The sequence below is a fragment of the Gemmatimonadaceae bacterium genome (assembly GCA_020851035.1).
Lineage (GTDB): Bacteria > Gemmatimonadota > Gemmatimonadetes > Gemmatimonadales > Gemmatimonadaceae > JACMLX01.
The window spans coordinates 288,357-346,027 of sequence record JADZDM010000002.1 but is presented as its reverse complement, the minus strand read 5'-3'; the positions used below and the strand labels follow the sequence as shown (position 1 = coordinate 346,027).

The following is a 57,671-nucleotide window of genomic DNA, read 5'->3' as shown; positions in this document are numbered from 1 at the left end:
CGCGATGAAGGCCCGGTTCCGCGGCGTGTCCGGCAGCGCGTCGAGCATCGCCGTGCTGATGTAGATGCCGGGCTCGATCGTGAAGCTGTCGCCGACCTTGAACGTGCGGTCGCCGCTGTAGAACTGCGCCGGGTCGTGCACCGCGAGCCCGATGCCGTGGCTGATGCCGTGGATCATCCAGAACATCGACTGGCGGCACGAGCGCGGGGCGTTGGTGCAGTCGGTGCGCCAGGGCATGTCGAGCTGGGCATCCACGCCCTCGATCAGCCCGAGCCGCGCCAGGCCTCGCGCACGCACGTCCTCCGATGAGTCCTGCGCCGCGATCGACGACATGCCGACCTTGGAGTTCCGTTCCGCGGCCAGCTGCGCATCCAGCACGAGCTGGTACATCTCGCGCTGGTCGGCCGTGAATGTGCCGCTGACGGGAATGGACCGTGTCACGTCGGCGGCGTACCCCTCGTATTCGGTGGCGGCGTCGATCACCACCAGGTCACCCGGCTTGATCTCGCCACGGTTGCGCATGTAGTGCAGCTGCGTCCCGCGGATCCCGCCGCCCACGATCGAGCCGTACGACGGGCGCGCGCCGCCACGCCGCATGAACTCGTACTCGATGGCGGCCTGCAGCTCGTATTCCCGGGTCGGCTGTTCCAGCCGCATCGCGGCACGGTGCCCCTCGGAGCTGATCTCGGCGGCCTTCCGGATCAGCGCCAGCTCGGCGTCACTCTTCTTCGCCCGGATCTGGTACACGTACGGGTGCGCATCCCGCATCGTGATCGACGGGTGCGCGGCGGCGAACCGGCGCTCCCACTGCTGGCCGCGGGTGAGCGAGTCCTGCACAGCGAAGTCCGAGGCCGCGAAGTCGGCCAGCGTGAACACCGTCTTCGCCGTCCGTGCCAGCGAGTCGATCACCTGCTCGACCACGCCGGCACTGCGCGCGCGCATGCCAAGCGTCTGCTCGACCGTCAGGGAGTCGGGGCGCTTGCCGTAGTAGAACGCCTGCCGCGCGCCGGCCGGCGTGATGAACAGCGTCGCGTGCGCCTTGCCGCCGCGCACCGCCATCACCAGCACGGCGTCGGGCTCGTTGTAGTTCGTGAGGTAGCGGAAGTCGGGGAGCTGGAAGAACGGCCCGAAGTCCGCCACCGGGGTCCGCCCGCCGAACGCCACCAGCAGCCCATCACCGAGCTTCGCGGCCAGCGAGTCCCGGCGCGCGTTGTACTCGGCCTGCGGGATCTGTGCCCCCGCTGCCGGCGTCGTGGAGAGCGCGGCAACGATGGCGGCGCCAAGGAGCGAGACGCGGCGCGCCAGGCGCCGGGCGCGGCGCTGGCAGGCAGGGTGCTGGTGGCAGGGCATGTCGGGGCGGGGAAGGCGTGAGGTGACGCGACGCGGGAGCCGCGCCAGAAAAACGTGCCCGGGCGACCTCGCCGGCGAAAGGGTGGCGCTCGATCAGCCTCCCGGCGGCCATGCCCGTTGCAGAAGCGTGGACCGGAAGCGAGCATCCCCCGTCGTCCGATTCTCCCGCCCCCTTCGAGGTCCGAATGCGAAAGTCCGCGTGTCTGGTGGCAGTGCTCGTCCTGACCGGCTGTTCGGGTGGCACCACGCGGGACGGTGGCCAGGAGGCGGCCGCGAGCGCGGCGGCACCGGCCGACGTCGCGAAGTGGGAGGAGCAGGCGGCGCGCGTCACCATCATCCGCGACGACTGGGGCATCCCGCACATCTATGGCAAGTCCGACGCCGACGCCGTCTTCGGCATGATCTACGCGCAGGCCGAGGACGACTTCAACCGCATCGAGATGAACTACCTCGACGCCATGGGCCGCCGGGCGGAGGCGGAGGGGCCATCGGCCACCTGGCGCGACCTGCGGATGAAGCTCTTCATCGACCCGGTGGAGATCCGGAGACAGTTCGCCGCCAGTCCGGCGTGGCTGCAGGTCCTCTGCACGGCCTGGGCCGACGGGCTGAACTTCTACCTGCACACCCATCCGGGCACGGCCCCGAAGGTGCTCACGCACTTCGAGCCCTGGATGGCGCTCACCTTCAGCGAGGGGAGCATTGGCGGTGACATCGAGGACGTCTCGCTGAAGCAGCTCGAGGCGTTCTACGGCGGCGGGACCGCGGTGGCGGCGACGGACGTGGCACCGCGGCCCTCCGCCGAGCGCTTCGCGCCCGCGCACGAGCCGACGGGGTCCAACGGCATCGCGATCGCGCCGAAGAACACCGCCGCGAAGCGGGCCCTCCTGCTGATCAACCCGCACACCTCGTTCTTCTTCCGCGAGGAGTCGCAGATGGTGAGCGAGGAAGGCCTGAATGCCTACGGGGCATCCACGTGGGGACAGTTCTTCATCTACCAGGGGTTCAACGACCGGACCGGCTGGATGCACACCTCCAGCGGCGCCGACGTGATCGACGAGTACGCGGAGACCGTGACGAAGCGCGACAGCGGGTATGTGTACCGGTTTGCGGGGAGCGACCGGCCGGTGGTGTCCAGGCAGGTGACCGTCGCCATCAAGGGGGGCACGCCGCGGACGTTCACGGTGTACTCCACGCACCATGGCCCGGTGGTGCGGCAGGCGGACGGCAAGTGGGTGAGCGTGGCCCTGATGCAGGAGCCGGTGAAGGCCCTGACGCAGAGCTGGACGCGCACCAAGGCGCGCAGCTATGCGGAGTTCCGCGCATCGATGGAGCTCCACACCAACTCCTCGAACAACACCGTCTACGCCGACGCCGATGGGAACATCGCGTACTTCCACGCCAACCACGTGCCGCGCCGGAGCCTGGCGTTCGACTGGCACGCGCCGGTGGATGGCAGCGACAGCGCCACGAGCTATCGCGGGGTGCACTCACTGGACGAGAGCCCGAACGTGCTGAACCCGTCCACCGGCTGGATCCAGAATACGAACAACTGGCCGTACTCGGTGTCGGGGACGGCGAGCCCGAAGCGGTCGGCGTTCCCGCGCTACATGGAGGAAGGGTTCGAGAACCCGCGCGGCATCCACGCCATGCGGGTGCTGTCCGGGAAGTCCGACTTCACCATCGCGTCGCTGCGCGACGCGGCGTACGACAGCTACCTGCCGGCGTTCGCCGACCTGGTGCCGCTGCTGGTCACGGCGTATGACGCTTTGCCGCCGGCCGACCCGCTCAAGGCGAAGCTGGCGGGCCCGGTCACGGCGCTGCGCGGCTGGGACCATCGCTGGGCGGCGGCCTCGGTGCCGACCTCGCTGGCGGTGTACTGGGGCGAGGAGCTCTGGCGCCACTCGCGCGCCGACGCCGAGAGCGAGGACATGTCGGTGTACGACTACATGACGGGGAAGACCACGCCGGCCGTCAAGCTGGCCAGCCTCGCGGCGGCCACCGACTCGCTCAGCGCGGCCTTCGGCACCTGGCAGACGCCCTGGGGCGACATCAACCGCTTCCAGCGCCTGACGGGCGACATCGTGCAGCCGTTCTCCGATGAGGGCGCGAGCATCCCGGTGCCGTTCACGTCGTCACGCTGGGGTTCACTCGCGTCGTTCGGCGCGCGGCCGTACCCCGGCACCAGGCGCTGGTACGGCACCAGCGGCAACAGCTTCGTTGCGATCGTGGAGTTCGGCGACAGCGTGCGGGCGAAGGCCGTCACCGCCGGTGGGCTGGACAGCCGACCGGAGGCGAAGCACTTCAACGACCAGGCCGCCCGCTACGCGGCGGGCGACCTCCGCGACGTCTACTTCTACCGGTCGCAACTCACCGGGCACACCGAGCGGACATACCATCCGGGCAAGTAGGGCCGCAGCGGCTTCTCCTCCAACGTCAGCAGCACCACGCACCGGCGCCGAGGAGGAAGCTCTGGCGCACGCAACGCCGTTCCGCGCCCGGGTGGGGCTGGTCGTCAGGCCCCGCGGCGCGGCGTGCGCGGCAGGATCAGGGCGAGCACACCGAGGCCGACGACGAGCAGCATCCCGGTCGCCGGCTCCGGCACCACCGAGACCAGGCCCGGGATGTCGGCGGCGTAGGCGTGCAGCACGCCGGGCAGCATGGCGTAGCTGGCGGTCAGGTCGACGGCCGAGCCATCCGTCGTGCGCACACAGCCGGTGACGAGGCCGAGCGGGCACTGGATCGACGTCGCGTACGGGTCGGCGTCGAGGAAGTTCAGCCAGACGTCGAACTGCGTGCCGGCACCGTTCTGCGTGACGCTGTAGTCGTTGTCGCTGCCGGCGAGCACGAGGTATCGGCCGTCGGCCAGCCGTGGGCCGATGGCGAGGCCCTCCCATTTCTCGGGCGACAGGTTGCCGAGAGCGGCCAGCCGGTCGGCGTCGAGGTCGATGATCTGCGCGCTCTTCGCGACCGGCACCACGCCGGCGGGGAGCACGCCGTTGGTGATCGCGATGGCCGACACGTCGGTCGCACCGGCCAGGTCGATCTGGAAGACGCTCTTGTCGGCCGGCGTGAGCGCGGCGCCGATGCCGATGCCGCGGTTGTTGCGCTCGATGATCAGGAAGCGGTCGTTGCCGAGCGCCACGAGTTCGGACACTCCGCGCCCCTGGCCGGTCCGCTCGAACTTGTACAGGTACTGACCCACGGCCTCCCCGGTGGCCATGTCATACTTCACGATGCGCGTGTAGAAGCCGCTGCCGGCGCCCTCGTCCAGCATCGCACTCTGCAGGGTGGCGTACGCGTACTTCCCGTCGGGCGTGATCGCCAGCCCCTCGAAGCCGCGGTTGTTCGCCTTGCCGGCGGTGTTCCCGGCATCACTGGCGAAGTTCGGCGCGCCGGTGACGGCGTTGCGTGGGACGAGGTTCGCCGGCACGGTGAAGCGGCGTACTTCCTCACCGGCGCGGTTGAACTCGACCACCGACGGCCCGTACTCGTCGGAGACGAGGATGTTGCCGTTCAGCGGGTTGATGACGATGCCCTCGGGGTCGAAGGCGCTGCCGAGGGTGGCGACGGGGTTCGGGGCGAGCCCGCTCAGTGCGGCGCCTCGGCTGGTGAACTTCACAGTGGCCTGCACCTGGAAGTTGCTGATGCGCCCCGTTGCGAGGTCCACATCGAGCGTGAATCGCTGGACGCGCGTCTCGTACGGCAGGGTGCCGCCGCCCGGGCCGCGATCGGAGACGCCCCACCACTCGCCGCGCATCGGGTCGTAGAACAGGCCCGAGAACATCCCCACGCGCCGGTCGAACGCCGATCCGGCGGAGTTGTCGAGCGTGGTGGCGGCGACGGCGATGCCGTTCACGAACTGCGCATTGCTGACGGTCTGCGCCGGTGCCGGCGTCGCGGTGGCGACGAGCGTGGCGGTGAGGAGTGCAGCGAGTGGCTTCATCGGGCGTGGCGGGCTGGCGGATGGGAAAAGCTGCGAGGTGGGCGTGCCCCGCATGAACGCCGCACCATATCCGCCGTCGATCACGCCGACCGTCACGAACTGCCTGCATCGCCGAGTTGTCGCATGCTCGTGACCGGGCGCCGCGCGGACCGTGACCTGGCTGTCGCCTGCGGCTGCCGGGCCCGGCCGTTGTCGCCGCCTCGCTCGATCCACTAGAATCCCCGCCAGCACATCCGCCACCGCAGCCCTGCGGTGTGACCGACCCACGCTCAGGAATGCGTCATGGCCAAGATCAAGGTGTTGAACCCGGTCGTCGAGATGGACGGCGACGAGATGACCCGCATCATCTGGCAGTTCATCAAGGACAAGCTGATCCTCCCGTACCTCGACGTGCAGCTCGAGTACTACGACCTCGGGATCGAGCACCGCGATGCCACCGGTGACCAGGTCACCATCGACTCGGCCGAGGCGGCGAAGAAGCACGGCGTGGCGGTGAAGTGTGCCACCATCACGCCTGACGAGGCCCGCGTGAAGGAGTTCGGGCTCAGGAAGATGTGGAAGAGCCCCAACGGCACCATCCGCAACATCCTCGGCGGCGTGATCTTCCGCGAGCCGATCATCATGAAGAACATCCCGCGCCTGGTGCCGGGATGGACCAAGCCGATCGTCGTCGGCCGTCACGCACACGGTGACCAGTACAAGGCCACAGACTTCAAGGCACCTGGCGCCGGCACGCTGACGATGACCTACACGCCGGCTGACGGCAGCGCGCCGATGGAGTTCGAGGTCGTGAAGTTCGGGCCCGACGGCGGCGTCGGGATGGGCATGTACAACTTCAACGACTCCATCCGCGACTTCGCGCGCGCCAGCCTGACCTACGGCCTGCAGCGCAACTACCCGGTGTACCTCAGCACCAAGAACACCATCCTCAAGGCCTACGACGGCGCCTTCAAGGACATCTTCGAGCAGGTGTTCCAGGACGAGTTCAAGACGGACTTCGACGCCAAGGGCCTGACCTACGAACACCGCCTGATCGACGACATGGTCGCCGCGGCACTGAAGTGGGAAGGCGGCTACGTCTGGGCCTGCAAGAACTACGACGGCGACGTGCAGTCGGACATCGTCGCGCAGGGCTTCGGCTCACTGGGCCTGATGACCTCCGTGCTGCTGACGCCCGACGGCAAGACGATGGAAGCCGAGGCCGCCCACGGCACCGTCACCCGCCACTACCGCGAGCACCAGAAGGGCAACAAGACCTCCACCAACCCCATCGCGTCGATCTTCGCGTGGACCCGCGGCCTCGCCCATCGCGGCAAGCTCGATGGCACGCCGGCCGTGGTGGACTTCGCCAACGCCCTCGAGGCCGTTTGCATCGAGGCCGTGGAATCGGGCGAGATGACCAAGGATCTCGCGATCCTGATCAGCAAGGACTCGCCGTACCTGTCCACCGAGGATTTCCTCGACGCCATCGACCGCCGGCTTCAGGCGAAGATGGCTTGAACGGCTGAACGGCTGAACTGCTTTGACGCAAAGGCGCAAAGGGACGCAGAGGACGCAAAGTGCTCCGCTCGCTCGATGAAGGAAGTCGCGCTAGGCGATGATCGAATACTCGAGGGAACTGCAGCAGCGAGTGCAGTTCCCTCGTGTCTTTCTGAATAGCCAGCCGCGCAACGGGGTCAGCAATCGGCGCAGAACTCTTTGCGGCCTTCGCGCCCTTGGCGCCTTTGCGTCAAGGCAGTTCAGGATGCCTCAGACGCGATAGATCGTCAGTCCGGTGTCTTCGTACGCCGTGCGCCAGACCCCGAGCGGGATCGGATGTTCGCGCGCATGCTCGACCGCCAGGATCCGCGAGAACTTCGTGGCGTGCCAGGCGGTCACGACGCGGTCGAGCATCTTCGAGTCGTACGGCGGGTCGGCGAAGGCGATGTCCCAGCGCTGCTCGGTGAGCATCTCGGCGAACTGCACCGCGTCGCGCTTGTAGATCCGGCACTTGGTGGACAGGCGCAGCAGGCCCACGTTGGCCTTCAGCGCGTGCAGGCTGCTCGGGCGCGTCTCGACGAAGTCGGCGTACTTCGCCCCGCGCGAGATCGCCTCGAGCCCGAGGGCTCCCGTGCCGGCGAAGAGGTCCAGCACGCGCGCACCCGCCAGGTCGGCCTTCAGCTGGTCCAGCAGCGTCGCGCGCACCTTCTCCGCCGTGGGACGCACGCGGAAGTCGTTCGGTGAGGTGAGGTCGCGGCCCTTGAACTTGCCGCCGACGATCCTCACGTGCGCTCCGTCAGGGATTCGGTCATACCCGAATCTAGCCGCCCCGGGTATTCTCCGGTCATCGGCGGTGCCAGCGTGGCACCGGCCGTGCCGACCCCTCACCAGCCCAGGCCATGGACGACGTCATCGTGCGCGACAGCAACGGCAACCCCCTCGCCGATGGCGACACGGTGCTCGTGATCAAGGATCTCAAGGTCAAGGGTTCCTCCGTGACCCTCAAGCGGGGCACCACCATCAAGAACATCCGCCTCAACGGCAACGACGGCGAGATCGAGGCGAACCACGAGAAGGTGCGGGGCCTCGTCCTCAAGACCGAGTTCCTGCGCAAGGCATGATCACGCCCGCGCGGTGGGGCAGTGCGCTGGTCGCCCTGCTCCTGGTCGCGTGCGGCGGCAGCGCGCCGGCCACGGTCGTGCCGGCTCCCACGCCGGTGGGCGGTTCCGGCGCCGTGGTCCCACCGGTGCGTCCGGCGGCCGCGCCGGTGCCGCTGGCCGTGATCCCGGTGCAGGTCACGTACGTGCTCAAGGCACTCGTCCCCGTCCTCGACTCGCTCTTCCCGGCGCGCGATTCGCTCGCCACCGCCGCCTGCCAGAACTACGCACGCCTGGTCTGCCATCAGTACGGCTACCAGCGCGACCCGCTGCAGCTCTCCGCCACCGGGGATCGCTTCGCCATCACCACCAACCTGCGCTACCGCGCACGGGTCGGCGTCCCGGGTGCCGGCATCGCGAGCTGCGGCTTCGCGCCCGAGGCCATGCGCCGCGCCACCCTCGCCATGAGCACCACGCTCTACTGGCGCAACAACTGGAGCATCGCCTCGAAGGAGACGCAGTTCAGCGCCACGCTGCTCGATGCCTGCCGGGTGACGGCGCTGCAGATCGACGCCACGTCCGCGCTGAAGTCGGTCGTCGACGGCCAGCTCCGCACCTTCGCCGCCCAGGTGGACTCGGCGATGCCCACCGCGGCCGACCTGCGCCCCCTCGCCGACTCGATCTGGAAGAGCTTCCTCGAGCCGTCACCGCTCGACACGCTCAACACGCTCTGGCTGGTGCTCGATCCCGAGACCATCCGGGTGGTGCCGCTGTCGGGCGTCGGACCGAGCTTCCGCACCGCCATCGTGGTCTATGCGCGCCCCCATGTGATCGCGGGTGCGAAGCCGGCGACCATCGACCGGGCACTCCCCCCGCTGATGCTCGGCACCAGCCCGTCGGGCTTCGTGATCCCGCTCACGGTGGAACTGCCGTTCGACGAGCTCGATCGCCGGGCCACCGAGCTGCTGGTCGCCGAGACCGCCGCCACCAGCGTGAAGGTGCAACAGGTGCACGTCTCGGCCACTGGCGACAGCGTCCGCATCGGCCTCGATGTCTCGGGCGCGCTCACCGGCCGCCTCACGCTGGCGTCGCGGATGCGCTGGGATGCGACGGCACGCGAACTGCGGCTCGATGAGCTGGACTGGAGCCTCGCCAGCCGCGGCGCCCTGTCGCGGGTGAAGGCCACGCTGGCCGCGCCGCTCATCGGCCGCGCCATCCGCAAGGCCACCAATGGCGGACGCGTGCAACTCGGCGCCCAGCTCGACTCCGCCCGCACCACCATGCTCCAGCTCCTCAACCGCACCGTTGCGCCGGGTGTCGTGATCGGTGGCAGCATCTCGAACTTCCAGGTCGAGAGCGTCGCCACCGGTGACCGCGCTTTCCTGGTGCGTGCCAAGCTGGAAGGGCAGGCGATGGTCTGGGTGCAGGAGTGACGTGAGATGACGCTGCCGCCACCGTGCCTCGTCGGCGTGCCGTACGACGCCAGTTCGTCGTTCCTCCGCGGACCGGCGGAGGCGCCGGCCCTGATCCGCGCGGCGCTGCACTCACCGGCGGGGAACGACTGGACCGAGGCAGGCATCAACCTGTTCGCACCCGGTGGGCTGGCCGACGCCGGTGACCTCGACCTGCCGAACGAACCGGGCGAGCACACGCGCGAACGGATCACCGAGGGCATCGCGCGCGTGCTGCGCGGTGGTGCGCGCCCGATCTCGCTCGGTGGTGACCATTCGATCACGTACCCCATCCTGCGCGCCGTGCACCGCGTCCATCCGCGGCCGGCGCTGCTGCACATCGACGCGCACTCGGACCTGTACGACCACTATGAGGGCGACCGCCACTCGCATGCGTGCCCCTTCGCGCGGGTGATGGAGGAGGGGCTCTGCAGCCGGCTGGTGCAGGTGGGACTGCGCACGCTGAGCGCACACCAGCGCGAGCAGTCGCAGCGCTTCGGGACACAGGTCATCGAGATGCGGCACTTCGCCGCTGGCGCGCGTCCCCGGATCGAGGGGCCGGTCTACGTCTCGTTCGACATGGACGCCCTCGATCCCGCCTTCGCACCCGGCGTGAGCCACTGGGAGCCGGGCGGGCTGTCGGTGCGTGACGTGATCTCGATGATCCATGCGCTGGAGGGGCCGATCATCGGCGCCGACGTGGTCGAGTTCAATCCCGCGCGCGACCGGACCGGCCTCACCGCCGCCGTGGCGGCGAAGATCGTGCGGGAGCTCGCCGGGACCATGCTCAGGCCGGCCGGCTCCACCTGAGCGGCGTGGGCGGCCCCTCCATGGGCGCTAGGCTGACGTTTGGTCCGTGTGGTAGAGTTCGGCGCGAGCGCCGTGCGCGATGTAACGGCCGGCCGCCTGACGCAAGGATGGGTTCGCTTGTGTGTTCGCTGAGATGATGCCGGGCCTTCCGGCGTTGCTTTGATGGGAGAGTCCTCACCGCCGTGTTGCGGCCATGCCCCCGCTCCGTCGCGGCGGGCTGGATCGAGTCCCAGACACCCTGAAGGGAGTGCCTGTCATGCCTGCCATGTCCTGTGTCCGGGGAGTACTCCCCGGTTCGTTGATCGTCCTGGTCGCCGGCGCGTGCCTGAGCGCACCGGCCGAGGCGCAGTTCGGGGGCCTCCGCCGCGCCGTCGAGCGCCGCGTGGAGCAGAAGGTGGACGACAAGGCGAACGTCGCGATGCTGGTGGATCCGGTGTTCGACGCCACCACCGTCGAGATCACCGGCGAGCGGCTGGACCGCTACGTGGCCGCGATGCAGCGGGCGAAGACGCAGCGCGAGGGGAACCGGCGGCGCTACGAGCAGCTGCAGGAACAGTCCCGCGCCCTGGCCGACTCGGCGCGCCTGTTCACGAACGAGCGAGAGGAGAGCGCCTATCGCTCGGCGACCTCCCGCTGGGACGAGTGTGCCCGCGACGCGCGCAAGGCGGCCGAGGACGCGAGCGAGAAGCGCATGCAGGAGCTGATGATGCGGTTCCAGTCCAATCCCGCAGCGATGCAGAACGATCCGAAGGTGAAGGAGATCGTCGCAGCGATGCAGGAGATGGGCGCGGCGCAGCAGCGCGGCGACCAGGCGGCCGCCCAGCGCGCCACCGAGCGGGCCATGAACCTGATGGGCAGCTCCGCCGATACCACCGTGCTCAACCGCGGCATCCGGACCAAGTGCGGCGCGACGCCGGCCAAGCCGGCCAGCATGGTGCGCGCCGAGGCGTACAACGCGCGATCCCAGGCCGTCCAGAAGGAGTCGGAAGGCCTGCTGGCCAGCACGTCACCGTCTGGCGCAGACGTGGGCGGCGGCATGACCAATGCCCAGTCGCGCATGATGTGGGAGCGCATCGCCTCGTGGCTGGCCGGGATGCGGCAGGACGCCGCGATCACGCGCACCTTCACACGCGCCGAGTACGACCTGCTGACGTCCCGCCGCAGCGACCTGCGCCGCGCGTTCTCCGGCAGCGAATGATCCCAGCGCTGGTGCGCGCGCCGGTGCTCGCCGCGTGCCTGTGCGGAGCAGTGACGAGCGGCGCCCAGAAGGCGCCGCTCTCCGTTGCGGGGGACGGCGGCTGGCGCGGCCTCTGGCGCCCCGATGCCGTGCCCCCCACCCGCTGGAATACCGGTGACAGTGCACTGATTGCGTCACTTCGATGGCGCGCGGGACGTGCCGGCATCACGTGGGCCGAACTGCCGCTCCGGGGTGATGGCGAGGCGTGGCGTACCCGTGCGATCGTCGTGCGCATCGACCCCGCCAGGGTCCGCTTCGCACTCGACACGGCCTTCACCTATGAGCGCGACGCCAACGGCTACCTCTCCCGCCGCGCCGCCTGGCGGACCACCGCCACCCCTGTCACGGCCCTGCTCGCCGTCAACGCCGGACAGTTCGCGGTCACCCTGCTCGGCACGCTGCCGTGGGGCTGGGTGGTGCTGGAGGGCCGCGAGTGGCGCGCCCCGGGGATCGGGCCGCTGTCCAGCGCGGTGGTGTTCGACTCAGCGGGCCGGGTCTCCCTTCGCTCTCCTGCAGAGTTCGCCGGGAGCGACCGCATGGCGGCTGTCAGGACAGCCTTCCAGAGCTTCCCGACGCTCCTCACCGGCGACGGCGAGGTGCCGTCGATGCTGCGTGACAGCACCGCGGGCGTGGACCTCACCCACCGCGACGCGCGGCTGGCGATCGGCACCCGGCGCGATGGGTCGGTGCTGGTGGTCCTCACCCGGTTCGATGCCTTCGGCCCCACGCTCGGCGCCGTGCCCTTCGGCCTCACCACGCCGGAGACGGCGGCCCTGATGGGCGCCCTCGGCTGCAGCCGCGCCGTGATGCTCGACGGGGGCATCAGCGCCCAGCTCCAGTTGCGCGCGGCCAGCGGCGCGATGCAGCGCTGGCCCGGATGGCGACGGGTGCCGATGGGCCTGCTGGTCCTGCCGCGCTGACCGGCCGTCTTACGCCGCCGACGCCAGCTCCGTCAGTGCCCGCACGAGCACGTCCAGCTCGGCGGTGGTCGTGTAGAGGTGCGGCGTGATGCGCGCGCCGCGCACGTTCTCGCGGTCGATCGCCACCGTCCAGATGCGGTAGCGCTCCAGCAGCGTCTTCGCGAGCGCGCCTGGCTCCATGCCGACGATGCCGACGTTCGCGATCGCGGCCGAGCGGAGCGGGTCGGCGGGTGTGTTGAGGACCACGTTCCGCACGCCGCGCACCTTCGACGTCCAGTACTGGTTCAGGAAGCGCATGCGGGCCTCCTTCCGGGCGGTGCCGATGCTCCCGTGGAACGTGATCGCGTGCTGGATGGCGAGGTCGGTGTGCACCGGGTGGGTGCCGGTGTGGTTCAGTTTCCGGATGTCGTCATCCGCAAATCCCATGTCGCCGAACAGCGGCCAGAGCGACGCGATGCGGTCACGCCGCACGTAGAGCAGCCCCGAGCCGAGCGGCACGCCCAGCCACTTGTGGAGGCTGGCCGCGTAGTAGTCGGCGCCGAGGTCCGGGATGCGGAAGTCCAGGTGGGCGAAGGCGTGGGCGCCGTCCACCGCGACCGGCACCCCGCGCGCCTGCGCCATCGCCACGATCTTCCGCACCGGCAGGATCTGGCCGGTGATGTTCACCAGGTGGCTGAGGAGCAGCAGGCGGGTCTTCGGCGTGATGGCGGCGGCATAGAGCTGCACCAGCTCGTCGTCGGAGGCGGGGTCGTTCGGGAGTGACACGATCCGGTTGACCATCCCGAAGCGCCGGGCCTGGAGGGCGAACTGGTCGAGCATCGCACCGTAGTCCTGCGCCGCCATGACCGCCTCGTCGCCCGGCTTCCAGTCGATGCCGGCGATGACGGTATCCAGCGACTCGGTGGTGTTGCGGGTGATGATCAGCTCCGCGGGTGTGCAGCCGGCGAGGGTGGCGAGCTGCTCGCGCGCGGCGAGCTTGTCGTCCCCCTGCACGGTGCGCAGGTAGTAGGAGCCCTGGTAGTTCACCTCCCGCACGCTGCCGATGAACGCCTCGAGCACGGGGCTCGCCTGCATCGAGTAGTAGCCGTGTTCGAGGTTGATGTAGTCGGGCTTGAGGCGGTACTGCCGGCGCAGCGCCACCCAGAAGTCCTCACTGGCGGCCAGTGCGGGGGCGGGGAGCCGTTCGAACCGGGCCCAGGCCCGCTCGCCGAGGAGGCCGGCGATGGTGGTGGCGCCGAGGGAGCGGAGGAAGTCGCGCTTGTGCATGGGCGGGGCGGTGAAGGGTCCGGCAGAAGATACGCGGGGGTGCGCGCGCCGAGCCGTGGGGCCCGCAGCGTCAGGCATCCGCCGACGGACGGGCCGGCGCGGGAACCGTCCCGGCGCCGGGCTGCGTTGCAAGCCCACACGCTGACTAGTTTGCACCGGATCGGGTCGGCAGGTGCCGGCCCGGCCGCGCCGCCCCCGGGCGGCGCGTGGCCGCTCCTGTTCCGTCAGTGCCTCACCTGCTTCCGGCGCGATGAGTCCTTACGTCACATTCCTGATGTACCTGGTGGCCATCGTCGGCTTTCTCGGCCTCGTGCTGGCGCTCAATGCGCTGCTCGGCCCCAAGCCGGCCACCACGGCCGTCAAGCAGGAGCCGTTCGAGTGCGGCGCGACCCCGGTGGACTTCATCAACGTGAAGGCCGTGCCGGTGAAGTACTACGCGGTGGCGATCATCTTCATCCTGTTCGACCTCGAGACGATGTTCCTGTTCATCTGGACCCTCGGCTCGCGGCCGCTGACCGGCACCAGCATGCTGACGCTGGCGCTGTTCGTCTTCCTGCTCGTCATCAGCCTGCTGTATGTCTATCGGGCGCGCATCCTCGAAGCGGTGACGGAATAGCGATGTACGGGAAGCCCCTGCCGATCGTGGATGCGGGTGGTGCGGCCGTGACCGCGCACACCAAGCACGCCAGCTTCGAGTACCTCACCACCCGCAAGGACGAGCTGGTGGGGTGGGCGCGGAAGTTCTCGCTCTTCCCGTACCCGTTCGTGACGGCGTGCTGCGCGATGGAGTTCATGGCCGTCAGCGCCTCGGCCTACGACACCGACCGGTTCGGGGCGGCGCTGCCACGCTTCTCGCCGCGACAGGCGGACCTGCTGATGGTGGTGGGCACCGTGACGCAGAAGCAGGCGCCGATCCTGCTCAAGGTCTACGAGCAGATGTGCGAGCCGAAGTGGGTGATGGCCTTCGGGGTCTGCGCCACCAGCGGCGGCTTCTACCAGAACTATGCGTCGCTGCCCGGCATCGACCGCATCATCCCGGTGGACGTCTACGTGCCGGGCTGCCCGCCGCGCCCGGAGATGGTCATCGATGGCATCATGCGGCTGCAGGAGACCATCGCCCGCGGCAAGCACCGCATCATCAACGACACCTTCTGACCGTGGCCTCGGACTTTCTCGACCGCCTCGCGACGTCGCTGGTGCCACTGGCTGACGCAGGTGACGCAGGTGACGCGGCGACGACGGTGCTCACCTCGGGTGGCATCGCCCACGGCGTGCTGGTGCTGCACGTGGAGCCGCACGCCATGCTGGCGCTGGCTGGCCGCCTCAAGTCCGAGTTCGCGTTCGACCTCTTCCTCGACGTGACGGCGGTGGACTGGCCCGGCGCGCCGCTGCGCTTCGAGGTGGTGCACCACTTCTATTCCACGGTGCACAAGGTGCGGGTGCGGGTGAAGCAGCGCGTGCGCGAGGCCGAGCCGGTCGTCGACTCGCTGGTCTCGCTCTACGGCTCGGCGGGCTACATGGAGCGGGAGTGCCACGACATGTACGGCATCCGCTTCCGCGGCAACGACGACCTGCGCCCGATCCTGCTCTACGAAGGCTTCCAGGGCCACCCGCTGCGCAAGGACTACCCGAAGCAGCTGGAGCAGCCGCTGGTGCCGTACCGGCCGCCGCAGCGTGCGCTGGAGCGTGAGTTGTGACGGCGGGCATCCCGACCCCGACGATCCCGAACCCCGTCCGCCCGGCCTTCACGCCCTCGGGTCGCGATGACACGGTCATCGTCAACATCGGCCCGTCGCACCCGGCCACCCACGGCACGGTGCAGATCATCGCCGAGCTGGATGGCGAGCGCGTGCTGCGCACCGACGTGCACTGCGGCTACCTGCACCGCGGGTTCGAGAAGGAGTGCGAGGACCACACCTGGCACAACCTGATCCCGTACGTGGACCGGCTGAACTACTGCTCGGCGCTGATCAACGACTTCGCGTACTGTGACGGCGTCGAGCAGCTGATGGGGATCGAGATCACGCCGCGCACGAAGTACCTGCGCACGCTGCTCTCGGAGTACTCGCGCATCTGCGACCACCTCACCTGCGTGGCCGCCAGCCTGATGGAGCTGGGCGCGATGACGGCGTTCCTGTACCTGGTGACGGTGCGCGACGCGATGTACGAGCACCTCGCCGCGCTGACCGGCGCCCGGGTCACGTACTCGTACGGCCGCATCGGCGGCCTGGCGCAGGACGTCCCCGACGGCTGGTTCACGCGCCTCGAGGCCATCCTCGTCGAGTACGAGACGTACGTGGCGCGGGTGCACGCGATGGTGGACCGGAACCGCATCTTCATCGACCGGCTGCGCAACGTGGGTGGCATCAGCACGGCCGATGCGCTGCACTGGGGCTTCACCGGCCCGATCCTGCGCTCCACCGGCGTGCCCCGCGACCTGCGCCGCGACACGCCGTACCTGGCCTACGCCGAGCTGGACTTCGACGTGCCGGTCGGCATCCTGGGCGACAACTACGACCGCTACTACGTCCGCATGTGCGAGATGGACGAGTCGGTGCACATGATCCGGCAGCTGATGGCGATGATGCCCGAGGGGCCGATCAACGTGGTCGATCACCGCTGCGTGTTCCCCGAGAAGACGCTGGTCTACTCGGAGATCGAGTCGCTGATCAACCATTTCAAGCTCGTCATGGACGGGCCGTCGGTGCCGGAAGGCGACATCTACGTGGCCCATGAGGCGCCGAACGGGGAGTTGGGCTTCTACATCGTCAGCAGCGGCGGCGGCGTGCCGCACAAGGTACACGTGCGGTCGCCCAGCTTCGTGCACATGGGCGGCGTGCACCGGATGCTCGACGGGCACCAGCTGGCCGACATCGTGACCACGTTCGGCTCGGTGAACATGATCGGCGGGGAGTGCGACCGATGAAGCACCTGATCCCGGAATTCGAGGAGTGGAAGAAGCGGTACCCCGCCGGCTTCGAGGGGTCGCTGACCATCCCGTGCCTGCGTCGCATCCAGGAGGATCGCGGCTGGATCGCCGACAGCGACGTGGACGAGCTGACGGCATACCTCGGCGTTCCGCGCACGCAGGTCGACGAAGTGCTGGCCTTCTACACGCAGTTCACGCGGAAGCCGCTGGGCAGGCATCACATCCAGGTCTGCCGCAACCTCTCGTGTTCACTGCGTGGCGCCGATGGGCTGGTCGCGTACCTGTCGCGCCGCCTCGGCATCACGCCCGGGCAGACGACGCTGGACGGTCGCTTCACGCTCTCCACGGTGGAGTGCCTCGCGTCGTGCGGCACCGCGCCGATGATGATGGTGGGCGACACCTACCACGAGAACCTCACGCCCGAATCGGTGGACGCCCTGCTCGAGACGCTGCGATCATGAGCGATCCGGTTGCCACCGCTGTCTCACCCGCACCGGCGCTGTCGGGCACGAAGTTCTTCATGAACTTCCCCGTGACAGAGACCTCGCACCTGCTGGACGCCTACACGGCGCGCGGCGGCTACCAGGCCCTGGCCAAGGCGCTGCAGATGCAGCCTGCCGACGTCACGAAGGAAGTGTCAGCTGGCGGCATCCTCGGTCACGGTGGCGCCGCATTCCCGGCGGGACGGAAGTGGGGTGTGGTGAAGCTGAACGACGGCGAGCCGCACTACGTCTGCATGAATGCCGACGAAGGGGAGCCCGGCACGTTCAAGGACCGGTGGCTGCTGGAGCATGTGCCGCACATGTGCCTGGAGGGGCTGATCATCGGCTCGTTCGCGCTGATGGGGCGCCACGCCTTCATCTACATCCGCGGCGAGTTCGACCTGCCGTACCGGCGCATGGCCGCCGCCATCGAGGAGGCGTACGCGAACAACCTGCTCGGCGAGAACATCCTCGGCAGCGGGTACTCGTGCGACGTGGTGCTGTACCGCGGCGCGGGCTCGTACGTCTGCGGCGAGGCGTCAGCGATGCTGGCGTCACTGGAAGGGAAGAAGGGCTGGCCACGCAACCGGCCGCCCCGCCTGACGGTGAAGGGCCTGTACCAGAAGCCGACGGTGGTGAACAACGTCGAGACGCTGGCGAACATCCCGGTGATCATCGGGCGTGGCGCCGCCGAGTTCAAGAAGGTGGGCACACCGAAAAGTCCGGGCACGCAGATGATCTCGATCTCCGGCCACATCGCGCGGCCCGGTGTGTACGAGGTGGAGTACGGCTACTCGTGGGAGAAGTTCATCTACGAGGATTGCGGGGGCATGCAGGACGGTGCGGCGCTCAAGTGCATCATCCCCGGCGGCGTCTCGACGAAGCTGCTGTCGGCGAAGGAGCTCGAGGGGCTGACGCTGGACCACATCTCCGCCGTCGCCGGTGGCTCGCAGCTCGGGTCGGGTGGCATGATGGCCATCGCCGAGGCCACCTGCATGGTGCGCGTGGCGCAGGTGATCCAGCGCTTCTATCATCACGAGTCGTGCGGCCAGTGCACGCCATGCCGCGAGGGCATGGGGTGGATGGAGCGCATCCTCGACCGCATCGTGGCCGGTCATGGCCGCATGGAAGACATCGAGCGCCTCTATGAGATCGGCGAGGCGAACGACGGCACCACCATCTGCAGCCTCGGCGACTCCGCCGGCTACGCGAACACCGCGATCCTCGACCACTATCGCGAGGAGTTCGAGTACTACATCACGAACGGACGCTCGATGTACGATGGTCGCCTGACGGTGTCTGACCCGTTCGCCAGCGCGCTCGCGGGCGCAGGAGCGCGCGGCTGATGGAGTTCTTCATCGATGGCGTGCCGATGCAGGCGGAGGACGGGCAGACCGTCATCCAGGCCGCACGGGCGAACGGCGTGGACATCCCGCACTTCTGCTGGCATCCGGAGCTTTCGGTGCCCGGCAACTGCCGCATCTGCATGGTGGAAGTGGAACAGGAGAAGGGCGACCCCTGGTTCGACATCGCGTGCAACATGCCGGTGACCGAGGGCATGCGCGTGCTGCTGCACTCGGAGAAGATCGTCCGGCTGCGCAAGCAGACGATGCAGTTCATCACGCTGAACCATCCGGTGGACTGCGGCATCTGCAACAAGTCGGGGGAGTGCACGCTGCAGGACTTCCACTACGCGCACAACGGCCAGGCGTCGCTGTCGCGGGACGCGAAGACCCACGCCACCAAGTTCTTCCCGCTCTCGGACCGGATCATGCTGGACAACGAGCGCTGCATCATGTGCACGCTCTGCGTCCGGTTCACGAACGAGGTGTCGCAGTCGAAGGCACTCTGCGCCGTGAACCGGGGCGACCACGCCCTCATCCGGCCGGCCGAGGACGCGAACTTCGACAACGACCAGTACTCGGACAACGTCATCGACCTCTGTCCGGTGGGCGCGCTCCTCTCGCGGCAGCTGCTCGACCACGCGCGCGTCTGGTACCTGCAGCCCACGCGGTCGGTGTGCCCGGGCTGCGAGCGCGGGTGCAGCATCGACATCTGGCACCGCAAGCCGGAGTGGGCGCTGCGGGCGCTGGATCCGCGCCTCAACACCCGCATCGACCGCGTCACGCCGCACGAGAACCCCGAGGTGAACGGCCTCTGGGTCTGCAACAAGGCGCGCGACCTCGCGGCGCTGTTCGAGCGGCCGCGTGCCACGCAGGCGACGCTCGGCGGCGCCGCGACCGACCTCGCGACGGCCACCGCCAGCGCTGCGCGCCTCATCGCCGCGGCACGCCACCCGGTGGCGCTGGTGTCGAGCTGGGGCTCGAACGAGGAGCTGGCCGCCTTCGCGACCGCGCTGGCGCCGCATGTGCAGCCGTTCGTGAAGGCCGACCACCTGCCCCTGCCGGGTGAGGTGGTCGAGGACCACCTGCTGATCAAGCCGGACAAGAACCCCAACCGGCGTGCTGCGCTGGCGCTGTTTCCGGCGCTGCCCGGCACCCTGGCCGAGGCCATCACGCCGCAGACCGACCTCGTGCTCGTGTGGGGGGAGGGCTTCGACGGCAGCGCGGTGCCGGCTGGGGCACGGGTGATCCGCCTGGACGCCTACGCCGATCCGGTGCAGGCACAGGCCGACGTCTTCATCCCCGTCAGCATCCAGACCGAGCGGAGCGGGCACTACACGAACTTCGCCGGGGTCGTGTCGCCGTTCACCGCCTGCTTCGCGCCCGCCGCGGGCATCGCGCATGCCGAGGAGCTGTTCCGGGCCATCGGGCTGGCGCTGGCACCGGCGGTGGCTGGCGCACTCACCGGGCCGGCGGCATGATGCCCGACATCGTGATGGCGCTGATCTTCATCACCTACTCGCTGGTGGTGCTGCTCAGCTTCGGTGGGCTGCTCACCTGGGTGGAGCGGAAGCAGGCGGCGGTGATGTCCGACCGCATCGGCGCCAACCGGGCGTACATCCGCATCCCGTTCACCAACATCAAGCTGGTGTGGCTCGGCCTCTTCCACGGCATGGCCGACGGCCTGAAGATGCTGCTGAAGGAGAACTTCAAGCCGACCACGCACGACGCGGTGGGATACTTCCTGGCCCCGTTCGTGGTGTTCGCGCCGGTGCTGCTGGTGTTCGCGGTGATCCCGTTCGGCGGGGCGATCGATCCCGGGCTGCTCTTCCCGTCGCTGGCGGCCTGGTTCGGCGGCCGCATCTACACCCTGCAGATCGCGCACCTCGATGCCGGCCTGCTGATCGTGTTCGCGTTCAGCGGGCTGACGATCATCGGGGCGATGCTCGCCGGCTGGTCGTCGGAGAACAAGTTCTCGCTGCTGGGCGGGCTGCGGGCCGGCTCGCAGATGATCTCGTACGAGCTGGTGATGGGCCTGACCGTGATGGGGCTGATCCTGCTCTACGGCACCGTGGACCTGGATGCGATCGTCCGCCAGCAGTCGGGTATCGTGCTCGGCGTGCTGCCGCGCTGGGGGATCGTGCTGCAGCCGTTCGCGGCGATCCTGTTCCTGACGGCGGCGATCGCCGAGAACAAGCGCATCCCGTTCGACCTGCCCGAGGCCGAGTCGGAGCTCGTGGCCGGCTACTACACCGAGTACAGCGCCATGAAGATGGGGCTGTTCATGTTCGCGGAGTTCATTCAGATCGCGATCGTGGGGGCCCTGTTCACGACGCTGTTCCTGGGCGGCTACAACCTGCCGTTCATGGGTGACACCGGCTTCCAGTTCCCGGGCGGCCACGCGATCGTGCTCGGGCATGGCACGGTGCTGCTGCTGCAGATCGCGGGGTTCCTGGCGAAGGTGATGCTCATGTGCGTGATCCAGATCCAGGTGCGCTGGTCGCTGCCGCGTTTCCGCTACGACCAGATGCTGGGGCTGGCCTGGAAACTGCTGCTCCCGCTGTCGCTCGTGAACCTCTGCGCGACGGCGGTGATCGCGTGGCTGGTGCAGGGCGGGCGGCCATGAGCGCCTCCGGCCGTGAGCTGCCGCAGCTGCCGGTGCGTCCGGTGGTGACGCGGGTGAAGCGGGAGTACTGGAACGCCGCGCAGATGACCTGGTGGGAGCGGGCGTACCTGCCGGAGATCCTGCGCGGGCTGGGCATCACCACCGGGATCTTCCTCCGCAACATGGCGAAGTGGGTCACCGGCCGGCGCGGGGCGGTGACGACGTACTATCCCGAGGAGAAGCGCGCCGACTTCGCGCCGCGGAACCGGGGCAAGCACATCCTGACGCAGCGGCCCGACGGGTCGCCGCAGTGCATCGCGTGCAACATGTGTGCGACCGTCTGCCCGGCGAAGGTGATCGAGATCGAGGCCGGCTTCGACGCGAACGACCCGCAGCACCCGAAGTACCCGGTGCGGTTCGAGATCGACTACTCGCGCTGCGTCTTCTGTGGCCTGTGCATCGAGGCCTGCCCGGAGGACGCGATCCGTATGGAGCAGGACGTGCCGTCGCTGGTGGCGGGCGACCGCTGGGCCATGTGGCTCACGATGGACGAGATGCTGACCTGGAACCCGAAGCAGGACGTCGCGAAGCCATATCCACCCAAGCCCGCGCGACCGGCGCCGGGCGAGGGAGCACCGGGAGGCCGCGGACCATCGACACACTGATGCTCTACCTGTTCGGCATCATCGCCTTCGTGGCGGCGGGTTCGATGCTCTTCCTCCGGCAGCCCATGCGCGTGGCGCTGGCCCTGATCACGACGATGGTCATGCTCGGCGGGATCTACGGGCTGCTCGGCGTGCACTTCATCGCGGCATTCCAGGTGCTGATCTACGTGGGCGCCGTGATGGTGTTCATGGTCTACGTCATCATGCTGCTGGAGCTGCGCGAGGCCGGCGCCGACCGGCGGTTCTCACGCTGGCGGATCCCCGGCCTGACGATGTTCGTGCTGCTGGCGGCGGCACTCGGCGTGGGCACCTGGCGCGGTGCGGCGCCGGCGGTGGCGGCCGGCGCGGCGGGGGCGTTCTCGATGACCGGGTTCTCGTCGGCCTTCCTGACCCGCTACTGGCTCGAGTTCGAGCTCACGTCGGTCTTCCTCGTGGCGGCGATCGTGGCCGCCCTCGCGGTGATCCGCACCAGCCGGCGCGCCAATGGATAAGCACCAGTTCCTCCTCTGGCTCTCGCTCGGGCTCTTCTCGCTCGGCCTGCTCGGCGTGGTGATCCGGCGCAACGCGCTGGTGATGCTGATGTGCATGGAGCTCATGCTCAACGGCGTGAACCTCAGCCTCGTGTCGTTCTCGCAGCAGCGCGGCGACGCGGCGGGGGCCGTGCTGGTGTTCCTCGTCTTCGTCGTGGCCACCGCCGAGATCGCGCTGGCGATTCCCATTGTCCTGCTGCTGGTGCGACAGACGCGCTCCATGGACATCGAGCGGTACACCGACTTGAAAGGATAAGGGTCGATGGATCACGTGCTGGCGCTGATCGTCCTCCTGCCGCTCACCGGGTTCCTGCTGAACGGGGTGCTCAACACCGCCCTCGGCGGGCGCACCGGCACCGAGCGGCTCGCAGGCATCATCGGCTGTGCCTTCCCGCTGGCCGCCTTCGCGCTGTCGGTGCTGGCGGTGCTGCAGCTCCAGGCGAACGGCTTCGCCCCGGTCAACGAGCCGCTCTACCGCTGGGCGGCCGTCGGCGACCTGACCTTCGACATCGCGTTCCACCTCGACCGCCTCAGCGCCGTGATGCTGCTGGTGGTCACGGGGGTGGGCACGGTGATCCACGTCTACTCCACCGGCTACATGCACGGGGACCGGAGCTTCGGGCGCTTCTTCGCGTACCTGAACCTGTTCCTGTTCTTCATGCTGCTGCTGGTGCTGGGGCGCTCGCTGCTGGTGCTCTTCGCCGGCTGGGAGGGCGTGGGGCTGGCCTCGTACCTGCTGATCGGCTTCTGGTTCGACGATGCGGCCAACGCGCGCGCGGGACGCAAGGCGTTCATCACCAACCGCATCGGTGACGCCGCGTTCCTGCTCGGCATGTTCCTCCTGCACCGGGCCTTCGGCACCTTCGACATGGACACCATCAACGGCGCGTTCCTGACCGGGAACGGCGCCCTGCTGGTGTCGGCGAACCTGGTGGGGGTGCTGCTGCTGATCGGTGCGACGGGCAAGTCGGCGCAGATCCCGCTCTACGTGTGGCTGCCCGACGCCATGGCCGGCCCGACGCCGGTCTCGGCGCTGATCCATGCCGCCACGATGGTGACCGCCGGTGTCTACCTGGTCGCGCGGCTGTCGGGCGTGTTCATGCACGCCCCGGCGGCGTCGGCGGTGATGGCGGTGATCGGCGTGGCCACGGCGTTCCTCGCCGCCACCATCGCGATCGTCCAGACCGACATCAAGAAGGTCCTGGCCTACTCCACCATCTCGCAGCTCGGCTTCATGTTCCTGGCGCTGGGCGTGGGCGCCTACGGCGTGGCGATCTTCCACGTCGTGACGCACGCCTTCTTCAAGGCCTGCCTCTTCCTCGGCGCCGGCAGCGTGATCCACGCGCTCGGCGGCGAGCAGGATGTGCGGAAGATGGGTGGGCTGCGCACGAAGATCCCGCTCACCTTCTGGACCTTCGCCATCGCCACCGCCGCCATTGCCGGCATCCCCGGGCTGGCCGGCTTCTTCTCGAAGGACGAGATCCTCTGGTACGCCTTCGCCAGCAGCCGCGGCGGGGCACCGTGGCTCTGGGCCGTGGCCGCCGCGACGGCGCTGCTGACGGCCATCTACATGTTCCGGCTGCTGTGGCTCACGTTCCTCGGTCCCTCGCGCATGAGCCACGAGGTGGAGCACCATGTGCACGAGTCGCCGCCGTCGATGACGGGCGTGCTGCTGCTGCTGGCCGTCCTCTCGGCGGTGGGGGGCTACGTCTCGGTGCCGCACTTCCTCGAGCCGATGCTGGGGCTGCCACCGGTGGTGGAGTCGCGTGAGCACCTCGAGACGCTGCTGCTGGGTGTGTCGGTGGTGCTGGCGTTCGCCGGCCTGGGCATCGCGGCCTGGTTCTACGGCAGGCCCTCGCGCGCCGAGTCGGTGAAGCAGTCGTTGCTGCCGCTGCACCGGCTGCTGTCGGGGAAGTACTTCGTGGACGAGCTGTACGAACGCCTGTTCGTGACGCCGCTGGCGTGGGTGAGCGAGCATGTGTTCCTGCGCGGCGGCGACAAGCTGGTGCTGGACGGCACGCTCCACGGCATCGCCGCGCTGGCGCAGCGGACGGCCGGCCTCTTCGGGCGCCTGCAGACGGGCAGCCTGCACCTCTACGCCCTGATGGTCATGGCCGGAATCGTGGGCGCGCTGCTGTGGAGCTGGAACCGTGGCTGAGGCGACCCTGCTCAACCTCGTGCTCTGGCTGCCGCTCTGCGGCGCCGGCCTGCTGCTGCTCGTCGCGCGGCGGAACGACGACCTCGCACGGACGCTCACGACCGCCGTGATGGTCGCGCAGTTCGCCGCCGCCGCCTGGCTGTACCAGCGATTCGACACCACCACCGCCGCGCTCCAGTTCTCCACGGCGGTGCCGTGGATCCCGCAGTGGGGCGTGTCGTACCTCGTCGGGCTGGACGGGTTCAACATCCTCCTGGTGCTGCTCACCGCCTTCCTCGGGCCGCTGGTGGTGCTCGGGGCCCGCACGTCGATCGACCGTGACGTCACCTTCTTCCACGCGCTGCTGCTGGTGCTGCAGACCGCGATGGTCGGGGCGTTCGTGGCCCAGGACCTGTTCCTGTTCTACCTGTTCTGGGAGGCGATGCTGATCCCGATGTTCCTGATGATCGGCATCTGGGGCGGCACCCGCCGCGTGTACGCCACGCTCAAGTTCTTCCTCTACACCGCGGTCGGCAGCATCCTCATGCTGGCGGCCGTCATCTACCTCGTGAGCGCGCTGCAGGCCACCAGCGGCGTCACGTCGTTCGCGTTCGCGGACCTGTACCGCACGCAGCTGCCGCTCACCGTGCAGATGATCCTGCTGGGCGCCTTCGCGCTGTCGTTCGCGATCAAGGTGCCGATGGTGCCGCTGCACACCTGGCTTCCCGACGCGCACGTCGAGGCGCCGACCGCCGGCTCCGTGGTGCTGGCCGGCGTGCTGCTCAAGATGGGCACCTACGGCTTCATGAAGCTGGGATTCCCGCTCTTCCCCGATGCGGCGCGCGCGTTCACCCCGGTGCTCATGACGCTCGCGTCGGTCAGCATCGTCTACGGTGCCTGCCTGGCGCTGGTGCAGACGGACATCAAGAAAATCATCGCCTACAGCTCGATCAGTCACCTCGGGTATGTGATGCTCGGCTTGCTGAGCCTGGAGCTCACCGGGATCCAGGGCGCGATGATCCAGATGGTCAGCCATGGGCTGGTGGCAGCCGGGCTCTTCCTGCTCGTCGGCATGATCTACGAGCGGTGCCACACCCGCGAGCTGGCAGCGTTCGGCGGCCTCGCGCGGCAGGTCCCGGTGTATGCCGTCTTCTTCATGATCTTCACGCTGGCCTCCGTCGGGTTGCCCGCGACGAGCGGGTTCACCGGGGAGTTCCTGGTGCTGCTCGGCGCGTTCCGTTCGGCCTGGCCGGCGCACCTCGCCGGCAACGACCTGCCGCTCTGGCTGTCGGTGGCGGCCGTGAGCGGCGTGGTGCTCGGTGCCCTCTACATGCTGCGCTTCGCCCTGACCTTCCTGTTCGGCGAGCCGAAGGCGCCGCACCAGCCGCTCCGCGACCTCTCGGGACGTGAGCGCTTCATCCTCGGGGTGCTGACGGTGGCCGTCTTCGCGCTGGGGCTCTTCCCGGCCGGCGCGCTGCGCGCCACCGAGCAGGCGGCGGTGACCTACCAGCAGCTCGTCGGCACGCCCCGCGCGCCGGGGGTGACACCGTGACCCGGTTCCTCGCCAACTGCCGCGGCGGGAGGTCGGATGCCTGACCAGACCGCACTCACGGCGATGCTCCCCGAGCACAGCCTGCTCGCCGGCATCGTGGTGCTGATCTGCCTGGAGGTGCTGGGGCGCGGGTCGCGTCCCGCGCTCTGGGTGTCGCTGCTCTCGATTGCCGCGGCATCGGTCTCGGCGTTCTGGCTCGCGTCGATGCAGGTCACGGCGGAGCCGTTCGCGGGCCAGTTCTCGGTCACGCCGGCGATCCTGGTGGCGAAAGGGGCGCTGCTCGCCCTGGCGATTCCCGTGGTCCTGATGGCGCGCAGCGAGTTCAGGGAAGGGGAGTTCTCCCTGCTGCTGCTTTCGTCGCTGTACGGGCTGTGCCTGCTGCCGTCGTCGATGAGCTACCTGGTGATGTTCATCGGGCTCGAGCTGCTCGCGATGCCGGTGTATGCCCTCGTGCTGCTGGCGTACCATCGGCCCGAGAGCGCCGAGGCCAGCTTCAAGTACCTCGTGCTCAGCGGTGCCGCGTCGGCCACGTTCCTGATGGGTGTGTCGCTGCTCTACGGCGCCACCGGCTCGATGGACGTCTCCACCTTCGCGCAGGCGCTCGGGTCGGGTGATGCCCTCACCCGGACGGCGACGGTGCTGGTGCTGCTGGCGTTGTTCCTGAAGTCGGCGATCGTTCCGTTCCATGCCTGGGCGCCGGACACGTACGAGGGAGCGAGCATTCCCGTCACCGCCTACATGGCGACGCTCACGAAGGGTGCCGTGCTGCTCGCGGCGGTGCGGCTCTTCGGCACCGTGACGGTGACCGGTCCGCTGGTCGGCCTGCTGATGGCGCTGCCGCTGGCCTCGATCGTCTTCGGCAACCTGGCGGCGATCCGGCAGTCGTCCTTCCGGCGCATGATCGCGTACTCGTCCATCGCCCATGCGGGGTACCTGTTCTACGCCTTCCTCGGCGACCCGGCCGCGCGGATGCGGGCCGTGCTCTTCTACGTGATCGCCTACTCGGCGGCGAACCTGCTGGCGTTCGCGGTGGTGCCGCAGAACGACCGTGACGAGCAGCGCGATGCACTCGACAACTTCCGCGGGCTGTTCCACCGTGACCCGGCAGCGGCCCTGCTGATCGGCATCGCGATGCTCTCGCTGGCCGGCCTGCCGCCGTTCCCCGGCTTCGTCGGCAAGTTCATGATCTTCCGCAGCGTGATGGCGGCCGGCCACGTGACCTACGCGGTGCTCGGCCTCGTCGGCAGCTACCTCGGCATGTACTTCTACCTGCGCGTCATCGCGCGGATGTTCATGGGCGCCGGTGAGGCGGTTGCGACGGAGCAGCGCGCCGGCGCGCTGGCCCGCACCGCCGGCTGGATCTGCCTCGCCGCCACGATGCTGCTGGCGGCGCTGCCGGGGTGGGTGATCGGCAGGTTGTGAGTTCCGCAGCCGCGGGCTGCGTCCGCGATCGACGAGCAAGCGGGCCGACAGCGTTGATGCGCTGCCGGGCCTGAGCACATTCCAGTCGGCGAGGGGCCATGACGGCACCACAGCACCAGAAGCGCGGGGCGGACCTGCTCCACGATCCCGTCCTGAACAAGGGCACGGCGTTCACGCTGGCCGAGCGCGAGGCCCTCGGGTTGCGCGGGCTGCTGCCACCGCGCGTGATGACGCAGGACGAGCAGCTCGCCCGCATCCTGCCCGGCGTGCGCGCCAGGCCGACGCCGCTGGACCAGTATGCGTACCTGGTCGCGCTGCACGACCGGAACGTCACGCTCTTCTACCGCCTCGTGATCGACCATCTCGAGGAGCTGATGCCGGTGCTGTACACGCCGACGGTGGGGCAGGCCTGCGAGGACTTCGGCCGCATCTTCCGGCGCAGCCGCGGCCTCTACATCACCTCCGACGATGCGGGCAGCGTGGCCCAGGTGCTCGCGAACTGGCCCGCCGACGACATCCGCATGATCGTGGTGACCGACGGCGAGCGCATCCTCGGCCTCGGCGACCTGGGTGCCAATGGCATGGGGATCCCGATCGGCAAGCTCACGCTCTACACCGCCTGTGCCGGCATCCCGCCGCAGCAGTGCCTGCCGGTCACGATCGACGTCGGCACCGAGAACACCCGCCTGCGCGAGAGCGACTCCTACGTCGGCCTGCGGCACCCGCGGGTGCGCGGCGGGGAGTACGACGCCCTGCTGGAGGAGTTCGTGCTGGCGGTGCAGGACCGCTATCCCCGCGCGTGCATCCAGTTCGAGGACTTCGGCAACCACAACGCCTTCGCGCTGCTGGCGCGCTGGCGTGACCGCGTCTGCAGCTTCAACGACGACATCCAGGGCACGGCGGCGGTGGCCCTGTCCGGGCTGCTCTCGTCCACGCGCATCTCCGGCACGCCGTTCCGCGACATGCGGGTGCTGTTCCTCGGCGCGGGCGAGGCCGGCATCGGCATCGGCGATCTCGTCACCGAGGCGCTGGTGCAGGAGGGCATTCCCCTGGAGGAGGCGCGTCGCCGCTGCTGGTTCGTGGATTCGGGTGGGCTGGTGGAATCCACGCGCACGGGGCTCGCCGCGCACAAGCAGCGTTACGCGCACGAGCACGCCCCGGTGTCGACGCTGCTCGAGGCGGTGGACTCGCTCAAGCCACATGCACTGATCGGCGTGTCGGGCACGCCGGGGATGTTCACCGCGCGGGTGCTGGCGGGCATGGCGCGGTCACACGAGCGGCCGGTGATCATGGCGCTGTCGAATCCCACCTCGAAGGCGGAGTGCACCGCGCGCGAGGCGTATTCCGGCACCGAGGGTCGCGCACTCTTCGCCAGCGGGAGCCCGTTCGCACCGGTGACGTTCCGCACGCGCACGCACGTGCCGGGTCAGTGCAACAACGCGTACATCTTCCCGGGCGTGGGCCTGGGCGTGGTGGTGTCGGAGGCGTCGCGGGTGACGGACGAGATGTTCGCGGCGGCGGCGCGCACGCTGGCGGGCACCGTCACCGACGACGACCTGGCGATGGGGCGTCTCTATCCAAGCCTGTCACGCATCCGTGAGGTCTCGCTGGAGATCGGGGTGCGGGTGGCGGAGATCGCGTTCCGGCGCGGGCTGGCGCGGTGTGCGCAGCCGGACGACATCGCGGCGGCGGTGGCGGCCGCGATGTACCACCCGGACTATCCCGAGATGGCCTGACACCGGCTCACGAGAGTCCCTCGATCCTTCCGTCGGCGTGCACCTGCATGCCCTCCGCCGCCGGCACCTTCCCCAGCCCCGGCATCGTCATGATGTCGCCGGTCTTCGCCACCACGAAGCCGGCGCCGGCACTCCCGGTCACCTCGTTCACGGTGATCCGGAAGCCGGTCGGCACGCCAAGCCGCGTCGCGTCGTCAGTCAGCGAGTACTGCGTCTTCGCCATGCACACCGGCGTGTCGTGCAGCCCGATGGACTCGAGGTAGTCGATCTGCCGTGACGCCGCCGGCGTGATGTCCGCGCCGTCGGCGCCGTACACCGCGCGCACGATCCGGTCGATCTTCTCGCGGATCGGGAGGGCGCTGTCGTAGACCGGCGCGAAATCCGCGGTGCCGCCCTCCAGCAGCGCCAGCACGCCACGCGCCAGCTCCTCGCCGCCGGCGCCACCCTCCGCCCACACGTCGCTCAGCGCAACGTCCACGCCGATCGACCGCGCGTAGTCCTCCACCATCGCCAGCTCGGCGTCGGTGTCGGTGAGCCGGCGGTTGATCGCGACGATCACCGGAACGCCGAACTGGCGCACGTTCCGCACGTGGTGCGCCAGGTGCGGCAGCCCGCGCTCCAGCGCATCCAGGTCCTCGATGCCGAGGGCGTTCTTCGGCGCACCCCCCTGCATCTTCAGCGAACGCACCGTCGCCACCAGCACCGCCGCCTCGGGACGCAGCCCGCCCATCCGGCACTTGATGTCGAAGAACTTCTCGGCGCCCAGGTCGGAGCCGAAGCCGGCCTCGGTCACCACCACGTCGCCCAGCGCCAGCGCCGTGCGCGTGGCCACCAGGCTGTTGCAGCCGTGTGCGATGTTGCCGAACGGCCCGCAGTGCACCAGCGCCGGCCCGCCCTCCAGCGTCTGCACGAGGTTCGGCTTGAGCGCGTCCTTGAGCAGCAGCGTCATGGCGCCGCTCGCCTTCAGGTCGCGCGCCCGGACCGGCTGCTTGTTCGCGCCCGCGGTCGCGCCGACGATGATGCGGCCCAGCCGCTCCTCCAGGTCTGCCAGGTCGGTGGCGAGCGACAGGATCGCCATCACCTCGCTGGCCGGGATGATCACCCAGCGCTCCTCGCGCGGGATGCCCTCCCCGGGGCCACCCAGCCCGATGATCGCGTGGCGCAGGGCGCGGTCGTTCATGTCGATCGTGCGCGGCCAGGTGATGCGGCGCGGGTCGAGCCCCAGCGCGTTGCCCTGCTGCAGGTGGTTGTCCATCATTGCCGACAGCAGCGAGTGCGCGCTGCTGATCGCGTGGAAGTCGCCGGTGAAGTGCAGGTTGATCTCGTCCATCGGCAGCACCTGCGAGTAGCCACCACCGGCCGCGCCGCCCTTGACGCCGAACACGGGCCCGAGGCTCGGCTCACGAATCGCGAGCACGGCGTTGGTCCCGATGCGGCGCAGCGCCTGCGCCAGGCCCACGCTGACGGTGCTCTTGCCCTCGCCGGCGGGAGTGGGGTTGATCGCGGTGACGACGACCAGCTTGCCGCGCACCGGTCGGGTGGAGAGCTCGAGCGGCAGTTTCGCCTTGAACCGGCCATACTGCTCGATGTCATCGGCCGCGAGGCCCAGGTCCGCGGCCACGGCGGTGATCGGCCGGAGGGTGGCAGACTGCGCGATCTCGATGTCCGACGGCACGATGGTGGTGCTCACGTACGCTCCAGTGACGGTGAAGGGTCGATGTCGACAGGTGGCGGGGCGCCGCCGGGCGACCCGCATGGCGGTGGTGCGGGGCAGTGGTGCCCCTGGCTCACGAGGAAGTGTCGGCGCCCGGGGGTCGGAGGGCGCGGACCACCAGGGGGTGCAGCGCGATCGCGCCTTCGCCCGCTGCGGCGTGGCGGTCCGCAATCGCGAGCAGGTCGCGCCGCATCTGTGGATCCCAGAACTTCTGCAGGTGATCGCGCACCCCGTCGACCGACTCCGGGTCAGGGTACGCGGAAAAGTACTGCGCAATCTGGTTGGCCATCCGTGCCAGGTCGTCAGGGCGCACCGGCGTCCCCGCGGCGGAATCGCACGAAGCGGCGCACACCGTTGCCACCGGCGCGGCAGGCGAGCGGCAGCCCGAGCGCCTCCGCCCACTGCAGGGCCATGCTCGTCGGGGCGGAGACGGTGGCCAGCAGCCGTGCCCCCGTCACCGAGGCCTTCTGCACCAGCTCGAAGCTGCAGCGGCTGGACATCACGACGAAGCCTGGCTGTGACAGGCGCCCGGACTGCGCGAGGGCGCCCACCAGCTTGTCGAGGGCGTTGTGGCGGCCGACGTCCTCGCGCACCAGGAGGATCGCACCGTCCGGTGCACACCACGCCGCGGCGTGCACGGACCGGGTGCGGGCATTGAGCGGCTGGAGGCCGGGCAGCTCCGCGAAGGCGCGATCGAGTGCACTGTCACCGATGTCGGGAATGAGTGCACTGTCACCGGTTTGCGGGGATTCGGTACGGGAGCGGTCCTGGCGCGCGTGGAGTGCGGCCAGCGATTCCAGGCCGCAGAGGCCACAGGCGGTGCCGGCCGGCATCGCGCGCACCGGCATGGCACTGCGGTCGAGGCGGGCCTCGTCCACACGGAGGTCCACGGTCACATCCTGCAGGAAGGTGGAGACCTGCACCTCGCGCACGGCGCCGGCGTCGGGGATCAGGCGTTCCGTGACCGCGAGGCCGATCGCGAGGTCGGCGAGGTCCGCCGGCGTGGCCAGCTGCACGGTCCACGGATTCCCGTTGATCGTGATCTGGACCGGCGATTCCACGGCGATACCCCACGTCTCGGCATGACCGGTGTCGCCGGCCTGCACGCGGCGCAGTTCCGCTCCCGGCAGCGCCGGCGGCTCGGGGATGGTCATCTCAGTCCAGCGGACTCACTTCGACCGCCGTCACCTTGTACTCGGGGCAGTTGGTGGCCCAGTCGGAGAACTCGGTGGTGATGACGTTGGCGGCGGCCTCGGGGTGGTGGAAGGTGGTGTAGCAGACGCCGGCCGGCACCCGTTCGGTCACCGCCGCGTGCAGCGTGATCGACCCCTTCCGGCTGGCGAGCCGCACGCGGTCGCCGTCGCCGATGCCACGCAGCTCGGCATCGTGCGGGTGGATTTCGAGCAGGTCCTCGGGATGCCAGGTGCTGTTCTTCGTCCGGCGTGTCTGTGTGCCCACGTTGTACTGCGTGAGCGTGCGCCCGGTGGTGAGCAGCAGCGGGAAGCGCCGCGTGGACTTCTCGTCGGTGGGCACGTATTGCGTGATCATGAACCGACCCTTGCCACGCACGAACCCCGCCTCGTGCATGATGCGGGTGCCGAGCGGGGTGGCGGCGGTGCAGGGCCACTGCACGCTCCCGACGCGGTCCAGGTGCGCGAACGACACGCCGGCGAAGGTCGGGGTCAGCGCCGCGATCTCGTCCATGATCGCCGAGGCGTCGGGATACGACATCGGGTAGCCCATCGCCGTCGCCAGGCGGCAGACGGCCTCCCACTCCGCCATCCCGCTGCGCGGCGGCATCACCGGCCGCACGCGATTGATCCGGCGCTCGGCGTTCGTGAACGTGCCGTCCTTCTCCAGGAACGCCGTGCCGGGCAGGAAGACATGCGCGTACTTCGACGTCGCGTTGAGGAACAGGTCCTGCACCACCACACAGTCCATGGCACGCAGTGCCGCGGTCACGTGCTGCGTGTCGGGGTCGCTCTGCGCGAGATCCTCCCCCTGGATGAAGAGCCCGCGGAACTGTCCGGCGAGTGACCCGGCCAGCATGTTCGGGATTCGCAGCCCGGGCTCGTCGTCGAGGTGCACCTGCCACGCCCGCTCGAACGAGCCGCGCGTGTCATCATCGGAGATGTGACGGTAGCCCGGCAACTCGTGCGGGAACGAGCCCATGTCGCAGGCGCCCTGCACGTTGTTCTGGCCGCGCAGCGGGCTCACGCCCACGCCATCCCGTCCCAGGTGGCCGGCCACCATCGCCAGGTTGGCGATGCCCATGACCATCGTGCTGCCCTGGCTGTGCTCCGTGACACCCAGGCCATAGTAGATGGCGGCGTTGCGGGCACCGGCGTAGAGGCGCGCCGCGCGGCGCAGCTCGGGAGCGCTCACCCCGGTCATCCCCTCGGTGGCCTCCGGTGCCTGCTCCGGCTGCGTGATGAAGGCCTTCCACATCGCGAACGAGGCGTCGTCGCACCGCTCGGCCACGAACTGCGCGTTGGCCAGCCCCTCGGTCACGATCACGTGGGCGAGCGCGTTGATCACGGCCACGTTGGTGCCGGGCCTGAGCGCCAGGTGGTGCGAGGCACGCACATGCGGGCTCCGCACCAGGTCGATCCGGCGCGGGTCGATCACGATCAGCTTCGCGCCCTGCCGGATCCGCTTCTTCATGCGCGCGGCGAAGACGGGATGGGCATCGGTGGGGTTGGCGCCGATCACGACGATCACGTCGGCGCTGGCCACCGAGCGGAAGTCCTGCGTACCGGCCGAGGTGCCGAAGGTCTGCTTCAGGCCGTAGCCGGTGGGGGAGTGACAGACGCGCGCACAGGTGTCGATGTTGTTGTTGCGGAACGAGGTGCGGACCATCTTCTGCACCACGTACACCTCCTCGTTGGTGCAGCGTGACGACGACACGCCGCCGATCGCCCCGACGCCGTGCGCCGCCTGGATGGCGCGGAACCGCGCCGCTGCATGGGCGATGGCCTCGTCCCAGCTCACCGTGCGCCACGCATCGGTGATCTGCTCCCGGATCATCGGGTGCAGGACACGGTCGCGATGGGTGGCGTAGCCCCACGCGAAGCGTCCCTTCACGCACGAATGACCCTCGTTCGCGCCGCCATCCATGTCCGGCACCATCCGCACCACCTCGTTGCCCTTCGCCTCGGCGCGGAACGAGCAGCCCACGCCGCAGTAGGCGCAGGTGGTCCGCACCACGCGGTCCGGTTGCCCGGACTCGATCACGCTCTTCTCGGTGAGCGTGGCGGTGGGGCAGGCCTGCACACACGCTCCGCACGAGACACACTCGGAGCCGAGGAACGTCTCGCCGATGCCGGCGTGCACCGTTGCCCCGAAGCCGCGCCCCGCGATCGTGAGGGCGAAGGTCCCCTGGACCTCCTCGCAGGCGCGCACGCAGCGCGCGCACACGATGCACTTCGAGGCGTCGAACGTGAAGTACGGGTTGGAGGCATCGGTGGGCGCCGCCAGGTGGTTGGCGCCATCGGTGCCGTAGCGCACCTCGCGCAGCCCCACCGCACCGGCCATGTCCTGCAGCTCACAATCCCCGTTCGCCGCGCAGGTGAGGCAGTCCAGCGGATGGTCGGAGATGTAGAGCTCCATCACGTTCCGGCGCACCCGCGCCACGGTGTCGCCCTGCGTGCGCACGACCATCCCCGCCTCCACGGGCGTGGTGCATGACGCCGGCAGCCCCTTCCGGCCCGCGATCTCCACCACGCAAAGTCGGCAGGACCCGAACGGGCGCAGCGAGTCGGTGGCGCAGAGGCTCGGGACACCAATGCCGGCCTCGCGTGCGGCGCGCATCACCGAGGTGCCGGCGGCCACCTCCACCGCGATGCCATCGATGGTGAGGCACACGCGGCCGGCGTCGGCCGTCACCGCTGGCGTGCCAAGGTCGCGGCGCGGGGCATCGGCGTTCCGGAGCAGTGTCATGCGGGGACCTCCTCGCCCAGTGGCGCTGGCATGGCAGGCACGAGCTCGTGCCCGAAGTACCGCAGCACGCTGCGCACCGGCATCGGGGTGAGGCCACCGAGCGCGCAGAGCGACCCGAGTTCCATCGTCTCGCAGAGGTCATCGAGGAGCGCGCGACTGGCCGCGACCGACTCACCGCGGCGCAGGCGGCCGATCACCTCGGCGCCGCGCGTCGAGCCGATCCGGCAGGGGGTGCACTTGCCGCACGACTCGTGGGCACAGAACTCCATCGCGAACTGCGCCTGCTCGCCCATGTCGGCCGTGTCGTCGAACACCACCACGCCACCGTGGCCAAGCATGGCGCCGATCGCCGCCATCGACTCGTACGCCAGCGGGGCATCCCACTGCGACTCGGGCAGGTACGCGCCGAGTGGCCCGCCCACCTGCACGGCCTTCATCGGGCGCCCGCTGGCACAGCCCCCGCCGAAACCCTCCACCAGCGCCCGCACCGTGATGCCGAACGGCACCTCCACCAATCCGCCACGCGTCACGTTGCCGGCGAGCTGGAAGGGCATCGTCCCCCGTGACCGGTCCACACCGTGGCCCGCATACGCCGCGCCGCCGCGCGCCAGCACCTCCGTCACGGCAGCGAACGTGAGCACGTTGTTGATCACCGTCGGCTGGCCGAACAGTCCCTCCCGGGCCGGCAGCGGCGGCTTCGCGCGCACCACGCCGCGCCGGCCCTCCAGGCTCTCCAGGAGCGCCGTCTCCTCGCCGCAGATGTAGGCGCCCCCACCGAGCCGCACCGCGATGTCGAAGCCGTCGCCGAGCACGCCTGCCTCGCGCGCCACGTGGAGTGCGCGGTCGAGGGTGCGCGCCGCCAGCGGATACTCCGAGCGGAGGTAGATGAACCCCTGCGCGGCGCCGACGGCGCGTGCCGCGATGGCCATCCCCTCGATGAGCTGCATCGGATCCGCCTCGATGAGGAGCCGGTCCGCGAACGTGCCCGAGTCCCCCTCGTCTGCATTGCAGACGACGTAACGCACCGCCGCGGGCGTGTCGTGCACGGTCTGCCACTTGAGCCCCGCGGGAAACGCCGCACCGCCACGGCCGCGCAGCCCCGACGCGACCACCTCGTGGATGATGGCCTGCGGCGCGAGCGCGCGCGCGCGTTCCAGGCCGGCCAACCCGCCGGTGTCGCGGTAGTCGCTGAGCGAGAGCGGGTCGATGATGCCGGCCCTGGCGAAGGTCAGGCGCTGCTGCTGCCGCAGCCATGGCAGCGCGTCCACCAGGCCGAGGCACGAGGGGTGAGCGCCGGTCGGCACGCCGGCCGCGAAGAGTGCGGGGACGTCGCCGGCGGACAGGTTCGCGAACCCGATGCGCCCCGCCGGCGTCGCCACCTCGAGCAGTGGCTCGAGCCAGTACGCCCCGCGGGAGCCGGTGCGCACGATCCGCACATCGAGCGCCTGCGAGATGCTGCACGCCTCGATTGCCGCCGCGACGTCGTCGGCACCGACCGAGACGGCACCGGTGTCGGCCGGCAGGAACAGCACCGTGCTCACGCCGTGCCTCCGAGCTGGGCGATGAGCGCATCGAACCGGGCCGGTGTCACGGCGCCATGCACCCGGTCGCCGATGCGCACTGCCGGCCCGAGGGCGCAGTTCCCGAGGCAGTACACCGCCTCGAGGTGCACCCGTCCATCGGACGTGGTGGTGCCGGCCGACACGCCGAGCGCCTGCGCGGCGTGCCGCATCAGCGCGCGGCAGCCCACCGACTGGCAGGCCTCCGCCATGCAGACCTGGACGACGTGGCGCCCCACCGGCGCCTCGCGCAGGTCGCCGTAGAAGCTCACCACACCGTGGACCTCGGCGCGCGACAGGTTCAGCGCCTGGGCGACCATGCGGATGGCGCCCGGCGAGACATGGCCCACCCGCTGCTTCACCGCCTGCAGCAGCGGCAGCAGCGGCGTCGATCCCGCCTCCGCCCCGGACAGCAGGTCGCGAAGCGTGTCGACTTCGTCGTCTGCCGTCCGCACCGGCGTTACCGGAAGCGTCGCATGAGGGCGTCGAGCGCCGCGCTGCCCGGGCACAGTTCCTCGTACGGCACGTCGATCAGCGGCTTCTCCACCGTGCGCAGCATCTCGTGCATGCTGCGCCCGCCCTCGTCCACGAACAGCAGCCCGGTGGCGAGCTCGTGGCGCAGCTGGCAGTCGCGCACGTAGGCATAGGCCGACTCACGGTTGGTGGGATCGTAGTCCGCCTGCGTCGCGCGCAGCCGGACCTTCGATCCGTCGTGCATCTGCACCACCCGCACGTGGGCATCGGTCTCCGGCACCGTGATCTCGCGCTGCAGCGGCACGAAGTCGGTCTGCACGACCTCCACCTCATGGTCGCGGGTGAAGGAGTAGCTCTTGGTGCTGCCCTCGTGGTCGTTGAACGACACGCAGGGCGAGATCACGTCCACCAGTGCCAGCCCGTTGTGTGCGAGTCCGGCCTTGAGGATCGGCACGAGCTGCTTCTTGTCGCCCGAGAAGGAGCGCGCCACGAAGGTCGCGCCGAGGGTCAGCGCCAGCAGCACCGGGTCGATCGGCGCCTGCTCGTTCGCCTCGCCCTTCTTCGACAGCGAGCCGATGTCGGCCGAGGCCGAGAACTGGCCCTTCGTCAGGCCGTAGACGCCGTTGTTCTCGATCACGTAGAGCATGTCCACGTTGCGGCGGATGGCGTGCGAGAGCTGCCCGAAGCCGATCGAGAGCGAGTCGCCGTCGCCGGAGATGCCGATGTACGTGAGCGAGCGGTTCGCCGCCGCCGCCCCCGACGTCACGCTCGGCATGCGCCCGTGCACCGAGTTGAAGCCGTGCGACTGCTTCATGAAGTAGGCGGTGGTCTTCGACGAGCAGCCGATGCCGCTCATCTTGCCCACGCGATGCGGCTCCAGCTCCAGCTCCCACGCCGCCTGCACCAGCGCGGCGGTCACGGAGTCATGCCCGCAGCCGGCGCAGAGCGTGGACATCGCGCCCTCGTAGTCACGGAGCGCCAGCCCGCGGCCGTTGGTGCGCGAGCTCGGGTGCCGTACCGGCGGCTTTGCGATCGAGGTCATGCGGTCACTCCGGCCAGGTGTGCACTGACGGCATCCACCACCACCTTCGCGGTGAGCGGCATGCCGCCGTAGTCGAGGATCGAGGTGAGGGTGTTGGGGTCGACCGAGAGCTCGATCGTGAGCAGCGACCGGAGCTGCGCGTCGCGGTTCTGCTCGATCACGAAGACGCGCTCGTGGCCGGCGATGAACTCGCGCACCGCCTCGCCGAACGGGAACGCCCGGATGCGCATCACGTCGGCCGCGATGCCCTGCGCCCGGAGGATGTCGGCGGCCTCGCGCACGGCGGCGTCGCAGCCGCCGATCGTCACCAGGCCCACGTCGGCGGGGCCGTGCGAGTGGATCGCGGGCGCCGGCACCATCGTGGCCGCGTGCGCGAACTTGCGCTTCAGGCGGTCCACCACCTCGAGGTAGGCGTCGGAGTCCTCGGTGTAGGCGGCGTGCTTGTCGTGGCCCGAGCCGCGCACGAAGTAGGCGCCCTTCGGTGAGACGCCGGGCAGGGTGCGCGCCGCGATGCCGTCGCCATCCACGTCGGCGTAGCGCGAGAAGCGCGGGAGTGCCTCGAGGGCCGCCGCGTCGAGCACCTTGCCGCGGTCGGGACGGTAGCGGTCGTCCCAGGTGAGCCGCTTGACCATCCAGTCGTTCATGCCGATGTCCAGGTCCGATGCCACGAAGACCGGCGTCTGGAACCGCTCGGCGAGGTCGAAGCTCTCGACGGCCATGCCGAACGCCTCGTGCGGGTCGGCGGGGAAGAGCACGATGTGCTTCGTGTCGCCGTGCGAGGCGTAGGCCAGCGTCATCAGGTCGGCCTGCTGCGTGCGCGTCGGCATGCCGGTGGCCGGCCCGCAGCGCTGCACGTCGAAGAAGACGGCCGGGATGTCGGTGTAGTAGGCGAGCCCGATGAACTCCTGCATCAGCGAGATGCCGGGGCCGGAGGTGTTCGTGAACGAGCGCGCCCCCGCCCAGCCGGCCCCGATCACGATCCCGGCCGCCGCGATCTCGTCCTCGGCCTGCAGGATGGCATAGTTGTGCATCCCCGTCTCGGGGTCCACCCGGTACTTCTCGCAGAACCCCTTGAACGCCTCCATCAGCGCGGTCGCCGGCGTGATCGGGTACCACGCACCGACCGTCGCCCCCGCGAACACGCAGCCGAGCGCACTCGCCGTGTTGCCGTCGATCAGGATCGAGTCCGCCGTGGCATCCATCTTCGCCAGGTGGAACGGCAGCGGGCAGGCGAAGTGCTCCATCGCGTAGCCGTAGCCGAGCTGGATCGCCTTCTGGTTCGAGGCCATCAGCTTCGGCTTCTTGCCATACTTCTCCGTCAGCATCCCGCCGACGATCTCCATGTCGATGCCGAGCAGCGCCGCCAGCGAGCCCGCATACGCGATGTTGCGCAGCAGGGTGCGGTCACGGTCGCCCTCGAACGCATCCACGCAGAGCTGGCCGAAGGGGATGCCGAGGATCGTGATCCCCTCGCGCACCAGGTCCGGGTCCAGCGGCCAGGTCGAGTCGTAGAGCAGGTAGCCGCCGGGCCGCACCGTGGCCACGTCCTTGGCGTAGGTGGACGGGTTGAGTGCGACCACCAGGTCCACCGCCGAGGGGCGCGCCGTGTAGCCGTCACGGCTCACCCGGATCTCGTACCAGGTGGGCAGCCCCTGGATGTTGGAGGGGAAGATGTTCTTGCCCGTGACCGGGATGCCCATCCGGAAGATCGCCTGCATCAGCAGCGCATTGGCGCTGGCCGAGCCGGTGCCGTTGACGGTGCCGATCTTGAACGCGAAGTCGTTGATCCCGCTCATCGCTGCGCCACCTGTCCGGCGTAGGGGAGGTTGAGGTCGAAGGTGCGCATGTCCCACGCCGCCGTCGGGCAGCGCTCGGCGCAGAGCCCGCAGTGCACGCAGACGTCCTCGTCCTTCACCATGATGCGCTTGGTCTGCGGCAGCGCATCCGAGAGGTAGATCTCCTGCGCGAGGTTCGTGGCGGGCGCCGAGAGCCGCAGGCGCAGCTCGTCGACCGGGCTGCTGTTGGTGGTGATGGTGAGGCAGTTCGTCGGGCAGACGTCCACGCAGGCGTCGCACTCGATGCAGAGCGTCGACGTGAAGTGCGTCTGCACGTCGCAGTTGAGGCAGCGGGCCACCTCCTCGGCGGCCTGCTCCGGCGTGAAGCCAAGCTCCACCTCGACGTCGATCTTGCGGAAGCGCTCCACCAGCTCCTCGTGCCGCATGGTCGCGCGCGAGGCGGTGTCGTAGTCGTTGGAGTAGGCCCAGCTGTGCATGCCGACCTTGGCACTCACGAGCGTCATGCCCACCGGCGGCCGGTCGGTCACGTCCTGCTGGTTGCAGTGGAGGTCGATCGAGATCGCGGCCTGGTGCCCGTGCGCCACGGCCCAGATGATGTTTTCCGGGCCCCACGCCGCGTCACCGCCGAAGAACACGCGCGGGTTCGTGCTCTGGTGCGTGACCCGGTCCACCACCGGCATGCCGCGCTGGTCGAACGTCACGCCCGAGTCCTGCTCGATCCAGGGGAAGGCGTTGTCCTGCCCGATGGCGAGGATGACGGCGTCGCAGGGCAGGATCACGGTGTCGATCACGGTGCTCGACTGCCTGCCGGTGGCATCCTCGGTCCACGACAGCCGCTCGAACTCCATGCCGACCAGCACACCACCCTCCACCACCAGCCGCTTCGGGGCGTGGTTCTCGATGATGTGGACCTGCTCCTCCTCGGCATCCTCGAGCTCCCACGGCGAGGCCTTGAAGTGCTTGCGGCCGCGGCGCGCCCCGACGGTCACGTCGGTCGCGCCGACGCGCTTCGCGGTGCGGCAGCAGTCCATCGCGGTGTTGCCCACACCGATGATGATCACCCGCCTGCCGATCTCGGTGAGGTGGCCGAAGTGCACGTTCGCGAGCCACTCGATGCCGATGTGCACCTGCGACGGGGCGTCCCACCGGCCCGGCAGGTCGAGCTCCGTGCCCTTGGGCGCGCCGCTGCCCACGAACACGGCATCGTAGCCCTCGGCCAGCAGCCCGGTGAGGCTCGTGACCTCGGTGCCGTACCGGACGGTCGCGCCCTGGTCGATGACGTAGCCGCACTCGTCATCGAGCACGCTCGCGGGCAGGCGGAACGACGGGATGTTGACGCGCATCAACCCGCCCGGCTGCGCGTGCTTCTCGTAGATCGTGACGTCGTAGCCGAGCGGCAGGAGGTCGTTCGCGACGGTGAGGGCGGACGGTCCGGCCCCCACCAGCGCGACGCGCTTGCCGTTCTTCGTTTCGGCGCGGGCCGGCAGCCGGTCGCGGATGTCGCCGCGGTTGTCCGCCGCCACGCGCTTCAGCCGGCAGATCGCGACCGGCTTCTCGTCCACCCGCCCGCGCCGGCAGGCCGGCTCGCAGGGACGGTCGCAGGTGCGCCCGAGGATCCCGGGAAAGACGTTCGACTCGCGGTTGAGCATGTACGCGTCGTCGTAGCGTCCCTGGCCGATCAGCCGGAGGTAGCCGGGCACGTTGGTGTGGGCCGGGCAGGCCCACTGGCAATCCACGACCTTGTGGTAGTAGCGCGGATTGGAGACGTCTGTCGCTGCCATGATGCGAAAATTCCCCTCGTAGGTTGCCGTAGCTTGCCTGCATGCGCAGTAACCGGCAAGTCGGCGATCCCAGCAATTTTCGTGGGGCGGCAGCGCAGCCCGGCTCAGTCCCCGAACACGGCCCGGAGTTGCTCCACGGCCCAGGCCAGGTCAGCCTGGGAGACGACCAGCGGCGGCGAGAGTCGGATCACGAAGTCGTGGGTCTCCTTGCACAGCACGCCGCGGGCCTTGAGCGCCTCGCAGAACGGTCGCGCCGGCTCGCCGAGCTCGATCGCGACCATCAGGCCGCGCCCGCGCACGGCACGGATCCGCGGGTCCACGATCGTGCGGACCTGCGCCAGGAGCCACGCGCCAAGGTCGGCCGAGCGCTCGACGAGCTGTTCGTCCTGCAGCACCTGCAGCGCCTCCCGGGCCACGGCACAGCCGAGCGGGTTGCCGCCGAAGGTGCTGCCGTGGGAGCCGGGGCCGAACACGCCGAGGACGTCGCGACGCGACACCACGGCCGAGACGGGATAGAAGCCCCCCGACAGCGCCTTGCCGAGGATGTACATGTCCGGCGTCACGCCATCGTGGTCGCAGGCGAACATGCGGCCAGTGCGACCGAGACCGGTCTGGATCTCGTCGGCGATCATCAGGACGTTCCGCTCGGTGCAGAGCTCCCGCACCGCCGCCAGGAAGCCGTCCGGTGGCAGCAGCACGCCGGCCTCGCACTGGATGGGCTCCAGCAGCACGGCGCAGGTGTCGGCGGTCATGGCCGCGCGCACGGCCTCGATGTCACCGAACGGCACCAGCACGAAGCCAGGCGCGAAGGGGCCGAAGTGCGCGCGGTAGGCCGGCTCCGACGAGAAGCCGACGATGGTGGTGGTGCGACCGTGGAAGTTGTTCTCGAAGGCGATGATCCGGGCCTGTCCGTCGGGGATCGCCTTCGTCGTGTACCCCCACCGCCGGGCGGCCTTGATGGCCGTCTCGACGGCCTCGGCGCCGGTGTTCATGGGGAGCACCATTTCCATGCCGCAGAGGGTGGCCAGCTCCTCGCAGAACGCGCCGAGTTGCCCGTTGCGGAAGGCGCGCGACGTGAGCGTGACACGGGCGGCCTGTTCGGTGAAGGTCTTCAGGAGCCGCGGATGGCAGTGCCCCTGGTTCACGGCCGAATAGGCGCTCAGGCAGTCGAGGTACCGGTTGCCCTCAACATCGGTGACCCAGGCGCCGCGCGCCGACTCGATGACGAGATCCAGCGGGTGGTAGTTGTGCGCGCCCCACGCCTCCTCACGCTCGATGAACGTGTCGGTTGCCGAGAGCATCGTGGCGGTGTCGGACATGGAAGCGCCTCCGTCGGGGGAGAGGGGAGTGGATCGGGCGTGGTTCAGAGGGTGCGGCGGCCGAAGGCGCTCGCGATGAGCTCCGCGGCCAGTTCGGCGGTGTGGTTCTGCCGGTCGAGAATGGGGTTGATCTCCACGAGGTCCATGGCGACCATGGCGCCCGAGTCATGGATGATCTCCATGGCGAGGTGGGCCTCGCGCAGGGTGGCGCCGCCGCGCACGGGCGTGCCGACGCCAGGGGCCTCACCGGGGTCGATCCAGTCGGCGTCGCAGGAGACGTGCACGCCGCCGGTGCCGCTGGTGGCGATCGTGACCGCCTCCTCCATCACCGAACGCAGGCCGCGCTCATCGATGTCGCGCATGGTGAAGGCGTGCAGGCCGAGCTCGCGGATCATCGTCTTCTCGGCCTCATCGACGTCGCGCAGGCCAACGTAGACGAGGTGCTCGGGGCGGATGGCCGGGAAGACCGAGGCCAGCCGGGACATGCGCGCGTCCCCCATGCCGAGCAGGTGCGCCACGGGCATGCCGTGGATGTTGCCGGTGAGGCTGGAGGCGGGGGTGTTGAGGTCGGCGTGGGCATCCAGCCAGATCAGTCCGGTTCGCGCGCCACGCTCGGCCAGCGCCGTCGCGGTGCCGGCGACGGAGCCAGCGGCCAGCGAGTGGTCGCCGCCGATCACGATCGGCTGCACGCCGGCCCGGACGGCGGCGGCGGTGCGACCGGCCAGCTCCGCGCACACGATCCGGATGGCCTCGAGCCGGGCGTGGAGGGTGCTGCCGATGGCGCTGCGGTCCGGCACCGGCACGTTGCCGGCGTCGTGCACCTGGAGCCCGAGGCGCTCGAGGAGCGGCGTGAGGGTCGAGAGCCGCATGGCCGAGGGCCCCATGTCCACGCCGCGGCGGCTGGCGCCCAGGTCCATCGGGACGCCGACGAGCTGGACCGTCAGCGGTGCGGTATCGCGAGGGGCCGCGCGCTCGAGCAGGGCGGTGCGGTGCGTGTCGTTTCCGGCGAGATACGTCATGCCGGGAAGACTCGCGGTTGGCACTGTAGGCAACAAGTACACAAGGTTGGCAGATTTGTGTAGTATTATGCCAGAATGTATACTACCGCATTGCGGAATGATCATTTTCGTCGATTCCGCCTTCCCTGACACCGCTGTCCGCCAAGACATGGACTCGCTCGACCACCGCCTGATCTCGCTCCTCCGCGACAACGCGCGGCTCTCGGTCGCCCAGCTCGCGGTGCTGCTCGGCGTCTCCCGCGCCACGGTCCAGAACCGCATCGACCGCCTGGTCGAGCACCGCGTGCTGCTCGGCTTCACCGTCCGCACCACCTCCGAAGCCGCTGCGCACCGCGTGCGGGCCGTGATGATGATCGCCGTCGACGGAGACCGCTCGGACGCGATCCTCAAGGAGCTGCGCGGCTACCCCGAGGTCCGCGCCCTGCACACGACCAACGGACGCTGGGACATCGTCGCGGAACTCGGCACCGACACGCTCGAGACCTTCGACGCCGCGCTACGCAGCATCCGGACGATCAAGGGGATCGCGAACTCCGAAACCTCACTGCTGCTGTCGACGCACAAGATCTAGCGTCGCTTCGTCCCCGGCATCGGACGAGCAACGGCATGACGCAAAGGCGCAACGGGCACGAAGGACGCAAAGACGTGCGACCCTGCGTAGCCCGTGAAGCTCGGCCCGCACAACGGCCGAAACAATCGAGGGGAACTGCAACCGCCACCGCAGTTCCCCTCAGGTACCTTCGTTCTCGCGCGAGGTGAACGTCGCCGAACGCACCGACCGCTTTGCGCTCTTGGCGCTCTTTGCGTCTTTGCGTCATGCTGTTCCAGATCTCAGATTGCGCCTGAACGAAGCGAGGAGCGCAGATGGACCGCAGAGAGTTCGCGACGAGAATGAGTGCCGCCGCCGCCGCGCTGGTGGTCGGGGACCGGCTGCGCCTGGACGCACCGGCGGCGGACCGGATGGCGTGGTGGCGGGAGGCGCGGTTCGGGATGTTCATCCACCTGGGCCTCTATTCCCGGCCCGGTGGCGAATGGAAGGGGCGCATGACCGGCTCGCACGAGTGGATGCGCAACAACGCGAAGATCCCGCACGAGGAGTACATCGCCCTCGCCCCGCAGTTCAACCCCACCGCCTTCGACGCCGACGCCCTGGTGCGCCTGGCGAAGGCGGCAGGGCAGAAGTACGTCGTCTTCACGACCAAGCACCACGAGGGGTTCTCACTCTTCGACTCGACGGTGAGCGCCTACGACGTGATGGCCACGCCGTACCGCCGCGACATCGCACGCGACGTGGCCACCGCCTGCCGGCGCCACGGCCTGCGGCTCGGGTGGTACTACTCGATCATGGACTGGTACCACCCCGACTACCTCCCGCGGCGTGACTGGGAGCAGCGTGACGCCACCGGTGCCGACTTCACGCGCTACCTCACCTTCATGCAGGCGCAACTCCGCGAGCTGCTCACGCAGTACGGGGACGTGTCGGTGCTCTGGTTCGACGGCCAGTGGGAGAGCACCTGGACCCACGCGCTGGCGGTGGAGCTGGAGGCGTTCTGCCGGCGCTTCGCGCCCGGTGTCGTCATCAACGACCGCATCGACGTCGGCGTCCCCACCGACCTCCCGCCTGGCAGCACCTATCGCCGGGCCGGTGACTACACGACACCCGAGCTGATGGTGCCCGAGAAAGGGATGCCCGGCGTGGACTGGGAGTCGTGCATGACCATGAACGACAACTGGGGCTACGCGAAGGACGACCCGAAGTGGAAGAGCGTGCCAACGCTGGTGAAGCTGCTGGTCGAGACGGCGTCCAAGGGGGGCAACCTGCTGCTCAACGTCGGCCCCGACGGCGACGGCCGCGTGCCGCAGCCGAGCATCGACGGGCTGGAGGGGATCGCGGCCTGGATGCGGCGCAATCCCGGCGCCATCCACGGCACGCGCGCCTCACCGTTCGCGGACGCCCCCGTCCGCATCACGGCGAAGGGCAACCGCCTTCACCTCTTCATCGACGAGTGGAAGGGCGGGGCGCTCACGCTGCCGGGCCTGCGCACCGCACCACGCCGCGCCGTCCTGCTCGAGGATCCGTCGCTGCGTCTCAGCTCTGCTGTCACACCAGCAGGCGTCACGGTCACGCTCCCTGAACGTGGGCCCGGAACGCTGGTGCCAGTCGTCGCGCTCGACTTCGATGGACAGGGAGGTCGGTGCTTCGTCGGCGGTCGGAACTGCTGAAACGCCAAGACGCGAAGCGCGCGAAGGGCGCAAGGAGGTCGCTGCGTGCGGCGACGCTCCTGTCGCACGAAAAGGAACGAACCTGAGGGGAACTGCGGTGGCTGTTGCAGTTCCCCTCGAGTGCTTCGCCAGTCGTGTGGGCCGGGCATCGCGGGCTGCGCAGGGCCGCAGTCCTTTGCGTCCTTCGCGTCCTTCGCGCCCTGGGCGTCTTTGCGTCACGCCGTTGACGTTGCCGACCCTACGTGATGCTCCGCCCGTCGACAGGACGCGACGATGCCGGCTCGCCCAGGCTCAGCACATACCCGATCAGCACGACCGCGGCGGCACCGATGAGGTTGTGCCAGAGGAAACTCACGCTCGGCACCCACTTCGCCACCGAGCCGACGGCGACCATCCCGCAGAGCAGCCCGATGAACGCCCCGCGTGCCCGCACCCGCGGGATCATCGCCAGCAGGAAGATCCCGAGGATCGAGCCATAGAAGAAGCTGCCGAACCGGTTCACCACCTCGATCAGCGAGCCAAGGGTGGCCGCGTAGGTCGCGACCACGCAGGCGAACACGCCCCAGATCGCGGTCGAGATCTTCGACACCTGCAGGTAGTGCGCGTCGCTGGCTGACCTGCGGAACCAGCGCTGGTAGAAGTCCACCACGGTGGCCGTGGACAGCGAGTTGAGCTCCGCCGCGATGCTCGACATCGCGGCCGCCAGCACCGCCGCGAGGAAGACACCCGCGAAGCCCAGCGGCAGGTTGTCGAGCACGAAGCGCGGCATGATGAAGTTCACGTCGCGTGACGACTCGCCGCTGATGCGCGCCGCCGTGCTGAGCGCATTCGTGCGCACCGAGTCCACGCCGGCCTGCGACGCGCGGAAGGCGTCCAGCGAGGCGCGGACCTGGTCGGCCGATCCACCCGTGTTCCGGACGCTCACGGCCGCCCGTGCCGCCGCCTGGCGGGTGGCGATCGCACCGGCGTACTGCCGCTCGAGCGCCGCATACACCGCCGGCTCCTTCGCCTGCACCTGCGCGCTCTGGCGCGGGTTGTAGAGCATCGGCGCCGGCGTGAAGAGGTAGAACAGGAACACCAGCACGCCGGTCAGCAGGATCATCGCCTGCAGCGGGATCTTCCAGTACGCGCTCATCAGCAGCGAGCTGCGCGCCTCGTCCACGCTCCGGGCGGCGAGGTACCGCTGGACCTGGCTCTGGTCGGTGCCGAAGTACGAGAGCATCAGGAAGGTGCCGCCCAGCACCCCCGACCAGAACGTGTACGTCTTCGACAGGTCGAACGAGAAGTCGAACACCTGCAGGCGGCCGGCGGCGCCCGCGATGTGCAGCGCATCGTCCAGCGGCACCGGCATCCGCACGATCAGCACCACCACTATCGCCGCCATCGCACCGAGGATCACGAACATCTGCTTCACGTCCGCCCACGCCACCGCCTGCACGCCGCCGAGCACCGTGTAGATCACCGTCGGCACGCCGATCAGCGCCACGCACCAGCCGATGTCCCACCCGAAGATCGATGACAGCACCACGCTCGGTGCCGCGATGATCGTGCCGCACGACATGCCGCGGGAGAGCAGGAACAGGAAGCTCGTGAGCGAGCGCGTCTTCGCGTCGAACCGGCGCTCGAGGTACTCGTACGCGGTGTAGACCTTCGCGCCGTGCAGGAACGGCACCAGCGTCACGCCCAGCACCACCATCGCGATCGGCAGCCCGAAGTAGAACTGCACGAAGCGCAGCCCGTCGGTGGCCCCCTGGCCGGTGGTGCCGATCAGCGTCACGGCCGAGAGCTGCGTCGCCATGACCGACAGTCCCACCGCCCACCAGGGCAGGCTGCGGTTCGCCAGGAAGTAGCCTTCGATGTTGGTGGTGCCCCGCGTCCGGCGCAGCCCGTCGAATACCACCACCACGAGGTAGATGCCGACGATGACCCAGTTGATCCAGTGCACCGTGCGGTCAGCTCGTGTAGCGGGTTTGCAGCCACCAGAGGAGGCCGAGTGCGACCACCTGGATGCCCAGGACGCGCCAGAGGGTCGTACGGACGGGAGGAGTCATGGCGCAAAGCTACCGGGCTGCCCCCGGCGACGCGGACTCCCCCGGGGGCAGGCCCCGCCCCGGCGCTGAGCGTGACCGTCCGGTCCGTTTCCCCGGCACGGCGTGTGCCGATTTGTGCGGTCGCGCGGTAGAATGTGGCATGAGCCTCCGCATCCGCCCCTCCGACCGTCCACGCTGGCGCGTGGCCGCGCGCCGCGTACCCTGGCTGCTGGCCGCTGCCCTGATGCTCGGCTGTGGCGGCGGCGACGACTTCGACACGGCCCAGGTGCCGGTCATCACCGTCACGCCAGTCGTGGCGCTGCCCATCGTGCGCTTCTCCTGGACGCCCGAGGGAGCACAGCTCCTGCGCGTGTACAAGGGGGCCAGCGCCGGCAGTGGCCTGGGGCCGACGCTCGTCTGGTCGATCTCCGGCAGCGCCACCAATTCGCTCGTCTCCGGCATCGAGTACGGCACCAATCCGCCACCCGGCGGCACCACCGAGGTGCCGGCGCAGCCCCTCGAACTGGGCCAGCCGTACACGGTGCAGGTGAGCCGCGTGGATCCCACTGGCGCCAATGGCGGCTTCACGGCCACGGGCCCGCGGTACGTGAGTACGCAGACGTTCACCATCGCGTCGATCGTGCCCGGCACCTGACGGTCGCCGCCATGTCCGCGTCCCGCGACACCGCCGCCGCACGCGCGCTCCGTGCGGAACGGATGCATGCCTCGCCGCGATTCGACGGGCGGGTCTTTCGCAACACCAGCAGCGCGAAGGCCGGCCTCAAGCCGGGCACGGCCGTCCCGACGATGAAGGACTACCTCTGTGGCGGGGAACGCCGCGTGCCGGGCGCGCCGCTGCCGCTGGCCGACCCGCGCAGCAGCTGGCGCCATGCCCCGGACTCGGGGCTGCGCGTGACCTGGCTGGGGCACTCCTCGCTGCTGTTCGAGATCGATGGCGCGCGCATCCTCGCCGACCCGGTGTGGGCGCAGCGCGCCTCGCCGCTGCCGTTCGCCGGCCCGAGGCGCTTCCATCATCCACCGGTGAACATCGCGGCGCTGCCCACGCTCGATGCGGTCCTGATCTCGCACGACCACTACGATCACCTCGATCGTGCCGCCATCCGCGCACTGCGGCGTCGGAACGTGCCGTTCATCACGTCGCTGGGTGTGGGGGCGCACCTCGAGGCCTGGGGGGTGCCACCGGAGCTGGTCACGGAGCTGGACTGGTGGGAGCAGGTCACCCTCGAGCCGAGCGGCGTGGTGGTCACGGCCACGCCGTCGCAGCACTTCTCGGGTCGCACGCTGCTGGACCGGAACGCGACCGCGTGGTCGTCGTTCCACCTCCGCGGCGACATGCACTCGGTGTTCCATGGTGCGGACTCGGGCCTGACACCGGAGTATCGCGAGATCGGCGAGCGGCTCGGTCGCTTCGACCTCGTGCTGCTGGAGATCGGCGCCTGGCACCCGGCCTGGGGCGACATCCACCTCGGCCCCACGCATGCGGCCGAGGCGCACGCGATGCTGGGTAGCGGCAAGCTGATGCCCATCCACTGGGGCACCTTCAACCTCGCCATGCATGCGTGGGACGAGCCGATCGAGACGCTCACCGCGCTGGCGCCATCGCGCGGCATCGAGCTGCTCACGCCGATGCTGGGGCAGCCCGTCGAGCCGACGCGCGTGGAGCGGCTGCCGGCCTGGTGGCGTGCGGTCGTCGCCGCCGAGCGGCGCGGCGATGAGCCGGCGGAGATCGAACCGGCACGCGGCGACGATGCCGCGGCCGTGAGCTGGCCGGTGGACTGAACCGAACGAGGAGAGCGTGGCCGAGAACTCCGCGGCGCCGGCACCCGGCGCACCATCCGATGTGCTGATGGCGATCTACACCGGGGATCGCGACAGGGCGCTCGCCCTCGCCGCCGGAGTCACACTCACGCTGCCCGAGCTCGCCGCACTGGGCGACGTGGCGCCGCTGGCCGCGCGATTACGCGAGGCCGCGGTGGACGTGCAGGAGCGCAGCCCCGATGGCTGGACCGCCCTGCACCTGGCCGGCTTCGTCGGGGCGGCGGGGGCGTTGGCGCTGCTCGTGCGTGCGGGGGCGGACCTGCGGGCCCGCGCCCACAACGCGCAGGGGAACACGCCGCTGCACGCGGCAATCGCGGGGCGGTGCGACGCCGCGTGCGTGGCCGCGCTGGTCGCGGCGGGCTGTGATGTCGCGGTACCGGACGCGCACGGCTACACGCCGCTTCACCTGGCTGCGTCGCGGGGCAACGACGGGATCACGGAGCTGCTGGTCGCGTGCGGCGCCGCCCGGGACCTGCTGGCGACCGACGGGCGCACGCCGGCCTCGATCGCGCGGGAGCGTGGGCACAGCGGGCTGGCGGATCGCCTCGAGCGGCATGACGCGTGGTCGTAGCTGGCGGGCACGGCGCCGTGCGGGGGGCATGACGTGAGGCGCGCGCTGGCATTGACGGTGGCGCTCTGTGCCTGTGTCGCGCGACCCGCGATGGCGCAGGCCTGGCGCGACCAGGCGGCGCACCTCGGTGGCAGCACGCGGGTGCTGCTGATCGGCACGCGCCCGGAGGACGAGGACAACGCACTCATCGCGTGGCTGTCACGCGGCCGGCACGTCGAGACGGCCGTGCTGTCGCTCACACGCGGCGAGGCGGGGCGCAACGTGATCGGTGCCGAGCGCAACGCGCCGCTGGCGGTGGTGCGCACGGCGGAGCTCCTGGCGGGACGCGAGCGTGATGGCGCGCACCAGTATTTCACGCGGGCGTTCGACACCGGGGCGCTCAGCGCTGACGCCGACGTCGCCCGTGCCTGGCCGGCGGATTCGCTCCTGGTGGACATGGTGACGGTGATCCGCGCATTCCGGCCCCAGGTGATCGTCGCGCTGGTGCGTGCCGACAGCGAGCCCGATGCCACGCGACGGCACACCGCGCGCCTGGCGGCAATGGCGTTCCAGGCGGCGGCAGACACGGGGCGGCTGCCATCGCTGGCGACGGCGCGACTCCCGGCGTGGCAGGCGTCACGGCTGCTCACCCGCGTGGACAGTGCCGGTGCCAGCGGTGCGCTCACGCGCATCGACGTCGGGGAGTTCGACCGTGCCGAGGGGCGCAGCTACGCGGAGATCGGCGCCGACATCCGGCGGCTGCACCGCACGCAGGGGCCTGTCGCGGCCGCGTCGCTCGGCGCGTCGATGCGCTGGCTGCGGCTGGACAGCGCCCGCACCGGCCGCGACCCGGACCTGTTCGGCGGAATCGACACCACGCTGGCGCGGCTGGCCGGCGCCAATGCCGACGCGGGGCGTGCCGCCTTCGACTCGCTGCGCATGCAGGTGGTGCGGCTGGCGGGCCGCGCACGGTCGCTCGATGCCGACTCGCTCGTCGCGCACCTCGCCTCCGTCGTCCGCCTCGCGATTGCCGCGCGCCTCGAGCTGGAGTGCCGCGAGGCGTCCACGGTGCCCACCTGCGGCGGGGACGCCGGCGAGCTCGCGCTCACGCTCAACCGCGTGCGCGAGCGCGCCACGACGGCGCTGGTCGGTGCCGCCGGCCTGGTGGTGGATGCGAACGCCGAGCGTGAGCTGGTCGCGGCGGGCGACTCGGCGATGGTGCAGGTGACGGTGCACAACGGCGGCGGCCAGCCGGTTGTGCTGCGCCGGCTGGCGCTGATGGCGCAGGGGCGGCTGTCGCCGCTGGTGCGTGACACCGCCATCGCGCTGGCGCCTGGTGCGACCGCCCACTTCGCGGCGCCGGTGCGGTTCGTGGTTCCCACGCGCCACTGGTGGCAGGTGAACGGCATGCAGCAGGGCACCGCGCTGCAGCGCCTGCGCGTGGGCGGAGCGGGGGCGCCGCTCCCGTCGCAGCTGCTGCTGGGCGAGGATCGGCTCGCCGCCGCCGGTGTCGAGGCAACGGTGGTGATCGCCGGGGCGGAGGTGCCGATCCAGGTGCGCCCACTCGCGACGCGGGCGGCCAGCGCGGTGCGCGGCGACCTGCGGCATCCCGTCATCGGGGTGCCACAGACGTCGATCCTGCTCGAGCGCGGGGCGGAGTATGAACGGGCGGGGATGCCGGTGGACCGCCTCTTCCGTGTGTTCGTCTCGAATGCGCGCTCCAGCGCCGACACGGTGGCGGTGTCGCTCACGCTGCCAGCGGGCCTCACGGCCGACTCGGTGTCGAAGCTGGTGCCGCTGCCGCCCCTCAGTGCCCGGAACGTCTTCTTCCGCCTGCGCGGCGCCCTGCCCGCCGGGGAGCACACCGCGGAGGTCGCGGCGCGCAGCGTGGCGGCGATGGCGATGGTGGATGGCGTGGCGATCCAGCCGCCGGTGGTGAACCTCGGGGTCGTGATCAACGAGTACGCCCACATCCCGGCGCAGCATTTCGTGCGTTTCGCGCGCGACCGGATGGAGAGCGTGGCGCTGCGCCTGCCGGCGCGCTTCCGGGTGGCGTACATCCGGGGGACCGAGGACCTTCGGCCGGCCTTTCAGCAGCTGCGCCTGCCGGTGCAGTCGCTGGACCTCGCGCTGCTCCCGGTGGCGGACCTGAGCGCGGTCACGGCGGTGATCGTCGGCGCCGGCGCGCTCCGCGGCGAGGCGGCGCTGCTTGCCACGCCGGTGCTTCGCGCCTTCATGGCGCGGGGCGGGGTGGTGCTGGTGCTGCCGGGAGGCCGTGAACTCGCGCGCAGCCAGCTCTTTCCGGTGCCAGTCGAACAGCGCGACCCCACCCCCGACGACGACGTGCGTGGTGCACGCATCACGTTCGTGGATCCGGGCTCACCGCTGTTCTCGCAGCCGAACGTGGTCCGCGAGGCGGCCCTCGAGGAATGGGCCGGTGACCGGAGCTGCAGCGTGGCCACGGGGCTGTACGCGGGGCACACGGTGCCGCTGGTGGTGGAGGATCGCCAGCGCAGGCGCGTCGAGCCGTCGGTGCTGGTCGCGACGGTGGGTAAGGGACGCCTGGTGTACACGTCGCTCTGCCTGGCGCAGCAGCTCGAGGCCGCGCAGGGCGGGGCGGCGAAGCTGCTGGTGAACCTGGTCAGCCCCTGGCCGGTGGCGCGGCGCTGAGAGACGGGGCGGCACGCGACACGGGCCTCCACGACAGCGTCGTGAAGGCCCGTGCGTTCAGCGGGAGCGACGGCGTCCGCTCAGGCGTGCTGCGCCCAGGCCGGGTCGCCCGCCTTGTACGGCACGCAGGGCTGGAACGGGCCCGGCGACTCCTTGTAGCGGAGCGCCTTCGTGCAGCCGATCTCCGAGGTGAAGAAGCCGAGCATCGTGAGCTCCTTCATCATGCGGAAGTAGTGCTGCGCCTCGCCCGGCTTGCGCGACTTCTGAAAGTCGAACTGTTCCTTGTCCAGCGCCGTCAGCAGCGCGGTGCGCTGTGCCGGCGTGGCGGCGGCGAAGGCCGCGCCGCCGTTGGCCTTCTTGCTCGCCTCGTCGAGGGCGGCCAGCCCGTCGCGGAAGATCTTCTGGTCATCCGGCGTGTAGGTGTCGGTCACCATCAGCGCCATGAAGGCGCCGGTCTGCGCCGCCTTGGCGCCCGGCGACTTGGCCGTCTCGGGCAGGATGGTGTCGGCCACCTCGTCCAGCGTGGCGATGTCGCCGGCAGAGAAGGTCGTGGTGCCGGTGGCGGTGGCGGTGTCGCGCGGCTGGTCCTTCGCACAGGCGGCGAGCAGCCCGGTGCTGCTGCCGACGAGCGCCATGCCACCCAGCATGAACGTGACGCGCTTGACGGCCTCGCGACGGTCGATCGTGGACTGCGGCTCTTCAGGAGTCGACGGCATTCTCAGGTCCCGGTGGTGAGCGGTGCGCGGTGCACCGGCAGCGTGGTCAGGGAGCGGTGGCGCATCAGAGGTTGTTCTTCTTCAGCTCGTTCACGGCGAAGTCCGCCGCGCGTGCCGTCAGCGCCATGTAGGTGAGTGACGGGTTCACGCACGCGGCCGACGTCATGCACGCGCCATCGGTGACGAACACGTTCGGCGCATCCCACACCTGGTTGTTGCCGTTCAGCACCGAGGTCTTCGGGTCGCGGCCCATGCGCGCCGTGCCCATCTCGTGGATGCCCATGCCCGGCGAGTAGCCGCCGTCGTAGGTGCTGACGTTCTTCACGCCGCACGCCGTCAGCATCTCCGCCATGTCGGCCATCATGTCCTTGCGCATCAGGAGCTCGTTCTCCTTGATCTCGCAGTCGATGTTGAGCACCGGCATGCCCCACTTGTCCTGCTTCGTGGTGTCGATGGTGATCCTGTTGTCGTGGTTCGGGAGCATCTCGCCGAAGGCGGTGCTGCCGATGCTCCACGGCCCCAGCGCGGCGGCGTCGTCCTTGTAGTCGCCACCGATGCCGAGTTCCGCCACGGCACGGCCCCACTCGCCGCGGCTCGCGCCGCCCTGGTAGCCGAAGCCGCGCAGGTAGCCGCGCTTGTCGGCGCCCACGTTCTGGAACCGGGGGATGTAGAAGCCGTTCGGCTTGCGGCCGTAGTAGTACTGGTCCTCCATCCCCTCGATGTCACCGCGGGCGCCGAGGCGGAAGTGGTGGTCCATCAGGTTGTGGCCCAGCTCACCCGAGCTGCTGCCGAGGCCACCCGGCCAGATGTCGGTGGCCGAGCGCATCAGGAGCCAGGTCGAGTTCAGCGTGGAGGCGCAGACGAAGATGATCTTCGCGTTGAAGTCGCGCGTCTTCATCGACATGGCATCCATCACGCGGACACCGGAGGCGCGCTTCCGGTCCTTGTCGTAGATGATCTCGGAGACGATCTGGTACGGCATCAGCGTCAGGTTGCCCGTCGCCATGGCGGCCGGCAGCGTGGACGACTGGGTGCTGAAGTAGGCACCGTAGATGCAGCCGAGCCAGCAGGCGTTGCGCGACTGGCAGGCGCCGCGGCCGTGGTGCGGGCGCGTGATGTTGGCGGCGCGGCCCGGGATCAGGTGGCGCTTGCCGCCGTACGCCTTCGCGAGCTTGCCGGAGATGTCCTTCTCGGCGCAGTTCAGGTCGATCGGCGGCATCATCACACCGTCGGGCAGCGACTCGATGCCGTCGCGGGTGCCGGAGATGCCGGCGAAGGTCTCGACGTAGTCGTACCAGGGCGCGATGTCCTTGTAGCGGATCGGCCAGTCGACGGCGATGCCGTCCTTCGCGTTCGCCTCGAAGTCGAGGTCCCCGTGACGGTAGCTCTGGCGGCCCCACATCAGGGAGCGGCCGCCGACGTGGTAGCCGCGGTACCAGTCGAAGCGCTTCGTCTCCGTGTACGGCGACTCCTTGTCGCTCGCCCACCAGTCGAGGTTCTTCTCGTTGAGCGGGTAGTCGCGCTTGAGCACCGGATAGTCGGCTTCCATCGCCTTCGTGCGACCACCGCGATGCGGATACTCCCACGGCGCCTTCTGCGTGTTCACGTAGCCCTTGATGTGCTCGATGTCCTTCCCGCGCTCGAGCATCAGGACCTTGAGGCCCTTCTCGGCGAGCTCCTTGGCAGCCCAGCCGCCGGAGATCCCTGATCCCACGACGATCGCGTCATACTGCGGCTCTTGCACTACGTCCTCCCGGTGCTTGTGGCACAGTGGGTTGCACGACTCACGAGGCCCGGGCGGAACGGCGTCCGGGTCGACCTGCCGGGAATATGACGACGTGCACGGGCAAGGGGACCCGTCCGGACCGGCGCAAGTGCCGCTTGCATGTGGCAGCCGCGGTCGACCTCGACGGCGCGCGCCCCGCTGGCCGGTCATGACACATTAGCTTCGCGGTCCGGACCGACGCCCGCCGCGCCGGCGACCGCGCCGCCGACCGTGTCGCCGCGCCGTCGCCGGCGACTCACCCCACGCACCGCATCGCCCCCATGCCCTCGGTCCTGCCCATCCGCCGCGTCGTCATCGGCCAGAACGCCCACGCGGCGATGTCGGCACTGATCGCCGCACGACGCCCCGACCTGGAGCTCCGCGGCGCCGTCTTCAGCGCCGTGACGGCCGATGACCTGGACTGGGCGGACGCCTACATCGGCTTCAAGCGCCCGCCCCTGCCGACGATGGGGAACGTGCGCTGGGTGCAGAGCACCGGCGCCGGGGTGGACGCCTGGCTGCAGCCGGAGGAGCTCTCGCGCGACGTCGTGCTCACCCGCACGCCGGAATCGTTCGGGCCGATGATCGCGGAGTGGGCCCTGTCGCGGGCGCTGGCGTTCGTGACGAAGCTCGCGGAGTTCGCCGCAGCGCAGCGCGAGCATCGCTGGGCCCCGCAGGACGTGAGCCAGCTCCGCGGCACGCACGTGGTGGTCGTGGGCATGGGCGACGTCGGCACCCACGTCGGCCGGCTCTTCGCCGCGCTCGGCTGTCGCGTCAGCGGCGTGTCGCGCACCGGCCAGGGTGACCCGGTGATCTTCGGCGAGCGACACACGACCGACGAGCTGGCGGAGGTCGCGTCGCGCGCCGACTGGCTCATCCTCACGGTGCCACTCACCCCCGCCACCCGCGGGCTGGTGAACGAGCAGGTCCTCTCGGCCTGCCGCAACGTCGTGCTGATGAATGCCGGCCGCGGTGCGGTGGTGGACGAGGCGCTCCTCCCGCGTGCCCTTGCCGAGGGCTGGCTCCGCGGCGCGGCGCTCGACGTCTTCGAGGTGGAGCCGCTCCCCGCCACCTCGCCGCTCTGGGCCGACCCGCGGGTGATGGTCTCCCCGCACGTCTCCGGCCTCACCACGATCGAGGGCGCCGTGGACGGCTTCCTCGAGTGCCTCGCGACGTTCGAGTCCGGCCAGGTGCCGAAGTGGGTCGTCGATCGCGATCGCGGCTACTGATCGCTGCGATCGTCGCGCCATCGAATTGCAACGGCCTTGACGCAAAGGCGCAAAGGACGCGAAGGACGCAAAGAGTTCGGCGCGTGCGGCCAAGGTCGCCGAATGCGAGGCACATCGAAGTCGAGGTGAACAGCGGTGTATCGCGGAGCTCCGTGTCCGCGCTCACGCATCGCGGCTTGCGAACCCTTCTCCGACGCGCGGAGCATTCGATGCGCGCGCTGTTCCCAAGAAAGCAGTCCTTTGCGTCCTTCGCGCCCCTTTGCGCCCCTTTGCGCCTTGCGTGGATGCTGTTGCAGTTTCAGTTGGAGTCGCAGTCAGGACTTCGCCGCACCGATCGCATCACCGACGGCATTGCACGCGAGGACCGTGAGGAAGATCATCGCCCCGGGGAAGATCGCGAGCCACGGCTCGCTGGTCATGGTGGTCTGCGCCTGGTAGAGCATGTTGCCCCAGGACGCGGTGGGGGGCTGCACGCCGACGCCGAAGAAGGACAGGGCACTCTCGAGCAGGATCCCCCGTCCCACGGCCAGCGTGGTGGCGACGGCGGCGGCGGGGAGGACGCCGGGGAGGACGTGGCGCAGGATCACGCGCAGCGGCGTGGCGCCCATGGCACGCGCCGCGGACACGAAGTCGCGCGCCGCGAGCGACAGCACCTCGGCCCGCACCACCCGCGCGGTTTCCATCCACCCCGCCAGCCCCACCAGCAGCACCAGCATCGGCACGCCGGGCTGCAGCACCGCGGCGGTGATCATCAGCAGCGGCAGCCGCGGGATCGCGAGCATGGCATCGGTGACGCGCATCAGCACGTCGTCGGTGCGCCGGCCGGCGTACCCCGCCACGGCCCCGACCGCGGCGCCGATCGCCGCGCTCACGAGGGCCGAGATGAGTCCGATGGCGAGGGAGACGCGGGCCCCGTAGAGCACGCGTGTGAGCAGGTCGCGGCCCAGCTCATCGGTGCCGAACCAGTGGAGTGCGGATGGCGCGGCGCGGCGGTGCGCCAGGTCGAGCGCATCCATCGCGTACGGTGCCAGCAGCGGGGCCAGCGCCGCGCC

General features: G+C 69.8%; 48 protein-coding genes (2 of these 48 cut by a window edge). 29 read left to right on the top strand and 19 right to left on the bottom strand.

The window, feature by feature from the left end; translation table 11 throughout:
• Window positions 1–1,350: the 5' portion of an aminopeptidase P N-terminal domain-containing protein gene (locus IT355_02250; GenBank protein MCC7052059.1), read on the bottom strand. 159 nt of this gene lie to the left of the window's left edge; only the first 1,350 of its 1,509 coding nucleotides appear in the window; it begins with the start codon at window positions 1,348–1,350; its stop codon lies off the left edge, out of view.
• A gap of 185 nt (window positions 1,351–1,535) precedes the next feature.
• Between IT355_02250 and IT355_02245 the strand changes: the two genes are divergently transcribed.
• A complete protein-coding gene (locus tag IT355_02245; GenBank protein ID MCC7052058.1) occupies window positions 1,536–3,758 on the top strand; it encodes a penicillin acylase family protein in 2,223 nt (740 codons plus the stop codon).
• 104 nt (window positions 3,759–3,862) lie between these two features.
• On the opposite strand, the gene IT355_02240 is transcribed toward IT355_02245, so the two are convergent.
• A complete protein-coding gene (locus IT355_02240) occupies window positions 3,863–5,293 on the bottom strand; it encodes an esterase-like activity of phytase family protein (GenBank protein ID MCC7052057.1) in 1,431 nt (476 codons plus the stop codon).
• 282 nt (window positions 5,294–5,575) lie between these two features.
• Here IT355_02240 and IT355_02235 point away from each other — a divergent pair, with 282 nt between their 5' ends.
• Entirely contained in the window at window positions 5,576–6,793 is a 1,218-nt protein-coding gene (locus IT355_02235) for an NADP-dependent isocitrate dehydrogenase (protein MCC7052056.1), read from the top strand.
• A gap of 249 nt (window positions 6,794–7,042) precedes the next feature.
• Here the strand turns inward: IT355_02235 and rsmD are convergent, their stop codons facing one another.
• Window positions 7,043–7,558, bottom strand: a complete 516-nt coding sequence (gene rsmD, locus IT355_02230; GenBank protein ID MCC7052055.1) for a 16S rRNA (guanine(966)-N(2))-methyltransferase RsmD — start codon at window positions 7,556–7,558, stop codon at window positions 7,043–7,045.
• 113 nt (window positions 7,559–7,671) lie between these two features.
• Here rsmD and IT355_02225 point away from each other — a divergent pair, with 113 nt between their 5' ends.
• The 5 genes from IT355_02225 to IT355_02205 all read left to right on the top strand — a co-directional run bounded on the left by IT355_02225 (window position 7,672) and on the right by IT355_02205 (window position 12,287).
• Window positions 7,672–7,893 (top strand): alkylphosphonate utilization protein, encoded by a 222-nt coding sequence (locus IT355_02225; protein MCC7052054.1) that lies wholly within the window; start codon window positions 7,672–7,674, stop codon window positions 7,891–7,893.
• Window positions 7,890–9,302, top strand: coding sequence for a DUF4403 family protein (locus IT355_02220; GenBank protein ID MCC7052053.1), 1,413 nt, complete (start codon window positions 7,890–7,892; stop codon window positions 9,300–9,302). The genes IT355_02225 and IT355_02220 overlap by 4 nt, the downstream gene beginning before the upstream one ends.
• Before the next feature lie 6 nt (window positions 9,303–9,308).
• Window positions 9,309–10,130, top strand: a complete 822-nt coding sequence (gene speB, locus IT355_02215) for an agmatinase (GenBank protein ID MCC7052052.1) — start codon at window positions 9,309–9,311, stop codon at window positions 10,128–10,130.
• 298 nt (window positions 10,131–10,428) lie between these two features.
• Window positions 10,429–11,328: a hypothetical protein gene (locus tag IT355_02210; GenBank protein MCC7052051.1), complete on the top strand. Its 900-nt coding sequence runs from the start codon at window positions 10,429–10,431 to the stop codon at window positions 11,326–11,328.
• A 50-nt stretch (window positions 11,329–11,378) separates the two neighbouring features.
• Window positions 11,379–12,287 (top strand): phosphodiester glycosidase family protein, encoded by a 909-nt coding sequence (locus tag IT355_02205; protein ID MCC7052050.1) that lies wholly within the window; start codon window positions 11,379–11,381, stop codon window positions 12,285–12,287.
• 9 nt (window positions 12,288–12,296) lie between these two features.
• On the opposite strand, the gene IT355_02200 is transcribed toward IT355_02205, so the two are convergent.
• Window positions 12,297–13,553, bottom strand: a complete 1,257-nt coding sequence (locus tag IT355_02200) for an aminotransferase class V-fold PLP-dependent enzyme (GenBank protein MCC7052049.1) — start codon at window positions 13,551–13,553, stop codon at window positions 12,297–12,299.
• 250 nt (window positions 13,554–13,803) lie between these two features.
• Here IT355_02200 and IT355_02195 point away from each other — a divergent pair, with 250 nt between their 5' ends.
• From IT355_02195 to IT355_02125, 15 genes are all read left to right on the top strand, one after another.
• Complete coding sequence (locus tag IT355_02195) at window positions 13,804–14,169, top strand: NADH-quinone oxidoreductase subunit A (protein ID MCC7052048.1); 366 nt, start codon at window positions 13,804–13,806, stop codon at window positions 14,167–14,169.
• 47 nt (window positions 14,170–14,216) lie between these two features.
• Window positions 14,217–14,708, top strand: coding sequence for an NADH-quinone oxidoreductase subunit NuoB (nuoB, locus tag IT355_02190; GenBank protein ID MCC7052047.1), 492 nt, complete (start codon window positions 14,217–14,219; stop codon window positions 14,706–14,708).
• A gap of 146 nt (window positions 14,709–14,854) precedes the next feature.
• A complete protein-coding gene (locus IT355_02185; GenBank protein ID MCC7052046.1) occupies window positions 14,855–15,250 on the top strand; it encodes an NADH-quinone oxidoreductase subunit C in 396 nt (131 codons plus the stop codon).
• On the top strand, window positions 15,247–16,479 hold the full coding sequence (locus IT355_02180) for an NADH-quinone oxidoreductase subunit D (GenBank protein ID MCC7052045.1): 1,233 nt from the start codon (window positions 15,247–15,249) through the stop codon (window positions 16,477–16,479). The genes IT355_02185 and IT355_02180 overlap by 4 nt, the downstream gene beginning before the upstream one ends.
• Window positions 16,467–16,943, top strand: coding sequence for an NADH-quinone oxidoreductase subunit NuoE (gene nuoE / locus IT355_02175; protein ID MCC7052044.1), 477 nt, complete (start codon window positions 16,467–16,469; stop codon window positions 16,941–16,943). The genes IT355_02180 and nuoE overlap by 13 nt, the downstream gene beginning before the upstream one ends.
• A gap of 38 nt (window positions 16,944–16,981) precedes the next feature.
• Window positions 16,982–18,310 carry an NADH-quinone oxidoreductase subunit NuoF gene (gene nuoF / locus IT355_02170; GenBank protein ID MCC7052043.1) on the top strand — a complete coding sequence of 443 codons (1,329 nt, stop codon included), beginning with the start codon at window positions 16,982–16,984 and terminating at the stop codon, window positions 18,308–18,310.
• The gene (locus tag IT355_02165; protein ID MCC7052042.1) at window positions 18,310–19,788 is read left to right on the top strand and encodes a (2Fe-2S)-binding protein; all 1,479 of its coding nucleotides are present in this window, start codon (window positions 18,310–18,312) and stop codon (window positions 19,786–19,788) included. The genes nuoF and IT355_02165 overlap by 1 nt, the downstream gene beginning before the upstream one ends.
• The gene (locus IT355_02160) at window positions 19,785–20,933 is read left to right on the top strand and encodes an NADH-quinone oxidoreductase subunit H (protein MCC7052041.1); all 1,149 of its coding nucleotides are present in this window, start codon (window positions 19,785–19,787) and stop codon (window positions 20,931–20,933) included. Before IT355_02165 ends, IT355_02160 begins: the two co-directional genes overlap by 4 nt.
• A gap of 83 nt (window positions 20,934–21,016) precedes the next feature.
• Complete coding sequence (locus IT355_02155) at window positions 21,017–21,577, top strand: NADH-quinone oxidoreductase subunit I (protein ID MCC7052040.1); 561 nt, start codon at window positions 21,017–21,019, stop codon at window positions 21,575–21,577.
• Window positions 21,577–22,068, top strand: coding sequence for an NADH-quinone oxidoreductase subunit J (locus IT355_02150; protein ID MCC7052039.1), 492 nt, complete (start codon window positions 21,577–21,579; stop codon window positions 22,066–22,068). Before IT355_02155 ends, IT355_02150 begins: the two co-directional genes overlap by 1 nt.
• A complete protein-coding gene (nuoK, locus tag IT355_02145) occupies window positions 22,061–22,363 on the top strand; it encodes an NADH-quinone oxidoreductase subunit NuoK (protein ID MCC7052038.1) in 303 nt (100 codons plus the stop codon). The genes IT355_02150 and nuoK overlap by 8 nt, the downstream gene beginning before the upstream one ends.
• 6 nt (window positions 22,364–22,369) lie before the next feature.
• On the top strand, window positions 22,370–24,265 hold the full coding sequence (gene nuoL, locus IT355_02140; GenBank protein MCC7052037.1) for an NADH-quinone oxidoreductase subunit L: 1,896 nt from the start codon (window positions 22,370–22,372) through the stop codon (window positions 24,263–24,265).
• The gene (locus tag IT355_02135) at window positions 24,258–25,796 is read left to right on the top strand and encodes an NADH-quinone oxidoreductase subunit M (protein ID MCC7052036.1); all 1,539 of its coding nucleotides are present in this window, start codon (window positions 24,258–24,260) and stop codon (window positions 25,794–25,796) included. The genes nuoL and IT355_02135 overlap by 8 nt, the downstream gene beginning before the upstream one ends.
• Window positions 25,797–25,832: 36 nt before the next feature.
• On the top strand, window positions 25,833–27,218 hold the full coding sequence (locus IT355_02130; GenBank protein ID MCC7052035.1) for an NADH-quinone oxidoreductase subunit N: 1,386 nt from the start codon (window positions 25,833–25,835) through the stop codon (window positions 27,216–27,218).
• Window positions 27,219–27,316: 98 nt separating this feature from the next.
• Window positions 27,317–28,954, top strand: a complete 1,638-nt coding sequence (locus tag IT355_02125) for an NAD-dependent malic enzyme (GenBank protein MCC7052034.1) — start codon at window positions 27,317–27,319, stop codon at window positions 28,952–28,954.
• A gap of 7 nt (window positions 28,955–28,961) precedes the next feature.
• Here IT355_02125 and IT355_02120 read toward each other — a convergent pair whose 3' ends face one another.
• From IT355_02120 to rocF, 11 genes are all read right to left on the bottom strand, one after another.
• Window positions 28,962–30,710 carry a formate--tetrahydrofolate ligase gene (locus tag IT355_02120; protein ID MCC7052033.1) on the bottom strand — a complete coding sequence of 583 codons (1,749 nt, stop codon included), beginning with the start codon at window positions 30,708–30,710 and terminating at the stop codon, window positions 28,962–28,964.
• A 31-nt stretch (window positions 30,711–30,741) separates the two neighbouring features.
• Window positions 30,742–30,981, bottom strand: a complete 240-nt coding sequence (locus tag IT355_02115; GenBank protein MCC7052032.1) for a formate dehydrogenase subunit delta — start codon at window positions 30,979–30,981, stop codon at window positions 30,742–30,744.
• A complete protein-coding gene (locus IT355_02110; protein MCC7052031.1) occupies window positions 30,971–31,822 on the bottom strand; it encodes a formate dehydrogenase accessory sulfurtransferase FdhD in 852 nt (283 codons plus the stop codon). Before IT355_02110 ends, IT355_02115 begins: the two co-directional genes overlap by 11 nt.
• A 1-nt stretch (window position 31,823) precedes the next feature.
• Window positions 31,824–34,607 (bottom strand): formate dehydrogenase subunit alpha, encoded by a 2,784-nt coding sequence (gene fdhF, locus IT355_02105; protein MCC7052030.1) that lies wholly within the window; start codon window positions 34,605–34,607, stop codon window positions 31,824–31,826.
• Window positions 34,604–36,139, bottom strand: a complete 1,536-nt coding sequence (locus tag IT355_02100; protein ID MCC7052029.1) for a formate dehydrogenase — start codon at window positions 36,137–36,139, stop codon at window positions 34,604–34,606. Before IT355_02100 ends, fdhF begins: the two co-directional genes overlap by 4 nt.
• Window positions 36,140–36,144: 5 nt before the next feature.
• Window positions 36,145–36,621, bottom strand: coding sequence for an NAD(P)H-dependent oxidoreductase subunit E (locus IT355_02095; GenBank protein MCC7052028.1), 477 nt, complete (start codon window positions 36,619–36,621; stop codon window positions 36,145–36,147).
• Window positions 36,622–36,626: 5 nt separating this feature from the next.
• Entirely contained in the window at window positions 36,627–37,682 is a 1,056-nt protein-coding gene (locus IT355_02090; GenBank protein ID MCC7052027.1) for a 2-oxoacid:ferredoxin oxidoreductase subunit beta, read from the bottom strand.
• On the bottom strand, window positions 37,679–39,478 hold the full coding sequence (locus tag IT355_02085; protein ID MCC7052026.1) for a 2-oxoacid:acceptor oxidoreductase subunit alpha: 1,800 nt from the start codon (window positions 39,476–39,478) through the stop codon (window positions 37,679–37,681). The genes IT355_02090 and IT355_02085 overlap by 4 nt, the downstream gene beginning before the upstream one ends.
• Window positions 39,475–41,259: an FAD-dependent oxidoreductase gene (locus IT355_02080; GenBank protein ID MCC7052025.1), complete on the bottom strand. Its 1,785-nt coding sequence runs from the start codon at window positions 41,257–41,259 to the stop codon at window positions 39,475–39,477. The genes IT355_02085 and IT355_02080 overlap by 4 nt, the downstream gene beginning before the upstream one ends.
• Window positions 41,260–41,363: 104 nt before the next feature.
• Window positions 41,364–42,560, bottom strand: coding sequence for an ornithine--oxo-acid transaminase (gene rocD / locus IT355_02075; GenBank protein MCC7052024.1), 1,197 nt, complete (start codon window positions 42,558–42,560; stop codon window positions 41,364–41,366).
• Between the two features lie 62 nt (window positions 42,561–42,622).
• Entirely contained in the window at window positions 42,623–43,597 is a 975-nt protein-coding gene (gene rocF, locus IT355_02070) for an arginase (GenBank protein MCC7052023.1), read from the bottom strand.
• 148 nt (window positions 43,598–43,745) lie between these two features.
• Between rocF and IT355_02065 the strand changes: the two genes are divergently transcribed.
• Both IT355_02065 and IT355_02060 read left to right on the top strand, forming a co-directional pair.
• Window positions 43,746–44,168: an Lrp/AsnC family transcriptional regulator gene (locus IT355_02065; protein MCC7052022.1), complete on the top strand. Its 423-nt coding sequence runs from the start codon at window positions 43,746–43,748 to the stop codon at window positions 44,166–44,168.
• A 293-nt stretch (window positions 44,169–44,461) separates the two neighbouring features.
• Window positions 44,462–45,820 (top strand): alpha-L-fucosidase, encoded by a 1,359-nt coding sequence (locus tag IT355_02060; GenBank protein ID MCC7052021.1) that lies wholly within the window; start codon window positions 44,462–44,464, stop codon window positions 45,818–45,820.
• Between the two features lie 238 nt (window positions 45,821–46,058).
• On the opposite strand, the gene IT355_02055 is transcribed toward IT355_02060, so the two are convergent.
• On the bottom strand, window positions 46,059–47,765 hold the full coding sequence (locus IT355_02055; GenBank protein ID MCC7052020.1) for a sodium:solute symporter: 1,707 nt from the start codon (window positions 47,763–47,765) through the stop codon (window positions 46,059–46,061).
• A 245-nt stretch (window positions 47,766–48,010) separates the two neighbouring features.
• On the opposite strand from IT355_02055, the gene IT355_02050 reads away from it, so the two are divergent.
• The 4 genes from IT355_02050 to IT355_02035 are packed head-to-tail and all read left to right on the top strand — an operon-like array spanning window position 48,011 to window position 52,909.
• A complete protein-coding gene (locus IT355_02050) occupies window positions 48,011–48,505 on the top strand; it encodes a hypothetical protein (protein ID MCC7052019.1) in 495 nt (164 codons plus the stop codon).
• Window positions 48,506–48,516: 11 nt separating this feature from the next.
• On the top strand, window positions 48,517–49,650 hold the full coding sequence (locus IT355_02045; GenBank protein MCC7052018.1) for an MBL fold metallo-hydrolase: 1,134 nt from the start codon (window positions 48,517–48,519) through the stop codon (window positions 49,648–49,650).
• Window positions 49,651–49,666: 16 nt separating this feature from the next.
• A complete protein-coding gene (locus IT355_02040) occupies window positions 49,667–50,260 on the top strand; it encodes an ankyrin repeat domain-containing protein (protein MCC7052017.1) in 594 nt (197 codons plus the stop codon).
• A 33-nt stretch (window positions 50,261–50,293) separates the two neighbouring features.
• A complete protein-coding gene (locus tag IT355_02035) occupies window positions 50,294–52,909 on the top strand; it encodes a PIG-L family deacetylase (protein MCC7052016.1) in 2,616 nt (871 codons plus the stop codon).
• Between the two features lie 80 nt (window positions 52,910–52,989).
• Here the strand turns inward: IT355_02035 and IT355_02030 are convergent, their stop codons facing one another.
• Both IT355_02030 and IT355_02025 read right to left on the bottom strand, forming a co-directional pair.
• On the bottom strand, window positions 52,990–53,625 hold the full coding sequence (locus tag IT355_02030) for a gluconate 2-dehydrogenase subunit 3 family protein (GenBank protein ID MCC7052015.1): 636 nt from the start codon (window positions 53,623–53,625) through the stop codon (window positions 52,990–52,992).
• 64 nt (window positions 53,626–53,689) lie between these two features.
• Window positions 53,690–55,369 carry a GMC family oxidoreductase gene (locus IT355_02025; protein ID MCC7052014.1) on the bottom strand — a complete coding sequence of 560 codons (1,680 nt, stop codon included), beginning with the start codon at window positions 55,367–55,369 and terminating at the stop codon, window positions 53,690–53,692.
• 302 nt (window positions 55,370–55,671) lie between these two features.
• Here IT355_02025 and IT355_02020 point away from each other — a divergent pair, with 302 nt between their 5' ends.
• The gene (locus IT355_02020; protein ID MCC7052013.1) at window positions 55,672–56,619 is read left to right on the top strand and encodes a D-2-hydroxyacid dehydrogenase; all 948 of its coding nucleotides are present in this window, start codon (window positions 55,672–55,674) and stop codon (window positions 56,617–56,619) included.
• 314 nt (window positions 56,620–56,933) lie between these two features.
• Here the strand turns inward: IT355_02020 and IT355_02015 are convergent, their stop codons facing one another.
• Window positions 56,934–57,671, bottom strand: partial view of an ABC transporter permease gene (locus IT355_02015; protein MCC7052012.1) — the 3' portion only. 84 nt of this gene lie beyond the right edge of the window; the window shows 738 of its 822 coding nt (coding positions 85–822); the start codon falls outside the window, past its right edge — the gene reads right to left on this strand; its stop codon occupies window positions 56,934–56,936.

Excerpts from the sequence above, each read along its gene's own strand:
- IT355_02245 (MCC7052058.1), top strand. The coding sequence starts at position 1,536 with ATGCGAAAGTCCGCGTGTCTGGTGGCAGTGCTCGTCCTGACCGGCTGT.
- IT355_02240 (MCC7052057.1), bottom strand. The coding sequence starts at position 5,293 with ATGAAGCCACTCGCTGCACTCCTCACCGCCACGCTCGTCGCCACCGCG.
- IT355_02235 (MCC7052056.1), top strand. The coding sequence starts at position 5,576 with ATGGCCAAGATCAAGGTGTTGAACCCGGTCGTCGAGATGGACGGCGAC.
- IT355_02225 (MCC7052054.1), top strand. The coding sequence starts at position 7,672 with ATGGACGACGTCATCGTGCGCGACAGCAACGGCAACCCCCTCGCCGAT.
- IT355_02220 (MCC7052053.1), top strand. The coding sequence starts at position 7,890 with ATGATCACGCCCGCGCGGTGGGGCAGTGCGCTGGTCGCCCTGCTCCTG.
- speB (MCC7052052.1), top strand. The coding sequence starts at position 9,309 with ATGACGCTGCCGCCACCGTGCCTCGTCGGCGTGCCGTACGACGCCAGT.
- IT355_02200 (MCC7052049.1), bottom strand. The coding sequence starts at position 13,553 with ATGCACAAGCGCGACTTCCTCCGCTCCCTCGGCGCCACCACCATCGCC.
- IT355_02195 (MCC7052048.1), top strand. The coding sequence starts at position 13,804 with ATGAGTCCTTACGTCACATTCCTGATGTACCTGGTGGCCATCGTCGGC.
- IT355_02185 (MCC7052046.1), top strand. The coding sequence starts at position 14,855 with ATGCTGGCGCTGGCTGGCCGCCTCAAGTCCGAGTTCGCGTTCGACCTC.
- IT355_02165 (MCC7052042.1), top strand. The coding sequence starts at position 18,310 with ATGGAGTTCTTCATCGATGGCGTGCCGATGCAGGCGGAGGACGGGCAG.
- IT355_02160 (MCC7052041.1), top strand. The coding sequence starts at position 19,785 with ATGATGCCCGACATCGTGATGGCGCTGATCTTCATCACCTACTCGCTG.
- IT355_02155 (MCC7052040.1), top strand. The coding sequence starts at position 21,017 with ATGACCTGGTGGGAGCGGGCGTACCTGCCGGAGATCCTGCGCGGGCTG.
- IT355_02150 (MCC7052039.1), top strand. The coding sequence starts at position 21,577 with ATGCTCTACCTGTTCGGCATCATCGCCTTCGTGGCGGCGGGTTCGATG.
- nuoK (MCC7052038.1), top strand. The coding sequence starts at position 22,061 with ATGGATAAGCACCAGTTCCTCCTCTGGCTCTCGCTCGGGCTCTTCTCG.
- nuoL (MCC7052037.1), top strand. The coding sequence starts at position 22,370 with ATGGATCACGTGCTGGCGCTGATCGTCCTCCTGCCGCTCACCGGGTTC.
- IT355_02130 (MCC7052035.1), top strand. The coding sequence starts at position 25,833 with ATGCCTGACCAGACCGCACTCACGGCGATGCTCCCCGAGCACAGCCTG.
- IT355_02125 (MCC7052034.1), top strand. The coding sequence starts at position 27,317 with ATGACGGCACCACAGCACCAGAAGCGCGGGGCGGACCTGCTCCACGAT.
- IT355_02120 (MCC7052033.1), bottom strand. The coding sequence starts at position 30,710 with ATGCGGGTCGCCCGGCGGCGCCCCGCCACCTGTCGACATCGACCCTTC.
- IT355_02110 (MCC7052031.1), bottom strand. The coding sequence starts at position 31,822 with ATGACCATCCCCGAGCCGCCGGCGCTGCCGGGAGCGGAACTGCGCCGC.
- fdhF (MCC7052030.1), bottom strand. The coding sequence starts at position 34,607 with ATGACACTGCTCCGGAACGCCGATGCCCCGCGCCGCGACCTTGGCACG.
- IT355_02090 (MCC7052027.1), bottom strand. The coding sequence starts at position 37,682 with ATGACCTCGATCGCAAAGCCGCCGGTACGGCACCCGAGCTCGCGCACC.
- IT355_02085 (MCC7052026.1), bottom strand. The coding sequence starts at position 39,478 with ATGAGCGGGATCAACGACTTCGCGTTCAAGATCGGCACCGTCAACGGC.
- IT355_02080 (MCC7052025.1), bottom strand. The coding sequence starts at position 41,259 with ATGGCAGCGACAGACGTCTCCAATCCGCGCTACTACCACAAGGTCGTG.
- rocD (MCC7052024.1), bottom strand. The coding sequence starts at position 42,560 with ATGCTCTCGGCAACCGACACGTTCATCGAGCGTGAGGAGGCGTGGGGC.
- rocF (MCC7052023.1), bottom strand. The coding sequence starts at position 43,597 with ATGACGTATCTCGCCGGAAACGACACGCACCGCACCGCCCTGCTCGAG.
- IT355_02065 (MCC7052022.1), top strand. The coding sequence starts at position 43,746 with ATGGACTCGCTCGACCACCGCCTGATCTCGCTCCTCCGCGACAACGCG.
- IT355_02060 (MCC7052021.1), top strand. The coding sequence starts at position 44,462 with ATGGACCGCAGAGAGTTCGCGACGAGAATGAGTGCCGCCGCCGCCGCG.
- IT355_02050 (MCC7052019.1), top strand. The coding sequence starts at position 48,011 with ATGAGCCTCCGCATCCGCCCCTCCGACCGTCCACGCTGGCGCGTGGCC.
- IT355_02045 (MCC7052018.1), top strand. The coding sequence starts at position 48,517 with ATGTCCGCGTCCCGCGACACCGCCGCCGCACGCGCGCTCCGTGCGGAA.
- IT355_02030 (MCC7052015.1), bottom strand. The coding sequence starts at position 53,625 with ATGCCGTCGACTCCTGAAGAGCCGCAGTCCACGATCGACCGTCGCGAG.
- IT355_02020 (MCC7052013.1), top strand. The coding sequence starts at position 55,672 with ATGCCCTCGGTCCTGCCCATCCGCCGCGTCGTCATCGGCCAGAACGCC.